Annotated in this window: 43 protein-coding genes, 2 rRNA genes and 1 pseudogene; 20 read left to right on the top strand and 26 right to left on the bottom strand. The window is 42.6% G+C overall.

Annotated features, from left to right (window positions below):
• Together F8R90_RS29190 and rrf are read left to right on the top strand one after the other, a co-directional pair.
• A 23S ribosomal RNA gene (locus F8R90_RS29190) occupies positions 1-112 on the top strand; the annotation flags it as partial.
• 60 nt (positions 113-172) lie between these two features.
• Positions 173-290, top strand: a 5S ribosomal RNA gene (gene rrf / locus F8R90_RS29185).
• A 114-nt stretch (positions 291-404) separates the two neighbouring features.
• Here rrf and F8R90_RS29180 read toward each other — a convergent pair.
• Positions 405-1,749: pseudogene (locus F8R90_RS29180) on the bottom strand (transposase); the annotation flags it as partial.
• Positions 1,750-1,947: 198 nt separating this feature from the next.
• Here F8R90_RS29180 and F8R90_RS29175 point away from each other — a divergent pair.
• Complete coding sequence (locus F8R90_RS29175) at positions 1,948-2,238, top strand: helix-turn-helix domain-containing protein (RefSeq protein ID WP_196513542.1); 291 nt, start codon at positions 1,948-1,950, stop codon at positions 2,236-2,238.
• A 114-nt stretch (positions 2,239-2,352) separates the two neighbouring features.
• On the opposite strand, the gene F8R90_RS29170 is transcribed toward F8R90_RS29175, so the two are convergent.
• Both F8R90_RS29170 and F8R90_RS29165 read right to left on the bottom strand, forming a co-directional pair.
• Positions 2,353-3,150: a peptidylprolyl isomerase gene (locus F8R90_RS29170; protein ID WP_196513541.1), complete on the bottom strand. Its 798-nt coding sequence runs from the start codon at positions 3,148-3,150 to the stop codon at positions 2,353-2,355.
• A 532-nt stretch (positions 3,151-3,682) separates the two neighbouring features.
• The gene (locus F8R90_RS29165; RefSeq protein WP_196513540.1) at positions 3,683-4,057 is read right to left on the bottom strand and encodes a c-type cytochrome; all 375 of its coding nucleotides are present in this window, start codon (positions 4,055-4,057) and stop codon (positions 3,683-3,685) included.
• Positions 4,058-4,267: 210 nt separating this feature from the next.
• On the opposite strand from F8R90_RS29165, the gene petG reads away from it, so the two are divergent.
• Entirely contained in the window at positions 4,268-4,381 is a 114-nt protein-coding gene (petG, locus tag F8R90_RS29160) for a cytochrome b6-f complex subunit V (protein ID WP_063721252.1), read from the top strand.
• Positions 4,382-4,479: 98 nt separating this feature from the next.
• On the opposite strand, the gene rsmD is transcribed toward petG, so the two are convergent.
• Together rsmD and hisH are read right to left on the bottom strand one after the other, a co-directional pair.
• Complete coding sequence (gene rsmD / locus F8R90_RS29155; protein ID WP_196513547.1) at positions 4,480-5,025, bottom strand: 16S rRNA (guanine(966)-N(2))-methyltransferase RsmD; 546 nt, start codon at positions 5,023-5,025, stop codon at positions 4,480-4,482.
• 94 nt (positions 5,026-5,119) lie between these two features.
• Positions 5,120-5,755: an imidazole glycerol phosphate synthase subunit HisH gene (gene hisH / locus F8R90_RS29150; protein WP_196513539.1), complete on the bottom strand. Its 636-nt coding sequence runs from the start codon at positions 5,753-5,755 to the stop codon at positions 5,120-5,122.
• Between the two features lie 58 nt (positions 5,756-5,813).
• Between hisH and F8R90_RS29145 the strand changes: the two genes are divergently transcribed.
• The 3 genes from F8R90_RS29145 (at position 5,814) to F8R90_RS29135 (ending at position 8,590) form a co-directional block, all read left to right on the top strand.
• Positions 5,814-6,086 (top strand): hypothetical protein, encoded by a 273-nt coding sequence (locus F8R90_RS29145; protein WP_196513538.1) that lies wholly within the window; start codon positions 5,814-5,816, stop codon positions 6,084-6,086.
• Positions 6,087-6,554: 468 nt separating this feature from the next.
• Positions 6,555-7,922 (top strand): DUF3370 domain-containing protein, encoded by a 1,368-nt coding sequence (locus F8R90_RS29140; RefSeq protein WP_196513546.1) that lies wholly within the window; start codon positions 6,555-6,557, stop codon positions 7,920-7,922.
• Positions 7,923-8,152: 230 nt separating this feature from the next.
• Positions 8,153-8,590: a response regulator gene (locus tag F8R90_RS29135; RefSeq protein ID WP_196513537.1), complete on the top strand. Its 438-nt coding sequence runs from the start codon at positions 8,153-8,155 to the stop codon at positions 8,588-8,590.
• 156 nt (positions 8,591-8,746) lie between these two features.
• Here the strand turns inward: F8R90_RS29135 and F8R90_RS29130 are convergent, their stop codons facing one another.
• Positions 8,747-10,075 (bottom strand): hypothetical protein, encoded by a 1,329-nt coding sequence (locus F8R90_RS29130; protein WP_196513536.1) that lies wholly within the window; start codon positions 10,073-10,075, stop codon positions 8,747-8,749.
• Positions 10,076-10,229: 154 nt separating this feature from the next.
• Here F8R90_RS29130 and F8R90_RS29125 point away from each other — a divergent pair, with 154 nt between their 5' ends.
• On the top strand, positions 10,230-10,802 hold the full coding sequence (locus F8R90_RS29125; protein ID WP_196513535.1) for a Uma2 family endonuclease: 573 nt from the start codon (positions 10,230-10,232) through the stop codon (positions 10,800-10,802).
• 146 nt (positions 10,803-10,948) lie between these two features.
• Here the strand turns inward: F8R90_RS29125 and F8R90_RS29120 are convergent, their stop codons facing one another.
• The 6 genes from F8R90_RS29120 to rpsT all read right to left on the bottom strand — a co-directional run bounded on the left by F8R90_RS29120 (position 10,949) and on the right by rpsT (position 22,593).
• A complete protein-coding gene (locus F8R90_RS29120; RefSeq protein WP_196513534.1) occupies positions 10,949-14,998 on the bottom strand; it encodes a DNA-directed RNA polymerase subunit beta'' in 4,050 nt (1,349 codons plus the stop codon).
• Positions 14,999-15,100: 102 nt separating this feature from the next.
• Positions 15,101-16,978 (bottom strand): DNA-directed RNA polymerase subunit gamma, encoded by a 1,878-nt coding sequence (locus F8R90_RS29115; RefSeq protein WP_196513533.1) that lies wholly within the window; start codon positions 16,976-16,978, stop codon positions 15,101-15,103.
• A 129-nt stretch (positions 16,979-17,107) separates the two neighbouring features.
• Positions 17,108-20,407, bottom strand: a complete 3,300-nt coding sequence (rpoB, locus tag F8R90_RS29110; protein ID WP_196513532.1) for a DNA-directed RNA polymerase subunit beta — start codon at positions 20,405-20,407, stop codon at positions 17,108-17,110.
• Positions 20,408-21,154: 747 nt separating this feature from the next.
• Positions 21,155-21,940 carry a TatD family hydrolase gene (locus tag F8R90_RS29105; protein WP_196513545.1) on the bottom strand — a complete coding sequence of 262 codons (786 nt, stop codon included), beginning with the start codon at positions 21,938-21,940 and terminating at the stop codon, positions 21,155-21,157.
• A 46-nt stretch (positions 21,941-21,986) separates the two neighbouring features.
• The gene (locus F8R90_RS29100) at positions 21,987-22,154 is read right to left on the bottom strand and encodes a hypothetical protein (protein ID WP_196513531.1); all 168 of its coding nucleotides are present in this window, start codon (positions 22,152-22,154) and stop codon (positions 21,987-21,989) included.
• Between the two features lie 139 nt (positions 22,155-22,293).
• The gene (gene rpsT, locus F8R90_RS29095) at positions 22,294-22,593 is read right to left on the bottom strand and encodes a 30S ribosomal protein S20 (RefSeq protein WP_190897110.1); all 300 of its coding nucleotides are present in this window, start codon (positions 22,591-22,593) and stop codon (positions 22,294-22,296) included.
• A 739-nt stretch (positions 22,594-23,332) separates the two neighbouring features.
• Between rpsT and hisD the strand changes: the two genes are divergently transcribed.
• A complete protein-coding gene (gene hisD / locus F8R90_RS29090; protein WP_190897112.1) occupies positions 23,333-24,634 on the top strand; it encodes a histidinol dehydrogenase in 1,302 nt (433 codons plus the stop codon).
• A gap of 447 nt (positions 24,635-25,081) precedes the next feature.
• Positions 25,082-25,507, top strand: a complete 426-nt coding sequence (locus F8R90_RS29085) for a universal stress protein (protein WP_190897114.1) — start codon at positions 25,082-25,084, stop codon at positions 25,505-25,507.
• A gap of 186 nt (positions 25,508-25,693) precedes the next feature.
• Here the strand turns inward: F8R90_RS29085 and F8R90_RS29080 are convergent, their stop codons facing one another.
• The gene (locus F8R90_RS29080) at positions 25,694-26,080 is read right to left on the bottom strand and encodes a hypothetical protein (RefSeq protein ID WP_190897116.1); all 387 of its coding nucleotides are present in this window, start codon (positions 26,078-26,080) and stop codon (positions 25,694-25,696) included.
• A gap of 140 nt (positions 26,081-26,220) precedes the next feature.
• Between F8R90_RS29080 and hslO the strand changes: the two genes are divergently transcribed.
• Both hslO and F8R90_RS29070 read left to right on the top strand, forming a co-directional pair.
• Positions 26,221-27,126 carry an Hsp33 family molecular chaperone HslO gene (gene hslO, locus F8R90_RS29075; RefSeq protein WP_196513530.1) on the top strand — a complete coding sequence of 302 codons (906 nt, stop codon included), beginning with the start codon at positions 26,221-26,223 and terminating at the stop codon, positions 27,124-27,126.
• 154 nt (positions 27,127-27,280) lie between these two features.
• The gene (locus tag F8R90_RS29070; protein ID WP_196513529.1) at positions 27,281-29,368 is read left to right on the top strand and encodes a chromosome segregation ATPase; all 2,088 of its coding nucleotides are present in this window, start codon (positions 27,281-27,283) and stop codon (positions 29,366-29,368) included.
• Between the two features lie 273 nt (positions 29,369-29,641).
• On the opposite strand, the gene F8R90_RS29065 is transcribed toward F8R90_RS29070, so the two are convergent.
• From F8R90_RS29065 to F8R90_RS29035, 7 genes are all read right to left on the bottom strand, one after another.
• On the bottom strand, positions 29,642-30,520 hold the full coding sequence (locus F8R90_RS29065) for an NAD(P)-dependent oxidoreductase (protein ID WP_196513528.1): 879 nt from the start codon (positions 30,518-30,520) through the stop codon (positions 29,642-29,644).
• A gap of 392 nt (positions 30,521-30,912) precedes the next feature.
• Positions 30,913-32,100 (bottom strand): class I SAM-dependent methyltransferase, encoded by a 1,188-nt coding sequence (locus F8R90_RS29060; RefSeq protein WP_196513527.1) that lies wholly within the window; start codon positions 32,098-32,100, stop codon positions 30,913-30,915.
• Between the two features lie 139 nt (positions 32,101-32,239).
• A complete protein-coding gene (locus F8R90_RS29055; protein WP_196513526.1) occupies positions 32,240-32,629 on the bottom strand; it encodes a VOC family protein in 390 nt (129 codons plus the stop codon).
• A gap of 243 nt (positions 32,630-32,872) precedes the next feature.
• A complete protein-coding gene (locus tag F8R90_RS29050; protein WP_196513525.1) occupies positions 32,873-33,409 on the bottom strand; it encodes a GAF domain-containing protein in 537 nt (178 codons plus the stop codon).
• A gap of 516 nt (positions 33,410-33,925) precedes the next feature.
• On the bottom strand, positions 33,926-37,405 hold the full coding sequence (locus tag F8R90_RS29045; RefSeq protein WP_196513524.1) for an Eco57I restriction-modification methylase domain-containing protein: 3,480 nt from the start codon (positions 37,403-37,405) through the stop codon (positions 33,926-33,928).
• Positions 37,406-37,690: 285 nt separating this feature from the next.
• Positions 37,691-37,912 carry a hypothetical protein gene (locus F8R90_RS29040; RefSeq protein ID WP_230967036.1) on the bottom strand — a complete coding sequence of 74 codons (222 nt, stop codon included), beginning with the start codon at positions 37,910-37,912 and terminating at the stop codon, positions 37,691-37,693.
• Entirely contained in the window at positions 37,909-38,106 is a 198-nt protein-coding gene (locus tag F8R90_RS29035) for a hypothetical protein (protein ID WP_196513523.1), read from the bottom strand. Before F8R90_RS29035 ends, F8R90_RS29040 begins: the two co-directional genes overlap by 4 nt.
• A gap of 39 nt (positions 38,107-38,145) precedes the next feature.
• Between F8R90_RS29035 and F8R90_RS29030 the strand changes: the two genes are divergently transcribed.
• Positions 38,146-39,102: a DUF4351 domain-containing protein gene (locus tag F8R90_RS29030; RefSeq protein ID WP_196513522.1), complete on the top strand. Its 957-nt coding sequence runs from the start codon at positions 38,146-38,148 to the stop codon at positions 39,100-39,102.
• 87 nt (positions 39,103-39,189) lie between these two features.
• Here the strand turns inward: F8R90_RS29030 and F8R90_RS29025 are convergent, their stop codons facing one another.
• The 3 genes from F8R90_RS29025 to F8R90_RS29015 all read right to left on the bottom strand — a co-directional run bounded on the left by F8R90_RS29025 (position 39,190) and on the right by F8R90_RS29015 (position 44,844).
• The gene (locus tag F8R90_RS29025; RefSeq protein WP_196513521.1) at positions 39,190-39,750 is read right to left on the bottom strand and encodes a Uma2 family endonuclease; all 561 of its coding nucleotides are present in this window, start codon (positions 39,748-39,750) and stop codon (positions 39,190-39,192) included.
• Positions 39,751-39,912: 162 nt separating this feature from the next.
• Positions 39,913-43,347 carry a helicase-related protein gene (locus tag F8R90_RS29020; protein ID WP_196513520.1) on the bottom strand — a complete coding sequence of 1,145 codons (3,435 nt, stop codon included), beginning with the start codon at positions 43,345-43,347 and terminating at the stop codon, positions 39,913-39,915.
• Between the two features lie 312 nt (positions 43,348-43,659).
• Positions 43,660-44,844, bottom strand: coding sequence for an NAD(P)H-quinone oxidoreductase subunit H (locus F8R90_RS29015; protein WP_012411270.1), 1,185 nt, complete (start codon positions 44,842-44,844; stop codon positions 43,660-43,662).
• A gap of 421 nt (positions 44,845-45,265) precedes the next feature.
• On the opposite strand from F8R90_RS29015, the gene rsmH reads away from it, so the two are divergent.
• From rsmH to F8R90_RS29000, 3 genes are all read left to right on the top strand, one after another.
• Positions 45,266-46,162 carry a 16S rRNA (cytosine(1402)-N(4))-methyltransferase RsmH gene (gene rsmH, locus F8R90_RS29010; protein ID WP_196513519.1) on the top strand — a complete coding sequence of 299 codons (897 nt, stop codon included), beginning with the start codon at positions 45,266-45,268 and terminating at the stop codon, positions 46,160-46,162.
• Positions 46,163-46,237: 75 nt separating this feature from the next.
• Positions 46,238-46,891, top strand: a complete 654-nt coding sequence (locus tag F8R90_RS29005) for a MotA/TolQ/ExbB proton channel family protein (protein WP_196513518.1) — start codon at positions 46,238-46,240, stop codon at positions 46,889-46,891.
• A gap of 145 nt (positions 46,892-47,036) precedes the next feature.
• Positions 47,037-47,243 (top strand): glycogen debranching protein, encoded by a 207-nt coding sequence (locus tag F8R90_RS29000; protein WP_190897143.1) that lies wholly within the window; start codon positions 47,037-47,039, stop codon positions 47,241-47,243.
• On the opposite strand, the gene F8R90_RS28995 is transcribed toward F8R90_RS29000, so the two are convergent.
• Complete coding sequence (locus F8R90_RS28995) at positions 47,240-47,431, bottom strand: hypothetical protein (protein ID WP_196513517.1); 192 nt, start codon at positions 47,429-47,431, stop codon at positions 47,240-47,242. The two genes, F8R90_RS29000 and F8R90_RS28995, sit on opposite strands and share 4 nt — an antisense overlap.
• Positions 47,432-47,719: 288 nt before the next feature.
• Between F8R90_RS28995 and F8R90_RS28990 the strand changes: the two genes are divergently transcribed.
• The gene (locus tag F8R90_RS28990; protein ID WP_190897147.1) at positions 47,720-48,277 is read left to right on the top strand and encodes a methylmalonic aciduria and homocystinuria type D protein; all 558 of its coding nucleotides are present in this window, start codon (positions 47,720-47,722) and stop codon (positions 48,275-48,277) included.
• 166 nt (positions 48,278-48,443) lie between these two features.
• Positions 48,444-49,391, top strand: coding sequence for a heme-dependent oxidative N-demethylase family protein (locus tag F8R90_RS28985; RefSeq protein ID WP_196513543.1), 948 nt, complete (start codon positions 48,444-48,446; stop codon positions 49,389-49,391).
• Positions 49,392-49,566: 175 nt separating this feature from the next.
• Here F8R90_RS28985 and F8R90_RS28980 read toward each other — a convergent pair whose 3' ends face one another.
• Positions 49,567-50,583 carry a potassium channel family protein gene (locus tag F8R90_RS28980; protein ID WP_196513516.1) on the bottom strand — a complete coding sequence of 339 codons (1,017 nt, stop codon included), beginning with the start codon at positions 50,581-50,583 and terminating at the stop codon, positions 49,567-49,569.
• A gap of 574 nt (positions 50,584-51,157) precedes the next feature.
• Here F8R90_RS28980 and F8R90_RS28975 point away from each other — a divergent pair.
• Entirely contained in the window at positions 51,158-52,945 is a 1,788-nt protein-coding gene (locus tag F8R90_RS28975; protein WP_196513515.1) for an ABC transporter substrate-binding protein, read from the top strand.
• Between the two features lie 364 nt (positions 52,946-53,309).
• The gene (locus tag F8R90_RS28970) at positions 53,310-54,593 is read left to right on the top strand and encodes an aspartate aminotransferase family protein (RefSeq protein ID WP_196513514.1); all 1,284 of its coding nucleotides are present in this window, start codon (positions 53,310-53,312) and stop codon (positions 54,591-54,593) included.
• Between the two features lie 137 nt (positions 54,594-54,730).
• On the opposite strand, the gene F8R90_RS28965 is transcribed toward F8R90_RS28970, so the two are convergent.
• A complete protein-coding gene (locus tag F8R90_RS28965; RefSeq protein WP_196513513.1) occupies positions 54,731-55,339 on the bottom strand; it encodes a DUF4129 domain-containing protein in 609 nt (202 codons plus the stop codon).
• Positions 55,340-55,368 lie beyond the last annotated feature (29 nt).

Genomic DNA, 55,368 nt, shown 5'->3' with positions numbered 1-55,368 from the left:
CTCACCACGTAAGTGGGTAAGGTCACGGGAAGAACACCCGTTCTTAGGCGGTAGGTGGAAGTGCAGCAATGTATGTAGCCGAGCCGTGCTAACAGACCGAGGGCTTGACCTCATAAATCATTTGGTTTCGCGTTACTGTGCAGTCTTCAGGGTCTCTGACCCAACAATATTTCCTGGTGTCTATTGCGCGGTGGAACCACACTGAACCCTTCCCGAACTCAGAGGTGAAACGCTGCTGCGGCCACGATAGTTTAGGGGTAGCCCTACGCAAAAATAGCTCGATGCCAGGATTCATTTTTATATCAAAGCCTCCTCATGATTTCTTGAGGAGGCTTTTGTTCTATCCCCTCAATACTTTGAGCTAAGCTGTTGTACCTACAATATAATACCTTAGCCAATTTAAGAGGGTTCAACGCCTGTGGAAACAGGGATGAATACGTCCTTGCATAAGTAAGCTTGGTGAAAATCTGGGTTAATAAAATAGGCTCAGGCATTTCAGGAAGCATTTTTAATATTTCACGAACATATCGAAAGCCGCGGTAATAAGCCTTAAGATTAATAATGCCGGAACCGAGATTGTGCTGACGAAAATCAGCGAGAAGATGATGGGATAAATTGACCATAAAGAATGCTAGGTTAGCAGCATTAGTTACAGCGGTTTGGCTTAAGTTCATAAAATCTTCCAGCCCAAAAAATTGCTTGGCATCACGAAAATTAAATTCGATTTGAAAGCGCAGTTTGTAGTAGTCAATTATTTTTTCGTATGACAGATCCAGGTCACTAGAAAATAAAATTACATGGCTACGAGCATTAGTTTTTAGATTAGTTTTGACCAGAATAACGGCATTCAGTGCTTGGGCAAATTCTTTGTGAAGGAGAGTGCATTGATAAATATCAGTTTTAATATCCTCTTCAATCTCAATGCTACTTTTACATAAATACTCATCGGATATATTACAATAGTCAATCTTCTCTCCGTATTTACGACGGGAGCGTTTTTTGGAGTTCGGTTTTTGATAAGGTACATATAATGCCGAATCGTAGCGAAGTTTAGAAATTATGTGCAAGTTAACAAGACGTGCCATCTGCAAAGCATTGCTGTTACCAAAATGACCGTCTAATACTAAGTACGTAAGTGGAACAAATCCAGCTAATAATTTGAATAGCGAATTAATCATTTTCTGAATTCGTAGTAATTCAGACGTTAAAATTACATCTGCTTTATTCTTGTTCTTGCTCCCTTCTGGTCGTCCACGTTTCCGTTTTTCTTTAGGGTTTATTTCTAGGGTTGGTGATGGAGCAACTTTTTCTATATTGCTCTTGATCACCTGTTCTATTTGAATCGGGAATGACTGCCTTCGCTTAACACTTACTAATGATAAAGTAAAGAAAGATAGTCCTGATATCGGCTTACTTACTAGGCTGGAAAAGAATCTATCTAAACCATAAGTTTGTTTACCTGCTTTACTTATTACAACTTCATCTCTTGCCAACAAATATACCTCATTTGCACGGAATAAATGCTTGCGAAAAAATAGCCAAAACAATGTCGCCTAAGGTATTACCGTATGAAAGAATCTCAACATTGTTCGATAACTACCACCACTGCCTGTCCAACGTGATATTCAAGGGCATCGTGACTCGCCCGCTCATTGCTAGCATTGCCAGGATTATCTGGTTCAATTGCCGCATCGTCGTAGCGTTTATCTGCGGTAGCAAGCATTGTAGCAGTGATAAGATATCGGACATGGGCTGATTGTGGTTTTTGAGTTGTCGTTGTGAGAGACAATAACTCTACTACATCGGCCCTCTCTCCTCATCCTCTTATTTTGTCTAAGGTATTGACCTACAATTTGCATATGATAAAGATGAATATAACTTCGGGTATAGGTTGTTATGCTGGCTATTGGCTTTCTCAGCTTAGAACAAAAATAACATCTACAACAGTTGTTAAAACAAAGCGATCACTTTGAAATGAGAGAGCGAGCTTTGATACTATTATTGATGAATGATGGGAGGACGCAAGAAGAGATAGCGTTAGTAATTGGTTGCTATCGTCGAACAATAGCATATTGGTGCGTGCATGGAGATCCAAATACGATAGAAAGTTTAGAAGACGGAAGAATAAAAAGAGAATATAGAAAAGCTAACCAAGTTTATATAGATAAATTATTAGAAACAGTAGATAAAGATCCAAGTGAGTTAGGCTATGAATTTGATTTACTACAAATTTGTTAAGTACTAATGTACTTGTGACAGTTAGGGGGCGGAATGTGGGTTTAAACCATATTACGCTTCTGGATAATTTCACTTAGTTATTACTTGCTGACTCCGGAAAGTGGCAGAAGAGGGTTAGGTTAAAGTTTTATCGCTCTCTCCCTGTCTTCCTATGCTCCCCTCGCCTTGTGGTCTAGACATGATTTGCTTTTGCTGTTCTTGTAGCCAGGTTTCAAAGAGTTCATTCAGCAGCCGCGCTTTCATAAATTCATCCAGTTGTGCGGGGATAAATTTTTCCAGCCGCAAAATCACAAACCATTCAGCGATGCGGGTAGGAGGCAATATTTGGCCTGGTTGACTGCTAGAAAGCATTTGCACCATTACTGGATGTAGTGCATTCAGTTCGATTGGACCTACCAAGCCACCAGTTTGGGCTTCTGGCCCAAGTGAGTATTCCCGCGCTAAGTCAGCAAAAGAGTTTTCTTTTGCCTGAATCCGGAAGTAAAGTTCTTGGGCAATTCCCACATCCTGGGTTCGCAGCAGAGAATAAATTACTTTATCAAGTTTTGCCTTTGACTGAAAAAAGTAGGATTCCAGTTTATTACCCCAAGTGGCTTGCTTGAATTTTTCAATTTTAAGCTTACGAGTGGTAATAACTTCTAGTTGTTCGGGATTCAGCCCTTGATGTGCCATCCAAGCCTGGATGTCTTCTTCATTTTTGAACTGTTTTTCAGCGTAAAACTGCTGTTTAGCTTGGGCTACTTCCTCTGGTGTACACTCTATAGCTACTTTCGCGGAGCGTGAGTTTTGCTCTATCGCCTCATCGATGATAAATTCGCGCTGCAACTGTGGCAGCATTTGGTAACTTGTCAGTAAGGAAATCAGTTCACTAGCTGTGATTGTACGATTACCGATTTGGATGGCTTCAGTCATTAGCTTTCGGGCATCTTAAGAATATCTGGTCTGTCAAAGAAGCTAAACCATAGCCCATTCATTGGGAGCTTTTGTCTTAATCCTACCGATTAAGATTAGCGTGCCTCACTTTCGCAATAATTAAATAGTGACTTACTAACATACTTTAAAATATACAGTTTATATGAGTTCTTATCAAAGATAATACGTAAATCCGATTCAGATGTAAAGACAAGGACAAAGAACTAATCACACTTGTCGCCACTGCAACTTAGAAGATGAAGTTATCAGACTGAGCTAGGGTGCTTTGAGATAACCCTCTTCTAACAAAGGAGTTTTTAGTTAAACAGCAATGCTGGCTCTAACTCAGCTTTGTTTCATTCTGAAGGTGCACCCCGCATATGGACTGCTGCTGACAGACCGCGCTTGCTTTGCACATCTATAAAAATTCCCGTCGTCTGTTAAAAGTTCTTAGAGATGGAAAAAGGCAACATAGGATATGCTGCTTTTTTCTATGAGAGATTTATGTATCCCGCAACCAAAAATCTAAGGTCTATAACGACTCTAAATAATTCAAAAGATCTGCCATTTCTTGGGCGCTAGGTTGAAATTTGGGCATTGGCGGCGTTTCGCCACTGATCACTTGGTGAATCAGTCCATATCGAGACTTGTGCTTTGAGACAGCTTGCAAACTGGGTCCTACTCGCCCATCTGCTTCCAAGCCATGACAACCAGCACAGTTAATTTGAAAGATGGCGTGTCCTTGAACTGAGTTTCCTGTTAAGGATAGAACACTCTTGACGTATGGATCGGAGGCTTGAACCAACTGAACACCAAAAAAGCCCAAAGGGACTGCTAGCAGTATAGCCAGCGTCAATAAAACGATCCGCTGAATCAAAATTTCAGGTTTGGTAATCTGGTTATCCAAAAGGTTTGCTGTGAAAGTCTAGGTGTGCTAAAAAGTTTTTATTTCCTACACATAGCTTAAAAGTTCTTGATTGTGTCTGCAAGCACAGAAGACTATTTTCTTGTGGGCAGTTGCCCTCCAAAAAGGCTGTAGGGCGCAGGATTCATACCAAATTTGGTAAAATCAAAAACAGGCAACGAATATTTAATAAATACAAAGAGGAGATTTACAGTGGTTGAACCCCTGCTATCAGGTATTGTCCTTGGTTTAGTTTTCGTAACCCTTGCCGGACTGTTTTATGCTGCCTATAAGCAATACAAGCGCCCCAATCAATTGGGAGGGTAAGGAGTGCTGAGTTTTGAGTGTTGAGTTTTGAGTGGGGAGATGAGGGGGACAAGGGAAAATTTTCTCCTCCTGCTCCTTTGTCTCCCCCTGATCTTTTCTCATTTCACAATTCTGTAGAAAGTAAGTGATGTGTTGCCGTAAATTTTCTCGCGGCAAATTTCCCAATTGGGAATCTCTGGCGGTGTCCAACCTTGTGAGGCGTGTTCAACTGCGATTTCACCGCTAGGATCTAAAAGTTGATAGTGAGCGATCGCTTCTAATACTGGCTGGTACAATCCACTGGCATAAGGTGGATCAAAGTAAATTTTATTGAATTGCTTGCCTGATAAGTTCTTTAACTGTTGGACAATATCTCCCCGCAATACCCGAAGTTCTTGCTCGGCATTAGCTACCTGTTGCCAATTTTGTTGGATGGTGGCACAGGCTCGGCTCGATTGTTCAATTCCCACTACTAGGCTGGCTCCTCTACACAAAGCCTCTGCGCCCATTGAACCAGTACCGGCGCACAAATCTAGCCAGTAACAACCTGCAATTTCTCCCTGCCAAATATTAAACACTGCCTGCCTGACCCGCGCACTGGTGGGCCTAGTTTCTTTTCCTGGTAAAGTTTTTAGCTGGCGATTGCCGTAAATCCTCAGGCTCATGATGGATTGGTTGTTATTCATTGGTCATTAGCCATTTTCATTTATTAACAAATGAAAAAGGACAAACAACAAAAGAAAAATCACAAAAAAAGTATTAGGCAGGAATTTTTTCGCGGACTTGAGCAACAAAATTAGACAGGATTTGCAATCCAATATTAGAGGATTTTTCGGGGTGAAATTGCACTGCCATCAGGTTTTCATGGGCGATCGCAGCTGTGACGGTTTGAGTACCGTGAGTGATGGTTGCTGCACGAATTTGCGGATCTATTGGATCAACATAGTAAGAATGGACAAAATATACCCAAGGATCGGACGGTAAATGCTCCCACAAAATACTTTTTGTCTGAGTCATTTCCAGTTGATTCCAACCCATGTGAGGAATAGTGATGTCAGGTTCTGGACGAAACCGCCGCACTTTTCCTTTAATAATTCCTAATCCTGGTTGGGTGCCTTCTGCACTTGATTCAAAGAGAATTTGCAATCCTAGACAAATTCCTAAGAAAGGTTTACCAGATGCGATCGCTTCTTTGATAGGTTGTTCCAAACCACGCGCTCGCAGGTGTTGCACTGCTGGATCAAATGCTCCCACTCCCGGCAGTACTATTGCATCTGCCTGCTCTAATTCCTTTGGTGAATAAGTAACATTAGGAGTTGCCCCAGCTTTTTCCAAGCCTTTGCAGACTGAATGCAAATTTCCCATCTCGTAGTCTACGACCGCAATTACTGGCATTTACCTGCTCCTTGTAAATTTATTATGGAGGGTTTTTCTATTCTAAATAATATTTGTTATGAAGAAAAGAATTCTATTAATTTCTTTTGACAATTGGCGAAAATATCAACAGTCGAATTCTTCTGATGATTTATTATTTGAAGTTACCAAACTTGATCTGATACCAGATGACTTAAGTTTTTTACGCCAGTTAACCGTAGATGTGCAACTTGCCAGTACTCAGGTAATGAAAAAATCAATGCAATGCAATGCAATTAAACCTGATTACATCGTCTGTTGTGGTATGGCTGCAAGACGTACACAATTAAGTGTGGAAGCAGTTGCTAAGTAATTAGGCGAGAATAAATCAAATTAGATTAAGTAATGTAAAAATTTTGAGATTATTTTGTAGTCAGGGCTACCCGACGGGAACGCTTCTCTACGAGAGGCTACGCCAACGCGAACAGCCCTTATTTGAGGACTTTAGTTCTCACTACAAACCTTTAATTATTTACGCTGCTCTACTTAGCTGTAGAGAAATTGTTTTGCAGAGAGCAGTTTATTTAGAAAAATTTAGTGTCGGGAGCAGGGGCAATTGAGATTAGCCACGACTGCGGTAAATTTGTCTGTGTTCGCCTAGTGTCTCGCAGAGAGTACTTAAGTCAAAACAAACTCACGGTACGTTGTATATTTGTCTACGTTCCGGTTCTCAATCAATAAAATTTGATGGGGATTCTTGCAGATTTCATATTATTTATTAACAAATTGGCACTTTCATCAAGTTGTTAATGTCTGTATGGTGAAAGAAATATCTAAGTATATGTTGCCATTGTTACTAATTTTCCCAATTGCCCAATCAACTCCTGCCACGCCACCACCTGAAGAAGTCGTGCAACTACAAGAAGTACGTCCTTTACCAGGCCAGTTGGATACAGTGCCAACTTTTAACAGTAATAGTCCGGAATTGGTGTTGAAAGAAGGAATTTTACTCTCCACTTTTCCACCAGATGACAAAAAAGTGCCAACGGCGCATCTGAATTTTCCCTTTCGGGGACGATTTGATATTTTTGCCCATCACGTTGCTAAGGCTGAACCACCAGAGAATTTGCGTTCTCTTTATTTAGGAATAATTTTGCATAACCCTGCTTCGGAACCAGTGAAGGTGAATATTTGGCAGGCGGCGAGTTATTTGAGTCAACCGGATGCACCATTTATTCAATTACCATCCTTTAGCCAAAATCTTTTAGGTAAAGTTTTTGCCGGGCCAGGTGATCGCGTTATGTCTGATGTGCTTAGAGGACAGCGACAAGAGATTTTCCCTGCCCAAATCGAGATTCCACCAAGGCAAAGTCGGATGTTACTAAATTTGCCAATTCCTGTGCAGGGATTGACACCACCCTTAAATGGTCGGTCTACGTTCATGCGACTGCAAAGTAATGGCACTGTCTATGCAGCCAGCCTAGCCATGTTTGCGCGTGTGAATCCTGATGGCAGTGAGCGATCGCCTACTTTGGAAGAGTGGCAAAATTTACTCAATAATAGTGATGTGTCTGGGCCACGCGATAAAACCCCCACTCCCTTAGAGGAAACTGACAAGCCAAGAATTTATGGGCGTGTTGCTGGAGTGGCTGGTGGCTCACGATGGAGAGCCTTATTAGTAGATAATCCTAAAGCTAGGTATCTGACTATTCCCCAGCCAGGTCAAGTACTTTCCTACGCTCTGAGTACCCTGCATGGCGGTACTTTAGGAACGGGTCAAATTCAAAGTGCGCCTATGCTGGTGCGCTATCCTGACACCGCATATCGCGCTCATGGCAACTATGGAATTCAATATAATCTCAAGTTGCCGCTATACAACAATACTCAAAGTCCTCAAACTGTTAGTGTATCGATACAAACACCACTCAAGGAGGAGCAGTTAGTCAAACCAGGGTTACGCTTTTTTAGTACACCAGCCCGTCAAGTATTCTTTCGAGGTACAGTACGGGTACGTTACAAAAATGAGCAAAATCAGCCACAAACTCAATTTGTGCATTTAGTACAAAAGAGAGGTCAACCAGGGGAACCGTTAGTTTTATTAAATATGAAAGCAGGCGATCGCTCTTTGGTAGAAGTAGACTTTCTCTATCCGCCGGATGCTACACCACCGCAAGTATTAACAGTGTCAACTCAAGCTGAACCTCGATAATGAGTCATGGGTAATGGGTAATAGCTTTTCTCCAATTACCTATTACCAAAAAATATTAGTCAAGTTCGTAAGTACTACAAAAACACCATCACCAAATAGACAAAATATTAAGAAATTTAACTATATAGAAGTGCTTTTCACCCCGAGTTTGTGTATTTAGGATGAATACTTATTCCGCTCTATGGGTTGCAATAGAAATAGCAGACTATAGCAGGCAATAAAGGGACGGCATGGCAACCGATCAAAAAATCAACCAAGAAACTGAGTTAAATTCGCTCCAGAACCTTATTGGAACCCTGATCTTACTAGTAGAGGATGAGCCAGATATTGCAGATTTACTCATCTTCATTTTGGAAGCAGCAGGTGCAGAGGTGATGGCTTTAACCGATGCAGAAGCAGCCCTTGCCTTGGTAGAATCGCTTCATCCTGATATTCTGCTGTGCAATGTAAAGCTGCCCGATCATGATGGCAATTGGTTAATTGAGCAAATTCGAGTGCATTCTTGTCCATCCCTAAGACAGTTGCCTGCGATCGCTATCACTTCTTATACACGAGAAGTCTCAAGTCATAAGGCTTTGAATGCTGGCTTTAATCGATTTCTAGTCAAGCTTGAGAGTCCAGAGAAAATTGTAGGTGAGATTGTTCATCTTCTATCTACCGATCTTTAGATATAAATATTCGGCATTCATCTCGTTTTTGACACTGATTTTATCCAAGAAATACTTGGAGCATACAGCTGGCTGTACGCTCCTACAAACGACTCTACCTTGGAAACTATATAACCCTAAGTGGGTAGAGTCAGATGATGGATATATTTGTTAACTTTATTGAAAACCCTTTGCTGGCTTTTTTTGCCCCTTGCTCTTGGGCTTGGATTTGTTAACTTCTCCTAAAGCTTCTTGAAATAAGTTGTGTAGATGTATGGGTACACTGGCAATGTCTGGTAACTCTGGCTCAATAGGTTTGTTGAATTCTTGCAAAAGTGTATCCAAGTCACTTTCAAGCCTAAACTCTGGACGTTGCAAAAATGTTTGCAACACATTTTCTAATTGAGTTGGATATTGTTGCGCCAATCGATGCCAAATAAAGGCATTAATACTTTTATCTTCAAGGTAGTAGCGAACTAGTTTTTCAGATCCTTGAACACTTTGCCAGTCCTCTGCCGATAAGATTGCTTGTACCTTACTATATGTTGGTAAAAACATTTGTCCCCAACGGGGATGAGAAAGAGCCGTTACCTGTTCTGCTTTCTTGAGTTCAGCAGGCAAATCAACCTTTGGCATCACCATTTTGCTATTGCCGCCTTTGCTGTTAAACATTTCAGAGACTACGTTGGAATCTGCACCAAACTCTTCTGCTGCGGCTTTTATTTCCTCGTCGCCAATGCCAGCTGCTTCTGCCACTTCAGCAAGAGATTTAGAAGTATCAATTCCTGCGGCTGCAAAAGTTTTTTCAGTAATTACTTCTTGAAATTCCGCTATTTTTTTATTCAAATGGTATCCAGATAGTGTGATTTCATCAGTACCAAAAAAGTCCACAAACTGCTGATGATATTTTTCTACTGACTGCCAAGCTTCTTCTAGCAAGTCTGGAGCATCGCTGTAAAGATTACTTTTATAGTTTTCTTTGAAATTACCAATTGCTACAGCAAGTTTTGGTTTACCTAATTTACCCATTATTGTGTAGGGGCCAGATAACATCCAGTAGCTATCGGTAACGGGAGAAATGCGAGTTAGCAAAATTTCTCCTACTTTCAATCGAGATATTGCCTGTAATGTTTGAGTATTGTTTGGCTTGACGATGTAGCGTTTATCTGTCAACCAGTTCGTCAATTCAAAGCCATCAGGTAAGATGTTGGTAATGGCAAATAAGCCAATAAAACTATGATGCCAACTGTTGATCAGGTTGCGATCGCTCTGGTCTAAATCTTGATGGCTTTCGATAAACAACTCTAATGGTGACTTATCACCAACTTTCCCGGCTGTCAGAAAGCTATCGATGATTAAGTCCTGCTGTGTACTATCCCCACTTCCACGACGCAACTGTGCGGCTGCATAAGTCTCCAGTGCTTGTGCCAGTTCACCTTCAGCATCAAGAACAAAATCAACTAAGGCTTGTTTTAATTGGTGCGATCGTTCTAATATGACATCCACAAGTTAATCTCTCGGTGCAACAGATGTAGATTATAGCTCTTGAGAGAATTGCAGCATCTAGCTATTGCTAGATTTATGGTGACGTGTACTTAGCGGATTTAGCCGTAAAGCTTCTCTTAAACTACATACAAGGCATCACACAAGGTTATTACAGATGGTTGCAACTCCAAATTCTAGCTATATATCTCCAGAAGACTATCTAAAAGGAGAAGAAACTAGTCCTATCAAGCATGAATATAGACAGGGACAGATTTATGCAATGGCAGGGGCAAGTAATGCTCATGTCATTATTTCTCTTAATATTGCTTCAATGCTGAGAAATCATTTGCGCGGTAGTGGATGTCAGACTTATATCTCAGACACCAAAGCACATATTGAGTCGATTAACATCTATTACTACCCCGATATTATAGTCAGTTGTGACCAACGAGATAGAGCTTTTAACAACTTTCTACGTTACCCCTGCTTAATTGTAGAAGTGCTATCTCCGACAACAGAAGCCTTTGACCGAGGTGATAAATTTGCTGACTACCGACAGATGGAGTCGCTTCAGGAATATGTACTTGTCAGTCAAACTCGGTTAAATGTTGAGTGTTTTCGTCGTAACCCAGAGAAACGATGGGTACTTTATCCATATGGACAAGAAGATATCATTCATCTGGCTAGTGTAGATTTTCGGTGTCCTGTTGCAGATTTCTATGAGGATGTTACTTTTGAATCGCCGTAATTGACTGACTACTAGCTCGAAAGCCAGAACCAGAATCTTGAGGATTTAAAAATGTGTTTTTAGAGAGCAAAATAAAAAGGCAAAAGAAGATTTTCTTTTGCCTTTTTAGTTTTTACCTTTTAATAGAGACGGAAAATTTCAAGTCTCTACTCGTCGTCGAAATCATCTTCTTCGTCTTCCTCTTCTTCCTCGTAATCGTCGTCGTCTGCTACTTCATCGGCGATTAATTCATCTTCGTCATCTAGAACTGACCTTTCTGCACGTCTGCTACCAAAACCAGATTCCCCAAGAGTAGGAGAATCTAAATTATAGGTGCGAGCTGTACGATCATCTAAGACCATATCCAGGGGATCATCAACTTCATCCAAGACACTACTGGTAATTTCAGCAGCATAATCATCGATCGCACCAGGTTCATCATAAGTATTGTACCCAGTACCAGCCGGAATCAATCGCCCGATAATCACGTTTTCCTTTAAGCCGCGCAGCCAGTCGGATTTGCCTTCGATCGCTGCTTCGGTAAGTACCCGTGTTGTCTCTTGGAAGGATGCGGCGGAAATAAAGCTGTCGGTGTTCAACGATGCTTTGGTGATACCCAACAATACTGGAGTATACTGTGCCCGCGCACCGCCTGTAATTGCCATAGCTTCGTTCACCTGCTCAACTTGGCGCAGTTCTACCAATTCACCAGGAAGCATGGTGGTGTCACCACCATCATCAATCCTGACTTTGTTGGTCATCTGGCGAACAATGACTTCAATGTGCTTATCGGAAATATCAATCCCTTGAGATTGATACACCATTTGCACTTCATTCACCAAGAATGACTGTACTTTCTGCAAAGCATGGCTAGCACAAGCATAGATTCCATCTTCGGAACCCAGGCTAAAGAAGATTTCCAAAATTTCGTGGGGGTTGGATGGGCCATCGGTTAATGGTTGTCCCGCTAACACAGTCGCTCCATCTGGCACAATCAAATTTTGTCCTGGGCCTAGAGGATAATCAGTGACCACGCCATTTGATTCTACGACCTTGATAGCGATCGCTTCATCACCACTTTCAGCGTAAACTACCTTAACTTCACCCGCCCGGCGACATAAAATGCACGCTTCTTTAGGTTTACGAGCTTCAAGCAGTTCCTCAATCCGGGGCAAACCTTGAATAATATCTCCGGTTTTGGCGCGTTCAAACACCAACAACACCAAGTTATCACCCCGTTGTACCAAATCGCCATCTTCTATCTGCAACACAGCACCAGGGCTGACTCGATAAGGGCGACCAATGCGGGTAGTAATAACGTAGTTTTTATTACTCAGAGCGGATTCCCCAGCAGATGCAGCAGCTGCACTTTTGATATCTTCTACTTGCCCTGATTCTGGGGCAAAAACTCCAGGAGCAACTTCTGTACCTTCTACTAGCAAGTCACCCACTTTCACCTTTGGCTGAGTACTAGTATTAATGGTAAGCCTGTCAGCATCGCGCAAGACCAAGCAGCGACGCACATTTTCGGTTCCTTTTCGGACGCCCCGCACTATCCCGCCTTCTTTACACAAGATTTGGGTACGTGCTACCACAGATCCAGGGGCGATGGAAAGCCCATCTTGTACCTCAAGTGTTGTCTGGGTGCTACCTTGGGTGGCATCAGCAGTAATGTCTCGACGAATTACCAAGGACTCCAAAATCACTAGCTGCAAGCGCTGAACTTCTGGATCTTCAGTATCCTGTACCAATTCAATATCTGCTGCTAAAGGCGAAGCATTGTGGTCTTGTTCGCCTTCTTGCTCAATTTCTAGCACTAGCTGGGTTCGCAGCAGTTCCACGCCTTCAACAGATTTGACGCGTTCCGAATCTTTGTAAGGTAGTCGCTGCACTGCCCGCAACTGAATCGATCGCCCAGTTTGTTGACTCACCGATGTAGTTGATGGCACATCTGGATTATCCGGTACGGCAAACTCAACTACTGGACGACTCAACAGGGCGGGGCCTTCTGGTGTCTCTACATACTGGATATAGCGCAATTCTGTGGCGACGTTGCCTTGAAATTCCTCACCTGGTTGGATGAAGGTGTTATCTCGCCCGATAACTGATTCTGGATCGTCCACCATCAGCAGTTCCCCTGGCTTCACCACCACTTCCCGCAGGATGTCGTTTTTCTGGGTGACTTCTACCACACCGCTGTTTTGGCAGAAGATATCTTTTACTACCTCGGTGCCAGCTTCCACAAACTGACCGTCTTCTACCAACAGCAAGGAGATATCTTTATTAACTTCGTGGCTTTCTTCGGGAATCCACAAAAGGGTACCACCCTGCACGACTTCATAACCCAGCTTGGCTTTGCCTTTTTTCTGGACTTCTACACCCGCGAATTTCAGGAAACCACCAGTGGTTGTGCGATAGCGGTCATCAATTAACTCAGCTACTACTTGACCATTTTGCACTTTTGTGCCTGGTGTAGCCCGGAGGTTAAATACTTGGCTATTGCCAGTGGAGACTAAGTAGTTATTGCGACCTTGGGAACTTTGGACTGTCACCGTTGCCTGGTCTAAAACCACAGAAGCGGTGATAATCTCAATTTCCCTGGTACTCTTACCTGGGGTAGCTTCTGGCAAGCGCACGACACCGCCGTGCAAACTGCTTAACTTGGTTTCTGCTAAAACTCCATTAGAGGCGATCGCATCACCATTTTTGACCACCAATTCTGCACCAGGTGGCAAGTTATAAACTTCCCCAGACAAAATCCAAATCAAGCCACCGCGTGCGGCTGTGGTTGTGGTATTACCTTGACGGTCAGTTTTTTGTTCTGGGACTACTTCGGCAAATTGCACTTCCCCTGCTAAGTCAGAGGCTACATCTTTAACTGCTTTTTCTGTATTAGTCCGAGTTGTGCGTCCACCAAGGGCAACTTCTGCCAACAACTGACCTTGTTTTACCTTATTTCCATCAAATACATATAGTGTTGAACCTTGGGTAAGATGAACCTCTTGGTTCTCTGGGGTAACATCACCTACTTTTGTTGGCTCCAAAAGCATGATGCCATTAGCCTCAACATAGAGGGCATCTTCCCCGTGGCGGGTACGATATGTTCTGGTCTTCAGTTTGCGGGGAAGCTTAACAGTTCCATCGATTTTAGAACGAACTTGTTGCGCCACTTCCCCAGTAAACACCCCACCTGTGTGGAATGTCCGCATGGTTAGCTGGGTACCAGGTTCGCCGATACTTTGGGCGGCAATAATCCCCACAGCTTCGCCCAAGTCCACCATCTTGGCGTGGGCTAAACTCCAGCCGTAGCAGTGTTGACAGACAGAACGTGCGGCTTCACAAGTTAGGGGCGATCGCAGCATAACTTCTGCCACCCCAGATTTTTCGATTTTCTTCGCCAAGTCCTCAGAAACTGGGGTATTACGTGGTGCAATTACTTCTTTTGTCACCGGATGCACCACATCTTCGCCAATTACCCGTCCCATCAAGCGGGTTCCAAGAGGGATCAAGGTTTTGGCACCTTCTGTCATCGGTCGAATTGGAATTCCTCTGGTAGTACCACAGTCAAATTCCCGAATAATCACATCCTGGGATACGTCCACCAAACGGCGGGTGAGATAACCAGAGTCAGCCGTCCGCAAGGCAGTATCCACCAATCCTTTTCTGGCACCGTAAGACGAAATAATGTATTCCGTCACAGTCAGTCCTTCACGGAAGTTGGTTTTGATAGGCAAATCGATAATTTCCCCTTGAGGATCTGCCATCAGTCCCCGCATCCCCACCAATTGCCGGACTTGAGAGATGTTACCCCGTGCCCCGGAGAATGCCATCATGTACACAGAGTTCAAGGGATTAGTCTTCTTGAAGTGAACGACTACTTCATCTTTCAAAGCTTCACTGGTACCATTCCAGGTATCAATTACCTTTTGGAAGCGTTCTACTTCAGTGATTTCTCCCCGTTGGTAACGGGTTTCGGTGGCGCGAATTTCTTCTTCGGCTGCTTCTAAGAGCAATCGCTTAGTTGGCGGCACCATCAAGTCATCTACACTGATGGAAACCCCTGCTTTGGTAGCGTAGCGAAATCCCAAATCTTTCAGTTTGTCCGCCATCACTGCGGTTCGCGCCGTACCATAATGCGTAAAGGCCCAAGAAATTAAATTTCTCAGTTGACCCTTATCAACCACCCGATTGCGAAAAATCATTTTTTCGTTAGTCATTAGTCATTAGTCCTGAGTCATCAATAATTAATAATTCGTAATTCGTAGTTCGTAATTCGTAATTGAAGAATTAATTACGAATTACGAATTAGAAATTACAAATTAACTCGCAAGTGCTTCCTGAATCGCATTATTGTAAATAACGCGACCAGGAGTAGTGTATATATACTGGGAAATTACATTGCCTTTAGCGTCTTGTCTGACTCGGCGGAACTTATAGAGTAATGTGCGGGTACCATCCTCGTTTTCCGTCACTTTCAAGGGTTCTGTGTCCGGTTGGTCTGATTCTATTTCACCGTCAAACCGCACATAGATATAGGCGTGCAAGTCAATTTGCTCTTGCTGGAAAGCCATAATTACATCCTCTAGCGAAGAAAAGTACTTTCCTGCACCTTTTGTCGCACCGGGATTTTCTGCTGTTAAGTAATAGGCTCCCAATACCATATCTTGGCTGGGCGTGATGATGGGTTTACCCGTGGCTGGTGACAAAATATTGTTAGAAGCCAACATCAACAACCGGGCCTCAGCCTGACTTTCTAACGACAGTGGGACGTGTACCGCCATTTGGTCGCCGTCAAAGTCGGCGTTAAATGCTGGACACACCAGAGGATGCAGTTGAATCGCTCTACCTTCTACTAAAATCGGTTCAAAAGACTGAATACCCAAACGGTGCAACGTTGGTGCCCGGTTTAGCATTACAGGGTGTCCTTCAATCACCTCTTCCAGCACATCCCAAACACTGGGATCATTGCGGGATATCAGCTTTTTCGCGGCTTTAATGTTATTTACCATGCCGCTACGAATGAGGCGGTTAATCACAAATGGTTGAAATAGCTCAATCGCCATTTCTCTAGGCAAACCGCACTGGTGAATTTTCAGCTTTGGCCCGACCACAATTACAGAACGTCCAGAGTAGTCAACCCGTTTACCTAACAAGTTTTGTCGGAAACGCCCTTGCTTACCCTCAATAATGTCGGACAAAGATTTTAGAGGTCGGTTATTTGCCCCTACCACAGTGCGTCCCCGACGACCATTGTCAATCAAAGCATCCACTGCTTCTTGCAGCATCCGCTTTTCGTTCCGCACAATAATTTCTGGTGCCAAAATTTCTTGCAAGCGTGCCAAACGATTGTTGCGGTTAATTACCCGCCGATACAAATCATTTAAATCGCTGGTGGCAAACCGTCCGCCATCTAGTTGCACCATTGGGCGCAAGTCGGGGGGAATCACCGGAATAACTGCCATTACCATCCACTCTGGTTTGGAACCAGTAGCGATGAAGTTGTCAATTACCCGCAGTCGCTTAATTAGCTTGGCTCTCTTTTGTCCTTTGGCGTTGCCAATTTCTTCGCGTAGGCTTTCGGCTTCTTGTTCCAAATTGATATCGGCAAGCAAACGCAACAGCGCTTCAGCCCCAATACCTACCTCTACGCCTTGAAGCACAGAATCTTCGCTATAAATTTGGTCTTCTATTTCCAACCACTGGTCTTCACTCAGTAGCTGTTTGTAAGTTAAAGTTTCGGCATTACCAGGACTCAGGACAACATAAGAGTTGAAATAGACAATCTGCTCGACATCCCGCAAGGGCATATCTAACAGGATGGAAATATAGCTAGGAATACCCTTGAGATACCAAACGTGAGCTACTGGTGCGGCGAGTTTAATATAGCCCATGCGGTGACGACGCACCCGTGACTCAGTGACTTCTACCCCACAGCGTTCACAGACAATACCTCTATGACGAACTCTTTTATACTTGCCACAATGACATTCCCAATCTTTTGCAGGGCCAAAGATGCGTTCACAAAACAAGCCATCCATCTCTGGCTTGAGAGTTCGGTAGTTAATCGTTTCTGGCTTGGTAACTTCACCGACTACTTGGCCATTGGGCAATGTTCTCTCGCCCCACTGCCGAATCCGTTCAGGGGAAGCCAAGCCGATTTTTACGTAGTCAAACTGATTAGTTTGGGCAGGTCTCATCTTTCTAATTTCTAATTCGTAATTCGTAATTCGTAATTAACAATTTTTAATTCGTAATTAACAATTTCTAATTCGTAATTCGTAATTGAAGAATTAATTACGAATTACGAATTATCAATTACGAATTATTTACTCGTCTTCTTCCAGCGATTCGCGGGAAAGAGATTCGTATGTTGGCCGAGGAGGTGTGCGACGGGCTGATTGGTCTGCCATCAAATCGACTTCCACATCTAGGGAACTACCGTCTGCTTGGGTTTCTACCTTGTGTACGGCAATGTCTAAGCCCAATGATTGCAACTCGCGCATTAGCACCTTAAAGGACTCTGGGGTTCCAGGCCGAGGAATTGCCTTACCTTTAACGATCGCATTTAACGCTTCATTGCGTCCTTGCATATCGTCAGATTTAACTGTGAGCAATTCCTGTAAGGTGTAAGCGGCACCAAAGGCTTCCAATGCCCAGACTTCCATTTCTCCAAACCGCTGACCACCTTGTTGTGCTTTACCACCCAAGGGTTGCTGAGTCACCAGTGAGTATGGGCCTGTGGAACGTGCGTGAATCTTATCATCGACCAAATGCACCAGCTTCAGCATGTAAGCCACACCGATGGTAATTGCTCGGTCAAAGGGTTCGCCTGTACGACCGTCATACACCATAATTTTGCCTGGGTTATCTGGGTTATATACCCAGTCTTTCCCTGTTTCGTCTCGTGCTTCTTGCAATTTGCCATGCACGATTCGGCGAGATGACTCTTCACCGTACATTTCATCAAAAGGAGTAATCTTAAATCGCACTCCCAAGGTTTGACCAGCCCAACCCAAGAGGCATTCAAATACTTGTCCGACGTTCATCCGACTGGGTACACCCAAGGGGTTAAGTACAATGTCCACTGGTGAACCATCAGGCAAATAAGGCATATCTTCCGCTGGTAAGATTCGAGAAATAATCCCTTTATTACCGTGGCGTCCTGCCATTTTGTCGCCAACTTGGATTTTGCGTTTTTGAGCAACATACACCCGGACTACCATATTGGCTCCTGGTGGCAGTTCATCGCCTTGTTCACGAGTAAACAAGCGCACATCAACTACGCGACCTTTTTCACCGTTTGGTACTCGCAGAGAATTGTCTCGCACATCCCGTGCTTTCTCACCAAAGATGGCACGTAAGAGTTTTTCTTCTGGCGGTTGGTCAGATTCACCTTTGGGGGTGACTTTTCCTACCAAGATATCTCCAGCTTCTACCCATGCCCCAATGCGAATGATTCCCTGTTCATCCAACTGACGCAAGGCATCTTCCCCGACGTTGGGAATTTCTCTGGTAATTTCTTCTGGCCCCAGTTTTGTCTGTCTAGCTTCAATTTCATATTTTTCAATGTGAATTGAGGTGTAGACATCATCCTGCACCAGTCTTTCGGAGATTAAAATTGCGTCTTCGTAGTTGTAGCCTTCCCAAGGCATATAGGCAACTACGATATTTTGCCCCAGTGCCAATTCACCGCCTTCGGTGGAGGAGCCATCAGCCAATACCTGACCAGCAACAACCCGTTCCCCAATGCGGACGAGAGGTTTCTGATTTAAACAAGTGTCTTGGTTGGAACGTTGGTACTTGGAAAGGGTGTATTTAATTTCTGAGGTATTAGGTTTAGGACGGACACGAATTTCTGTGGCATCCACATAAGTGACATCGCCATCAGTACGCGATACAATTACCATCCCGGAGTCTCTTGCTCCTTGCGCTTCCAAACCTGTACCCACCAGAGGGCGCTCTGGTTTGAGCAGGGGTACTGCTTGACGTTGCATGTTCGATCCCATCAGCGCTCGGTTAGCATCATCATGCTCCAAGAAGGGAATCATGCTGGTCGCTACCGACACAATCTGTACTGGAGATACTGCTACGTAGTCCACCTGTTCTGGTGTTGTGGTGGAAAATTCTTGACGATAGCGGACTGGCACTTGTGGTCCAATAATGTGCCCGGTTTCATCTACAGGAATATCTCCAGGAGCAACCCGCAGATCATCTTCTTCATCGGCTGTCATATAGGCTGGAGGCAGATCAAATCTGACTCGCCCATTTTCCACAGGTCTAAATGGTGTTTCTAAAAACCCATACAGGTTAACCCGCGCATGGGTTGCCAAGGAGCCAATCAATCCGGCGTTGGGACCTTCTGGTGTCTCAATGGGGCAAATGCGTCCATAGTGACTAGGATGAATATCCCGCACGGCAAAACCAGCGCGTTCGCGGGTTAAACCACCAGGACCAAGGGCACTCAGACGGCGTTTGTGGGTCAGTTCTGCTAAGGGATTAGTTTGATCCATGAACTGACTTAATTGGCTGGAACCAAAGAATTCTTTAATTGCTGCTACCAATGGTTTGGGGTTCACCAAGGAAGCGGGGGTTAGCACTTCAGCATCGGATACGGTCATCCGTTCCCGAATAATTCTCTCTAAACGGTTTAAGCCCACCCGCACTTGGTTTTGCAGCAATTCACCGACGCTTCTCACCCGACGGTTGCCTAAGTGGTCAATGTCATCGATATTACCAATATCATATTCTAGGTTGATCAGGTAATCTACGGCTGCCAAGATATCGCCAGCAGTCAACACGCGCATTGTGTCAGGGACAGATAGGCGCAATTTCTTGTTGAGCTTGTAGCGTCCGACGCGACCAAGGTCATAGCGTTTCGGGTCAAAGAAACGAGAATCTAGAAGTTGTTGTCCACCTAATACTGTGGGTGGTTCACCAGGACGAAGTTTCCGATATAACTCCATCAGGGCTTCTTCTTCAGAGAACTGCCCTTCTTTTTCGATGGTTTTCTGGAAATATTCGGGGTGGCGTAAGGCATCAAAGATTTCGTTATCTGATAAACCCAAAGCCTTTAGTAGTACTTGCGCTGAGAGTTTGCGGGTTTTATCGATGCGTACCCACACTAAATCGTTACGGTCTGTTTCAAATTTCAGCCATGCTCCCCGGTTGGGAATTAAGCTAGCTGAATAAGTACGTCGCCCGTTTTTGTCGATTTCTGATTTGTAGTAGACTCCTGGCGATCGCACTATTTGGTTGACAATTACCCGCTCGGCTCCGTTAATAATAAACGTGCCGCGATCGGTCATCAAAGGCAAATCTCCAATGAATACTTCTTGCTCTTTGATTTCCCCGGTTTCCTTATTAATCAACCGTGTGGGAACATACATTTGAACGGCATAAGTGCTATCCCGCCGTTTGGCTTCTTCGACGCTGTACTTTGGCTCCTTGAGTTTGTAGTTATGACCCAAAAAATGCAGTTCTAATTTGCCCGTATAATCTGTAATAGGACTAAAGGAGTTAAGTTCTTCTATCAGCCCTTCTTCCAAAAACCAGCGAAAGCTTGATCGCTGGATTTCAATCAAGTCGGGCAACAGAAAGGCGGGTTCCATGTATGTTTCTTTAGTCATGCCTCTTCCTTTGTCAACCTGGTAAAATTTTCCCTTGGACACTGCTGTTTGATGCTTCCCACTGCTAGCCAGTGTCCTTAGCTGTTTGGGAACTTCTTCTTACACACTTGCTATTTACAGGTGTGGGCAAACGCAGCGATTAAAGCTGGAATGAGCAATTTGGACAAGGGGGTAATCACCCGCGATCGGGGACTCAGACGCCAAAAACCCACTATAGTCTTGATTTAAGAAGAATATACAGTTGAGATATTCCTGAGTTTTATCTACTTTCTTCATTTCCCCTCCAAAAAGCGCGTTAATTTGCTGACGCAGCTCTAGACGGTGTGTCTTAAATCCACCCCGCTATTTATACTCTCAGTGATATCCTAGATATCCTAAGACTGAGGGAATGATCCGCACCTTGTCGGCTTTGAATCAGAATCACTTCATTTTGCTGGATTGTACTCACAAGGCAATTTCGTTTAACGATTTTGAATAGGTTCAATAAACACCAAGCCGGTGTTGTGCAAAAGTCTAGCTCAACCTGGGTTGGCACGGTTAGTCATGTGTGGAGAGCATCCGCTTGTAGAGATTTTGAGGATGGCCAAGCCGATAACAGCACAGAAAAATAGGCTCAGAAATTTTAGGTTCCTTCCTTTATCATTATGGCGCAAGCAAAATGTTTTTGAGGGAATAATATTAGCATATTTTTGTCCCCCTAGAGTTTTATTTTTTTAGCACAATTGAATAAAAGAGATCAAAGACACTTTATATTGACAGACCAAATAATTTACAGGCATTCTGGGTGGTTTGATCGGCGATCGCCTCTACCGTTTCTTGACGCAGTTTAGCTACTTGCTCGGCTACATAAAGCACGTAGGCAGGTTCGTTGCGCCTCTCGCCTCGTTTAGGAACTGGGGCGAGAAATGGGCAGTCTGTTTCAATCAGTAGGCGATCACTACTCACCATCGCAGCTGAGGATTGGATTCCTTTGGCGTTTTTGAACGTTACCGTCCCGCTAAAGCTGATGTAGAAGCCTAAATCGAGAAACCATTGAGTTTCTTCTGGCGTTCCCCCCCAGCAATGCATAACACCCCGCACTCTTTCTCCTTTAAGTTCCCGCCATTTTTGCAACACTTTTCTAGTTTGGGCAGCAGCATCGCGGCAGTGAATAATCACTGGTAGGTTGAGTTCAGATGCGATCGCCAACTGCGACTCAAACACCATAAGCTGATGCTCATAGTTATCAGCTTTGTAAAAATCCAGCCCCATTTCCCCGATGGCTACCACATTCGAGTCAGAACTCGCCAAAGTTTTGATTTTATCAGCTGTCTCGCTATTCCATTTATCAGTATCTAAAGGATGTAATCCTACGGCAAAGCTGATTTCGGGAAACTCGTGTGCTATGGATTGAATTCTGGAAAACTCTTCTGGGTGAACACAGGAATGTACTAAACGTACTACTCCTGCTTGTTGCCACCGCGATCGCACTGTTGCTAAATCCGGCTGGAAACTATCAAAGTTGAGATGTACGTGCGTGTCTATCAGTTGCATTCTTTGCCCTTTGCCATTAGTCATAAATTATTAGCCCTTATGACGACTAAGGACAAATGACCCTGCGGGTGAATTTTTCTACTGTGGTTGCCGCTTTGTGATCACCAAGCGGCTCAAGAGGTAAACCACGCCCGCCAATTATTTTAATTTGGCACAGCCAAAACAATGTCAGTGGCTCATGGGGAACCACTGCGACGGACGGGTTAAGAACCATAGAGCAAGTGGTGTGGAAACCCTCAAGACTGCACTGACTTACCATTCCCCTTGGTATTTCACCCCACTAGCTATAACTTTAGAAAAGTTCGTAACGCAGTGGTTCCTTGAATCAGAACACAGGACTGACTCACCAATAACTATTCAGCAACTGCTTGAGCTATGGGTTTTAGTTTATGAGCCAATCTCGACTTTTTCCTTGCCCCATTGTTGGGGTGAAGGACACCCCGTTTGATCGCTTTATCGATTTTGCCGTAAGCCTCGGATAACCGAGCCTGTACTTCTTGATTTAATTCTGGGGTAGGATTAGCTGCATAGACAGCTACAGCATTAAAGTATTTCTTCATCAGCGTCTTGACTGCTGATTTGTAAGCTTTGTTACGCAGTCGGTTACGTTCTGCGATTTGGGCACGCTTGAGAGCAGACTTTGTATTCGCCACAGTCAATTCCAAAAATACTATTAATATGTACACACACTACTAGACTTACTAATATAGCATCCAAATTGCCAATGTTATAATTTCCTAAAAAAACTATTATTGGAAATTGGGTACTAGAGGGGGAAGAATTTAGTCCCTTTCCCTGACCCCTAATCTCCAGTCTTTAATTTGGTGTGTCGTCAATTTAGGAAATGCGTTAAAATGAGGTACATCAAATAAAACAGTGATCCTAACTCATCACCTAGTTAAGCAATGTGATTGCCAATACGACCAATCTGACCTTAAAACAGTGTATTGTCAAAGGCAAGGAACTGTAAACATCTAAATTTTAGGGGGTTCATAAGTATAGAACCGATATCATATTATCGTTTCTGTACAGATGTTAACTACTAAAAGTTAGGAAAATAAGTAAAAATTATACTCAGACCCTACCCCCTGTAAATCCGGGGGATTGGATGTGTAAACATACCACCTGCACCCCGTAAGGAGTGAGGGCAAGGGCAGTAAGGGGAACGGGAAATGGCACGCCTTCTTCCTGCCGCTAGCCTATGGAGGCTGGTCGGACTGAGTAATTAAGTCGCCTTCTTAAGCAAACCATGTGCTGGCAGGCTTGAGAGTATCAAAAAAATCCAGGTTAAGCTAGAGAAGAGAATTAGAGTCAGCTTGCATACCCCAGTGGGTCAAGAGCAATACTAAATCTCAGGTGTGAATATTATAATTTTGGCATTGTCCTTACTCCATGCTGCGAATCATTACTCAGCAGGCAGACGTCAGAGCAGAACTACAACGGATCTGCGATCGCACCCATGACGAACAGGTGCTTCACAAAGAAGCAACGGTGCGGGAAGTTTTGCAAGCAGTGAAGCGCCAAGGCGACAAAGCTGTTTTGCATTACACAGCCGAATTTGACAAACAAACCCTGAAAGCAGAAGAACTCCGAGTTACAGGCTCGGAACTAGATGCAGCCTATCAGCAGGTGTCAAAAGAGTTGTTGGGCGCGGTTCGGCTAGCTTGCCGCCAAGTTGAAGCGTTTCATCGTCAGCGAGTCCCAAAAAGCTGGGTACACTTCGGTGACGATGAAATAGTTCTGGGCAAACGCTACACCCCTGTAGACCGAGCAGGGTTGTATGTGCCTGGTGGTCGGGCCGCCTATCCCAGTACAGTGGTGATGAATGCAATTCCGGCAAAGGTAGCTGCTGTACCCCATGTGGTAATGGTGACACCTCCAGGACCAGGAGGTGCAATTAACCCAGCAGTGTTAGTAGCTGCCCAAGAAGCAGGAGTACAAGAAATTTATCGCATTGGGGGCGCACAAGCGATCGCCGCTTTAGCCTATGGAACAGAAACCATTCCAAAAGTGAATGTAATTACTGGGCCTGGGAACATTTATGTCACCCTAGCGAAAAAACTTGTCTATGGCACCGTCGGCATCGATTCTTTGGCAGGCCCCAGCGAAGTGCTGGTGATTGCTGATGAAACTGCAAATCCGGTGCATGTAGCTGCTGACTTGCTGGCCCAAGCTGAACACGATCCAATGGCGGCAGCAATTTTGCTGACGACAGATGCTGCTTTGGCGAAAAACGTGCAAGTAGCCTTGGAAAGACAGCTAGTGGATCACCCACGGCGAATAGACACAGAAAAAGCGATCGCTCATTATGGGTTGATTGTTCTTGTGGAATCGCTCCAAGCAGCAGCAGAACTCTCAAATGAATTTGCCCCCGAACACCTGGAATTAGAAGTTAAAGACCCTTGGGCACTGTTACCACAGATTCGTCACGCTGGGGCAATCTTTTTGGGTTACTCAACACCAGAAGCTGTAGGAGACTATTTGGCAGGCCCTAACCATACTTTGCCAACTTCTGGTGCTGCCCGCTATGCTTCGGCATTAGGGGTGGAAACTTTCCTCAAACACTCCAGTATTATTCAATACTCCCAAACCGCACTGCAAAATGTGGCTGGTGCAATTGATGTGCTAGCAACAGCAGAGGGTTTACCTTCCCATGCTGATTCAGTCCGACGGCGAATTCAGCAAGAAGAGTGACTTGGAATGCTTAATTTTTCTAATCCTGTTGGCAAAAGTTACTTGATACATTCCAGATAAAAGTTTAGATGGCCATGTCTGACGACAAGCCGCTACGCGTCTACGCACGCTAGTTGCTACCATGCCTTAAGCTTTTTGCGGTCATCTACAAATTGGGTATTGCCCACCTAATCCACTGGCTTATTAAGCAAGGATTTACTTGTATAGTAAGCCAGCGAACAGTTCAGAGGAGGGTTACCCTCCCCAAAGAACTGGGGAAAATATTCTCTACGCAAGTTACTACAATGCACCAGCGTTAAAAGGGGTGAAACCGACCTATAGGACAGCCCCCAATATATAAACTAAGTGGGCAGCTACACTAAATTAATGGAAATTAATTTAGTGTAGCTGCCAACAAGTTTTGCTACATACTTATGTAAAGGGTCTACTCTTTAGGAGACGAGAGCGGTGCTAAAGAATATTTTGGTAGCTCTGGACGGTTCGGAAATTTCAGAACGAGTTATTCAGACTTTAGATAATTTGGCGTTGTCAAAAGATGCCAAGGTTATTCTCTGTCATGTGTTTCTTACGCCAGAGTCAGAGATGGAATTACCAGCTGATCGTCCTCAGCCAGAGTCGCCAACCTTCTCTTATTTTCATATTGAAAAACAACTGCAATCCTATCAGGAAAGCTTATCAGTCACAAGTGAGTTAGAACTGGTAACTGGCGATCCTGCCGAAGAAATTATCCGCCTTGCCAATATTTACAAAACTGACTTGATTATAATTGGCAGTCGGGGATTGATTGGGATGAAGCGAATTGTCCAGCGTTCTGTTAGCAGTCAAGTTGTGGAAGAGGCTAATTGTTCGGTATTGGTGGTAAAGCCGAATTAGAATCAGGTAAAGGCAAATGAGATCATGCCATGACTACAACACCAGCAATCACTATCAGAAATATCTGGTGATTTAAAAAGGTTTCACCTCTGACAAGACTGGGGACTGGGCACGAGGAGAATAACTAATACCCAATGCCCTGTTTGACCAATTCCCCAATCCCCAATCCCTTCACATCCAGTTAATTCAACGTCCTTGAGTTGCCAGAAACTGACGCAAGCTCAACAAACTCAAAGTTTGACCTAAATTCAAGGGCAAAAGTGAAACTCCTTCCAAGCGGGACTGTACCCAACCTTCTCCCCAGTACCATTCGTGGAACCCGTCAATGCCTCCGCTAAGTACCAAGCGGAGACAGTTTGATTTGACAACATCTACTTGATGATGAATTGGGACTGGCCCAGTCCAGGTTGTAAACTGGAATCCGGGAAGTAGTTCTTCTGGCATTCCTGGCGCAAAGCGTTGCCCTAAGAGCCATTTTTCGAGTTGTACCGGATGCAGTAGACTGTCACGAATTGCATCTGTTGGTGCTTCGATTTCGATCCGCAGTTGGCTTTGTTGAAAATTACCCAGCATTTTTCTAGGATTACCTAAAGGTGAGACATCGCTATTTCTAATATTGCAAATAGAATCACTGATTATTACTACGTCACTTTTCTACCAGCAGAGAACTTAGAATAGAAAAAGTGAACTTGTTAAGAAATGTAAGGTTATTCATGGCGGATCAGTTAATTCGTGCAACAGCAGCCGAAGGTGGAATTCGTGCCGTAGGTGTGATCACCACACGTTTAACAGAAGAAGCACGGGGACGCCACAAGCTTTCCTATGTGGCAACGGCAGCACTGGGTCGGACTATGGCAGCGGGCTTGTTAATGGCTTCTAGTATGAAGCGAACTGGATCGAGGGTCAATGTCCGGGTAAAGGGTGATGGGCCTTTGGGTGGCATATTAGTAGATGCAGGCTTAGATGGCACGGTACGCGGGTATGTGGGAAATCCATCGGTGGAATTGCCTCCCAATGCCAAAGGTAAGCTAGATGTTGGTGGTGCAGTGGGTGATGGCTACCTCTACGTTGTCCGGGATATCGGTTACGGTTATCCTTACTCTAGTACGGTAGAACTAGTTTCTGGCGAAATTGGCGATGATGTAGCTCATTATCTAGTGAATTCCGAACAAACACCTTCAGCTTTAGTTTTAGGTGTGTTTGTGGGAGCAGGTGGAGTAACGGCTGCTGGAGGATTACTGGTACAAGTATTGCCCAAAGCTGCCAGAGACGAAGCCCTAGTAGAAACTTTGGAATCACGGGTAGCTGGTCTAGCAGGATTTACGCCATTGTTGCAAGCTGGGAAGACTTTGACTGAAATCTTTGGTGATTTGTTGGGAGACATGGGGCTGGCAATCTTTCCCGAACGACAAATATTGCGCTTCCACTGTGGTTGTTCTTTTGATCGCGTTTTGGGGGCACTGAAAATTTTGGGAGAAGCTGAACTGCAAGATATGATAATTAAAGATGATGGTGCTGAAGCAACTTGCGAATTTTGCGGCAACGTTTACCAGGCAAGTAGCGATCAGTTAGCTCAACTAATTGCCGATTTGCAAACTGAATCTACTGTTTTAAGCTAAAGTATAAAATAGCACTGATCTTTTAGATTGCTAATGGTACTCTGTAGAGAGAGATAATCAAAAAAGTGGCTTTTTAATCATGAGAAAGTTACTATGTCAACAATGGAATTATCGACCTAAAACAGAGCGCGATTCAATTATTTTGGTGTGAGAGATGACAGAGCGGGATATTCCAGACAGTTGGTCTTCAGCCAGTGGAAGAGAGCCAGATCAAAACAAAAGATTATCCCGAACAGAACAATTCGGTGAAACTCAGCCATTTGATGTCCCAGCTACTGGTTCTACCTCCAAGTCAGTGAAGCGGCGAAAAAAAAACCATACGGAAGGATTACCTATAAATAGTAATTCAAAAGAAACTGCCCAACTCAGTAGTACTTTTGCAAAGTGGCCACGCTGGATGAAAAGCTGGACATTATGGCTGGTACTACTAATGTTAATTCCCGGCAGCGTGGGATTCTTGGCAATGGCAATGCTGCTGAAGTTGCCAACTGCCCCTAATTGCCCCTCGATTTTCTGGCCGCTAGCTAGTGCTTCTGTGCGGCTACACTGTTCCCAGTTGGCGGCTTCTAAGCAGACAGTGAACGACCTATTGCAAGCGATCGCTCTGGTGAAGGAACTACCAGAAAATCACCCATTGCATGGAGAAATTGATCGTTTCATCGAAGAATGGTCGCGGGATATTTTGAAGCTAGCTGATCAAAGTTTCCAAACTGGGAATTTAGAGGAAGCGATCGCTACTGCTCAAAAAATACCCGAAGATGTGGCAGCTTATAAATTAGTCGATGAGCAAATTGGCAAATGGCAGACAATTTGGTCAAAGGCAGAAGCTACATACAACGGTGCGATCGCAGAAGTAAAGGAACGGCGCTGGCAATCGGCGTTCATGTTATCCGCCAAAATGCTGCGTGTAGACAATCAATACTGGGCGAGTACTAAATACGACCAATTGAATCGTCTAATTGCCACAGCGCGGGAAGATGGCGATAAGTTAGTAAAAGCCGAAAGTTTAGCAAAAAGTCAAGTTGTTGATAATTTATTAGAAGCGATCAAGTTAGCCGAATCCATTGGGCAAGAAAGTTACATTTATCAAAAAGCTCAGGAAGCAATTCCGGCATTTGGACGCAAAATGCTGGATTTGGCACAGGCAAAACTAGATAAGCGGGATGCAGATGAAGCACTGAATATTGCCAGACAAATTCCAGAGATTACGAAACTACAAGGCGAAACAGATGACTTTATCGCCATAGCTGACGCGAAAAGGAGTGCTTGGATAGGCAACGTTTCTGGTTTAGAGGCAGCGATCGCTCAAGCACAACAAATTGATCCTTCTAGACCAGTGTATAATGAAGCACAGCAATTAATTGCTCGTTGGCAATTGGAAATTGAAGATGTTGCCCATCTGGAAAAAGCGAGAATATTGGCTAGCCAGGGAACAGTTAATAATTTAACAGCAGCGATCGCCCAAGTACAGCTGATTCCTGCTAGTAACCCCCGCGCCACAGAAGCTAGACAAGAAATGGGTCGCTGGCGTGCTCAAGTGGAGACAATTGAAGACCAACCTTACTTAGAACGCGCCGAACAGATAGCAATATTTGACGATATTAACTCCTTACAAGCTGCGATCGCCCAGGCCAGCGAAATTCGTAGAGGTCGGGCATTATATCCAGAAGCACGGAAAAAAATTCGTACTTGGGTAGGAAAGATTCAGCGAATTCAAGATCAGCCCTACTTGGATCAGGCGCAAGAACTGGCTCAGAGTGGAAATCTTACTGCCGCCATTAGCGCAGCTCAACAAATTGCCTCGTCGGGAAGGGCGCTTTCTGGGGAGGCACAAGCTGCAATAAATGACTGGGAAGGGCAAATCCGCACTAGAGAAAACTGGAGAAAAGCCCAGGAAGTTGGGGCGGCTGGCACTCCAGAAGCTTTGGTTGAAGCAATACGGCTGGCAGATCGGGTTTCAAACAATAGCATCTTACGTATGGATGCGAATCTAGCTATTGATCAGTGGAGTCAGCAATTGTTAGAAATAGCACGCTCTCAAGGTCAGTCTGATATTGCTAGAGGCATTAACATTGCCAAATCTATTCCACGCGGTAGTGCTGCTTACAGTGCAGCGCAAGAGCAAATTAGGGCTTGGCAGGAATTTCTCAATCCTCAACCGGAACCTCAGCCTCAACCGGAACTTCAGCCTCAGCCTGAATCTCTACCATTTCCTCCATCAACTACTATTAATGGGCAGTAATATCCTTATAAACGATTCAGTTAAAACCTTTTGATTCAGCATTTTTAAAGGGTATATCACGGGTGTCGGGGTGTAGGAAGAAACTTTCTTCAATGTGTTTTAAATCACAACATTTTTCAATTAGGGGCACACTGTTGAGCATACGTGTTAACTTAAGCCCAAACACCTTTAAAATCTCGTTTCCAGTCTCTGGCTGGAAACGAGACAACCTCTAAAAGCTTGAGCTAGACAGGCTTTTAGATTAAGTTGACAGATGTGTGTTCCTCAAAAAATTTATTCCCCGATCCCTTCTCCCCATTCTTTAATTACAGAAAACAGTGATGAGTAATCATCATCTGCAAATGACATTTTCACGGCTGTTTGCAAGATTTGCCGCACACCTTTAATACTGCTGAGATCCAAACTCCGAGATTTGGCTTCCGAGATAAATAATTCTGTATCTTTAAGCAAGTGTTTTGTGGGGAAATTGGGATCAGCATAATTGCCATCTAACATCCGTTGTAGCTTTTTGTCAAAGGTAGGTGCGTAGAGTGGACTGTCGCGCAATATTTGCATAAACACATCCACATCGACACCCTGACGCTGAATAAAAGCTAGACTCAGAGCAAAGCTAGTTGTTAGGGAAGCTATTAGTTGATTTAGTGCCAATTTGAGCGCCGCCGCAGATCCCACTGGGCCGATAAGTAAAGGTTCTGTCCCAAAATTTTGAAGTAACTTTAAATGGCGTTCATATTGTTCTGGCTCGGCACCTACCATAACACTCAAGTTGCCAGCTTTTGCTTCGGGGATACTCCCTAATACAGGTGCTTCTAAATACTCACCACCACCAGCAACAACTGCATCTCTAATTTCCTGGCTTTCTGTGGGAGTAATTGTTCCCATTTGGATAATCGTGCGCCCTTCCAGAGTTTGCCAAGCAGTATCTGAAAGCAACACATTATAAATGGCCGGGGCATTAGTCAGCATGAGGATTACGCACTCAGCAGCACGAATGGCGTGGCGGGGATGTGTGACAATTTCAGCCCCAGCTGCTTGTAGTGGTGCTAATTTTTCTGGGGTGCGATTGTAGGCAACTAGCTGTATATCTGCGGCTAATAACCTTTGAGCCATTGGTAGTCCCATCAGTCCAGTTCCCAGAAATGCCACCTTCATTTTTCATGTTCCTTTAATACAGCGTCACCGATAGCGAGTCATCAAGCGTCATAGCCCATCGTGGACATCGCGTTTGCATTGTTTGATTTAAATTTGCTGGGAAGTAGTTATTTGCGACTTAAGATACAATCCCAAATCCCAGTTTCTCTACTCCCAGTAGAGACGCGATTAATCGCGTCTCTGGTAATCAACCACCGGCGGCAAAAGTCACCATGATTATCACTGAAAGTAAAATACCAGGGGTAAGTAGTGTTGCTAGCATTAACAGGTCATGAGTGGACATAATTATTACTTTGGTAGTGTGTTTAACTTTACAGTAATCATTGTTATGCTAGTCTAAATAAGACTGATACTGCATTCTTAAATAGAGTTTTAACTTTTCAAATTTACGCTTACTCTGGCAAAGTTAATCCTTTCAGTGGTTGAGAAATTTCTGTATTGTTCAGACCTTTGCTCTGAACTAGGACTCCAAAGCCGCCTAACCCTGTGGGATCTATAAGTTGGTGTAGTGCGTCCCGTCGTTGTAGTAACTGTAAGAGGGGTTGCTGTTGATAAGAAAGGGCTGCAATACGATCGCCTAACCCCAACGCCATCAAAAATAATCCTTGTTGAATAAAACCAACATTCTTTAAATTGCACTTCTCACCCCAGCGTTCCAAAGCTGTAAAGTCAACATGGGCAGTGATATCTTGTCGCCCAATATTGATATAAGGGTTGTCATGGAAACGGTGCTGATAATAGCACTGTAGCGTTCCCTGCGATCGCCTGGGATTATAGTAACGGCTGGCGGGGTAGCCATAATCAATTGTTAACACATAACCGCGCTGCAAGCGGTCTGCTACTATACTCAACCAGTCTAGAGCAGCTAAATTAATTTCACTACGGTAGCTATCTGGATATAGACTTTGGGTTAAATCGATTCCTACTAAATCCAAATGTTTAGCTAGTTGGGGCGTTGAAGGTTCTCCTGTAACTTCCACAAATGATGGGCATGGGGCATTGGTTTCTTTCTCATTCTGATCTGTGATTACATAAATTTCTCGCAGTTCCCCCGTTTCTAGCATGAATTGATGGACGGGGAACGCATCTACTAATTCGTTGGAAAAAAAGCAGCCTATGATCCCATTTGGCGGTATCTCCTCTAAATTGCACCAACGCACAGGGAAATCTTGCAAGCGTTGCTGCTGTTCTTGTCTTAAAGTTGGGGACTTTTCAACAATGATGTACTCCAGCGCCGCAAAAAAATCTGGGTAGTTTAGCTGATGATATTTAAGGATATGCAAAGCTAGCAATCCTTGACCTGCTCCCATTTCTACTAGAGAAAACGGTACAGGTTTTCCTAAAATCTCCCACATTTGTAAAAATTGTTCTGCGAGTAACTCGCCAAAGTCAGAACAGAGGTTGGGAGAGGTAAAAAAATCACTATCTTTAAAGCCTATTTTGACTGCATCGCTGGAATAGTAGCCGTATTCAGGGTGGTATAATGCCATGTCCATGAATTGGGCAAAAGTAATTCGTTGTTGGGGATTGGTGGTAATGTGATTTGCGATCGCTGCACACAGCGCTGGATTGGAATCCATAGGAAAGTCAAGAGTTAAGAGTCATGAATTCAATTTAACTTCTAAGTCTTCAACAGACAGTTTAAGCAGTGACTTTCTCTATATTGACTGAATCACAAGCATGAGAAAGCTATCTTGACTAAATTCAGTTGTCAGAATTTCACCCACTTACCAACGACACCAGCACACCATTAGGATCGCGGACACGAGCAATCATTTGTCCCCCAGGCTGGGTTTTCGGGGCATCTAATGCTTTTGCACCAGCCCCGATCGCTCTCATGTAAGCGCTACCAACATCAGGAGTAATAAATGATATCTGGATTAATGGCGGTGGTTGTGTGGGATCGTTCGGATGGCAGCCACCAGGAAATAACTTCTGTGCCTCGCTACTAGAGGAGAAAGCTAGTGTGGTGTTTCCGGTTTCGATTTCAGCCCAGATAGATTGTCCTTTATCCAAGAGAGTGCGACGAACTAGACCAAAAGCTTTTTCGTAAAACTCAACTGTTTTAACTACATCGTCTACCCAGATGACCGTGTAACCAAATTTCACAGTTTTTTCTCCTTATCTAGAAAAATCAGTGCTGGTAAAAGCCAGGGCGAATGAAATTCGCGGCTATACAAGCATAGACGCTTTGCGGCTTTCCACAAGATAGTCCGCCTCCGCTGACTAAGAAAAAATTGAGGGTTTAAAACCCACGGAGGTGGGTAAAGCCTTGTGTAGACGCGGTTTCTAACCGCCCTTTTAACTACGAATTACGAATTACGAATTACGAATTACGAATTACGAATTATTTTAGCTCTCCAGAATATTACTATCTGTTGCTAGAGTTTGTGCCCCTGTTTGCATCATTTCTATATCTGATGGCAACCAATCATGAGGCCCTTGACAGTGATGTGCTACTAGCAAACCCCATAATCCTTTAGGAGTAACAATTGGTACAACCAAGTTGGCGCGAACCTGCATATTGCGGAGAAAATCTCGGTGACAAGGCTCGATTGGCTCTAATTCAATATCAGCGATCGCCTTTACCCGTCCTGCTAAGTATAAAGCAGCATACTCGTTGTTAAAACAATCATCTGGGCCAGTGGAACCAAGTATTGAGAATTCTTGAGAACTCAAAGATTCAAAAGTCACCTGACCTTGCCACTGACTGTAAAAATAATACAACACCACCCGATCAACCTGAAGCGTTTCTCTGAGTTGATTGGTTGTTTGCCGGACTAACTCATCGCGCTGCATTGTTTTAACAAGGCGATCGAGCAAATTTTGCAAACCCTGTTCACGGCGATCGCGGCTATGGTTAAATTCGGAGTGAGGATGAATTTTCACGGTTCTAATATGACGACTAAGTAAATGCTGCCGGATTTATATAGTAATTTATTACACTTTATTTAAATACATTTTTGTATTGATAGCAGCAATTCGATTTTAACGAAACACAATACTAGTAAACCTCTTGGTAAATTTTAAATAAATTATTAAGAAGTTGCAATTTTTAATTAATCTGTACTAGGGATGATTCCAAATTATAAATTTAGTGTTAAAAATATTAAAATTTTACAGATAATATGTATCTTAAGTTTTTTATAGCATAAATTATTTATTGCGATCTAATCTGCAATTTTTCAGTAAATCACAAGTCAGTTTGTATTCAGAAGTACAGAAAATTATCAGTCAATATAGCTAAAAACCTTTTTGGTTCCATCGATTTATAACCGCCAGCTATGTCAATACAGTTCAGATAAGACCAAAACACTTGTAGAGACGGCGATTTATCGCGTCTTGAAAACCCAAAATTTTTTACCAGTAGTCCTTAACTGACCCGTATTCCCAGCTATGTTTGCTTTAATGAGTTAATGCAATTCTTTCTGATTCTGCAAACATTGAGGCAAAATTACGATAAGCCTCTAATGCTGCTTCTTTAACAGTTGCATTCACAATGGGAAATGTTGTGAGGATGTAGCTAAATTCATCTTCGGTTAAACCGTAAAGATGTGCTACCATTCCATCGAGTTCTGCGCGGAGATTGGCGCGTTCTGTTTCGTCGGTAACGCCTTGTTGATGGGAACCTAGACCGACTTCTTGCGCGAGTTCGTCAAATTCTGGTGTAGTGCAGATGAGTTTGGCGGCGCGTTGTACAATATCGTTGAAGTTGCGATCGTTTTTTGTTAAACGTGGTACGGGTAATTGGTAGACAATAAACATTGAAATTGATGTGGTTACTCGTTGTCGAGCCATAAAGTCAAATACAAAAGAGTTTAATAACCCACAAATGTATAGAAGTACTTGATAGTTAAGAATACTAAAATTATCTAAATTACTCAAAAATAACTTATGATTAGCAAACACATTTGGAGGAAGTAAAGTAGTAATCACTGTACGAATATCAGTATTTCTAGCTATTTCTCGAAAAGCAAGTCTATATTTTTGATAATTTAACCTTTGCCCAGTATCTCCTTGTTTTTTAGATAATGCTTTACGGGCTTCTTTTTCATCTATCCAATACTGAGGTTTACCCCATTGATGCGTAAATTGATGGATCATTTTGCCTTCAAATAATGGTAGCCTCCCACTATCTTGGTTTTTGTGGAACAAATTGCTATCATTTGTCATGTGAAATTCGTTGCATAATACTAAATTCCATTTATCTTCAATCTTTTCACCCAGCAAGGGAAACTTACCCATTTTCTTAGCTATGCGGATATCTACCTCATTCTTAAACTCCATTACAGATAGCGAATCCGGCGATAGTTTACGTATCATATCTACGTTAATCTGCAAGCTATCTTCACTAGGAAACATTTGAAGTTCTTGCACATCCAAACGCATAAACGCAGATGGAAATTCTGTTGTTGTACTACCTTTAAGAAAAGTAAGGACAACAAACTTAAAACGGCTATCAACTTCTTCAAAAATTGTCTTACGATTTTCAAGACAGAATAAACCAGTAACTTTAGTTTGACTAAACAACATCTCCCGCAATTGCTTAGTCCCCAAATCAGTGTAAATTCCACTAGGAATTACAATTCCACACTCACCGCCTGAACGCAAAAGATTAAAACACTGTTCTGTAAACAACTTATAGAGATTAATATCCGTACCCGCTTTTTTACCATTCACAATAGAAATCTGATTTTTATACTGTTCAGATGAACGATAATAAGCGCTGACATAAGGATATTGACTTTGATATTCTAACCAAGTACTGGCAATTATTGGATTTTGTAATAGTTTATTCTGCTCCTTCTCAAAATCTTTAATATCCATCTTGTTCTTTGTCACCAGTTCATTATGCTGTGCAAAAAACTCTTTCGCCTGTGGCTTAAATATTTCCCAAGGCGGATTAGTAATAATCGCATCAAAACCGCCGCGTTCTAAAACTTCGTTAAAATGATAACTCCAGTGAAACGGCTTCAAAGCTGCAATATCCTCAACCTTCAAAACACGCTTCTGTGATTTTCCAGTTAACTGAACTTCCTCATACTTGATACCCAAACGCTTGCTAAACTCATCCAACAGCAAAAGATTTAACTTTTCTTGCGATTGTTTATTGAGTTGTTCAATATTTTTGCGGAGGTGTATCAATCGAGTATCTTGAGGTGTATCTGTATCTGGTAAAGCTTTAGGTAAAAAAGCGTGTTTTTTGTACAACTCAACAGATTTATTCTTTTCTTCTAAAATCTTCTTATAATTATCTGCGGCTAAAGACTGTAATAGATTTCCTTGAAGTGAATTACCCACCGCATCAAAAGCAGTATCATCTACTTTAATCAATCCAATCAACGAATTACCCGCCATAATATTAAAATCAATATTAGGCAAAGGCTCTAACTCTTCCACATCATTAGCAGAAGAAACCAAAGCTAAGAAAAGACGTAGTTTAGCAATTTCTGTTGCTTCTTCCATGATGTCTATACCATAGAGGTTATCAGAAACAATCCGCTTTTTGATAAAATAAGGTAGTGATGGATGAAAACTTTCTATTTCTTCAAGCTTATTTTTGAGAGTGTCATCACCCATCAACTTAATTGTCCCGAACACCGCACTATAAACTTGAATTAGCGTCTTCATCGCCGCCACAAGAAAAGCACCAGAACCGCAAGCTGGGTCAAGAATTGATAAATTAGGAAGAATATCATCCATTAGTAGACGACAAACATTTGTATCCAGCTTGATGAGAAGTTCGTTGATATCTTCAAATGGCTTATACTGATCGGATAGCGCATCATTTACGCGGTCTACAATTAACTTGTGAATAGTTCTATCACAGAGATATTCTGTAATTTGTGGTCTAGTATAATAGGCTCCAAAAGCTTTTTGATTAATATATTTCTCAAAAATATATCCTAAAACATCAGGATTTATCTCATCATCTTTTCCTTCCGGCGTATCATCTAGATTCCAAGAATAACGCCCAAATAAATCTAGAACTTGCTCAAACGCCTCATCAACTATAGAAATCTGATATTTCTCTTCAATATAATGCTTGAGAAATAATCCACCATTCAGGTATTTAACCTTACCTACCAATTCTTGTACAGATAAATCGCGTTCAATCTCAGGTTTTGCAAAGCTTTCAAAAAACAAAGCCTTGATAAATTCACCATAAAAATGATCTTCACCTTTTTGTTTGCTTTGCTCAAGCTTATTTTGCAGATAATTTAAATCTTTATTATCAATAAAACCCTTACGCTGGAGAAAATAAACAAACATCAGGCGATTCAGAATTACCGATGTATACCAACGTCTATCTATCTCATTATCAATTCCTTTCACAAACAGCAAAAACTTCTGGTGTTGCTCTTGAAATTCCTTGTAAAACTTCTTAGTTACTGGCTCAACATCGAAACCACGTTGTAGTTTATAAGCAATTTCAACAACAGTCGGTTCCCCATGCTCTAATTCAGTAATATCAATAACTAAAGAACCAAGCTTGCTTAAAAATAAGTCTCCTGGTTGACCTTTCACATATAAGTGGTCACGAACAGATGTTTTACTTCCTTCTCTTTTCACCCAATACCAAAGACTCCGTGTGCGTTCTTCGGTAATAAAAATTAGGAGATTTTCAGCTATCAGCTTATTAATTTCTTTGTAAATCTCATCTCTAACCTTAGCCTCTGGTATTTTCCCATCTGCTGCGGTGACTTCAAAGATTGCAACACCCGAAAGTTCAGCAATTTTCTGGTATTGATATTTCTTGTTGTCAATTTTTAAAGTTACAGGTTTTTGTCTTGAGGGTTGCGACCAACCTAATTCCTCAATAAACAAATCACTAAATTGGAAGTTATAGAGTAAATCGCGTGTTCGTTGAAAATTAAGTGACATAATTTATCATGCTTGAAGAATAAAAAAGAGCATGGTAAATTTGCCACTCAGAAAATCAATCTGTGGCTATAAAAATTAAGTCCGCGTTGGCGGACTTTAAGAAACCCTATTTATAGGAGTTAAATTTTAACCATGCTTTTGATACTTTATAAATCCTTTATGCTTGGTTAAGCTTCAGAGATACTACGGAAAGTTATTGAGTTATCTAAACGCCGACTTATTTATATGCAAGTGAGATTTTTAATCGTCAAGTATATTTGCTGATTACTTTATCAAAATGCTTAATTACTTTCTTAAAATACCTAATTGCTTTGTCAAAATACTTAAATGCTTTCTCAAAATGCCTAATTGCTTACTCAAAATACTTAAATGCTTTCTCATTTCAGTAAATTTAGCAAGCAAAATGCCTAATTGCTTACTCAAAATGCTTAAATGCTTTCTCATTTCGGTAGATTTAGCAAGCAAAAGGAGATATTGCTTTCTCAAAAGGCTTAAATGCTTTCTCATTTCGGTGTTTTCCGTAATATAACAAAGACGCGATAAACAAAGACGCGATAAATCGCCGTCTCTACAATAGTTAGCCCCTTGTAGAGACGGCGATTCATCGCGTCTCTTGCCATTGGGTGTAAGCGTAGGTTGAGAAGTAAAAGTAATTCGCAGCTACACAAGCAAAGTCCATAGAGGTTGACTTTAAAGTTCACAAATGATTTAAGATTGCTACACCATCTAGCAATCAACTGATGACTGAGGAACTGGAAAGAGCAGATAATGATAGCCCGTGGAAAGAAATTTTAGAAGCTTATTTTCCCCAAGCAATGCAATTTTTCTTTCCCCAAACAGCAAAAATAATTAATTGGGAACGTCCCCACGAATTTCTTGATAAGGAATTTCAACAAATAGCCCGCGAAGCCGAACTTGGTAGGAGATATGCAGATAAATTAGTTAAAGTCTGGCAAATTCAAGGACAAGAAATTTGGCTATTAATCCATATAGAAATCCAGGCAAAATCAGAAGACACCTTTGCAGAAAGAATGTTTTCCTACAACCTGCGAATTTTTGACAGATTTGGTAAACCTGCCATAAGTTTGGCGATTTTGTGCGATACAGACCCGAAATGGCGACCCAATCAATATAGTTATAATTATCCCAATACCAGACTTAACTTTGAATTTGGAACTGTCAAGCTGCTGGATTATCAAAATCGTTGGACAGAATTAGAAGCCAGCGACAATCCATTTGCAACTGTAGTAATGGCGCATTTGAAGACGCAGCAAACAAATAAAAAGCCAGGAGAACGTAAAACTTGGAAATTTAGCTTGATTCGTCGATTGTATGAATTAGGATTGCAAGAAAAAGATATTCGTAACCTTTACCGATTTATTGATTGGGTTATGATTTTACCAAAAGCCTTGGAAGCAGAATTTTGGCAAGAGTTTAAGCAATTTGAGCAGGAGCGGACTATGAGCTACATTACCACAGGCGAGCGCATTGGTTACGAGCGGGGAAAACAAGAACAAGGACAAACCCTCGTGTTACGGCTACTCCAAAAACGGGTAGGAGAGTTACCACAAGAGGTTCGGGGGCGCATTCAAACTCTTTCTTTAGAGCAATTAGAAGCACTTGGCGAGGCTTTATTGGATTTTACAAACATTGAGGATTTACTTAACTGGTTGGAAGCAAATCAAACAGTGCATTAAACGTAGGTTGGGTGGAGCGGAGCGCAACCCAACAAATATCAGGATGTTGGGTTACGCAAAGCCTCCACCCAACCTACAATTTTTTTGCTATTTAACCTTTAACCAACTAAATATATCTGCTGGCGTAATTTGCCAATCTGCTAATTCATCAAGAACAGCCAATTTATCATTATTATATTTTACTTCTGGCAATTTATTAGGTTGAAATACCATCACAGATTTATCATTAGAGTCAATAAACCAACCTAATTTTGCCCCATTATTAATGCAGAAAATAATTTTATCAATCACCCGGTTAGGAAATTGGTCAGGTGAGAGAATTTCAATTATCCAATCTGGATAAGTTTCAAATTTATTGGCAATTTCCCCATCTTCATCAACAATAAGCCGTGACCAATCAAATACAGCAATATCTGGAACTAAAGAACGTCCTCCAAATGTGCAGCGTAATTCAGTTAATGCTAAAGCCTTTTGCTCAGGTTCGCTTACCTGATTAATCTCGGTTGATAAACGAGTTTGGATTCTGCTATGTTTTCCCTGCGGCATTGGTTTTTGGTAGATTTTTGCATCAATATATTCGCTAGCTGGTTTGGTTTCTGGTAATTGCAGAAACTCTGTTAAAGAAATATTAGATGATAATATAACCATAAAAATTACTCCTAAAATAATTTAATTATATCTTTTAAGCTTTGTAGGGTGTGTTGCGGATAATAAAGACGCGATAAATCGCCGTCTCTACAAAGGACTGATTATTGTAAAGACGGCGATTTATTATGTCTCTTACATTAATTACGAATTACGAATTACGAATTACGAATTAGAAAATAACCCCAGCGAACAAATAATCTGAGGTTCTCGTTTTTCCAGTTCCTCCGTCACAATACACAAACGGTCATCCATGCGTAACGCCACAACTAACTCAGCCAACTGATGATTATTAATACCACTTCTCAGTTGACGATTCAGAGTATCAATAGCTGACTGTCGTAAAGGATAACGGTAAATCTCATCAATTGCTTTTAAAAGTTCTTCACTAACAAATAGTGTTCCTTTCATTTCTTGAACATAACCCTTCAGCCGTTCATAAGTGCGGAACCTTGCACCTGATGGTCGCCCTAATTGACCACCTCCATTTTTCTCATCTTCAGCAATCAATTCAGAACCCTTTTGTACTAACTCGTGATGCTGTTTGTCTCTCGGTATCGCTGGGGTAGATTCTTCACACGCCGCGACCCGAAGAACTGCTAATTGTGATTGAGTAACGCTATTCCCATCGCGGTCAACATAAATCAAAGAATCATTTCCCTCGGTGGTTTTCATATAAAGCAATACCCCCTCTGGTTGCACAGGTTGCGGAGTATGGGCGCGGGTAGAATAAACTACATTTTGCATTTCTTCAATCGTCTTTTTCAAACCCGGATTATCATCTGTAGCTTTTTTCCAAATTTGAAATGCTTCTGATGTCAAATCAACTTCTGTATCTTCTTCGCCATCTAAAACTCCAGATTTCTCGTTGTAGAGGTCGAGAATTACCCGTGCATCATCATCTTCAAAAAAAGCTTCATCAGTTCCTACCACTTCCGCATTTTCTTGCAGTCGTTTGCGGAGTCGTCCCCGCAAATTAATAATCCGTTCCACTCCCTCGGCTGGTAAAAAAGAATAACAAAGGATTTGTTCTGCATTTTGTCCAATGCGGTCTACTCGTCCGGCGCGTTGAATTAAGCGAATAATCGCCCAAGGTAAATCCCAATTGACGATAATTGCACAATCTTGTAAATTATGACCTTCACTTAAAACATCGGTGGCGATTAAAATCCGCAATTCATCTGATGATGAAATTTGCTCACGTTTTCCATTACTCACAGGGCTAAATCTTCCCGTCATTACTGTTGGGTCTTTAGATTGACCTGTTACTCCTGCGACATTAGTAATACGACTCGACTGCAAATTCTCTGTAAGGTAGCGGACTGTATCGGCAAATTGGGTAAAAATTAGTACTTTATCTTTAGGATGAGTTTTTGTTAGCAGTTTGATTAAAGCAGCAAGTTTTTCATCCTTTTGAGGATTCCACTCGCCACACTGTTGCAGCACATTAATCAGTGCTTTGGCATCTTCTAATAAATCCCGTTTCAGTTTTTTAATATCAAACAGTGTAGAACGCAACCACTTAAATCGCCTTTGATATCGCGTGGTATATTCTTGATAAATTGATTCTGCTCTTTGACGAAAAACTTTTTCTGTTTTAGATGCTTTCTCATCTTCCTTAGAAAAAGAAGCTAATTCTTCTTCCTCTCTCTCCACTTGCAACGAAGCAGTGGAATCATCATCTTCCGTTTCAGTATCAAACAAAGCTGCTGCTACAGAATCAGCATCTTCATCATTATTACTTGTATCTAATAACTCAGCTTCCTGAGTTCCAATGGGAATGTCAAGCCCATTTTCTAGGGCATATAAATAAATGAAGTTCCGTAATATATGACGTTCAATTGATTGAATAAAAGCAACACCACTACTTTCTAAACGTTTAAATAAATTAGTACGCGAAAAACCCATTAACCTCCTACCGCCACGAAACAAGCTATTAAGAAAGCGTTGTTCGGTGTCTGTAGGCGGCTGTTTGTGTTTAGCAATAACGTAATTTCCTAGCCCATAACGAGGTAAGTTAAGTTGATTAATTACTTCTACGACTAACCCAGAGTAAAGCCGAGAATAAAAGTCAGTGTCAGAACCTTCGAGAGGAAACTTGAGACTCCGAGGTAGACGCTGGGGAAAATAAGAACGTCTCCCATCAGCAAATTCTAAATATTTCCGCCTTGTTTCATCTGTGTGGGCATAATTATCCTTAATAAAAGAGCGAGTGCGTCGCACCATGTAACGCTTCATCAATTCTCGCCAGTCATCAGGGTGTTCACTTTTTTCAAAGGCAGCTAAAGAACGCACAGAACATTGATGCTTTCTAATAAACTCTAATTCTCCTATCGAACTGCCACCAAGTTCATTAATTAAAGCTTCTGGTCTTAATCCTAAATCTTGGTCTTCTGGCACAAATAGCCGCAGTTGGGCGGAAAGGTCAAGATAACTTTTATTGTATGGAGTCGCAGATAATAAAATACATTTACTTTCGTTAGTAGCAATATATTCTGTAATTGCTCGATAACGTTTGCCTTCACGATTCCGTAAGTTGTGACTTTCATCAATTAACACAACGCGGTAACGACGGAGTTTTGGTAACTTATTTTGTACTTGACTAATTGGCATAACTTCGGCAAGTAACCGATAGTTATTTACATATTCTTGCCACATTGACACCAAGTTTTTTGGGCAAATAATCAGTGTTTCTAAAAAACAATCTTCTTGTAATATCTTGGCAAGGGCGGTTCCAACTAAAGTTTTACCCAAACCAACCACATCACCCACTAATACGCCACCACGCCTAGTTACATGACGGGCTGCTAGCTGTACGGCGGCTTTTTGGAAATCAAATAAGTTGTTAAATTCGCGGGGGATACGGAATTCTGAAAGTCCTGCGATCGCTTCATGGGATAAGTGGTAAGCTATCTTCAGGTAGATGTAGTAAGGTGAAACTAGCTCTTGCCTAGCCCAACTCTGGTCAATAATTTCCGCCAATTCTTGGGAAATATCTACACAACCGTAATCTTGCCAGCGATCGCTAAACCAGTTTTGCAGTTTATTACACGCATCGTGATCTAAAATATCAACATTCAACTCCCCCTGTTTCGCCAGTCCGGGAAGGGTTAAATTACTGCTACCCAAGAATCCCACAGTTGGAGCGTTGGGGTCATTACGATATACAAGATATAACTTGGCGTGGAGAGAATGACGAAGAAACAGTCTAATAATTACTTTCTGAGTTTTTAGCTGATGACTTAACCGCCGCAACCCCGCTTCATCCTGATTAGTCGGCGCACCAATAGTCAACTGCTGGCGAAATTCCAACGCCATACGTTTTTTAAACCGCACAATGCTACTGTTATCAATCCGTCCATCACCACTACCAAGGGAAAATGCTGCATGAACTTCATCACTGGGTAAGCTTTGCATCCCAATTAGCAAACGACAACAAGCATTTTCACTACCAACATACTGTTCGATTAAATCATCAATTCTTCGCCAACCTCTGAGGTTAAAGTAGCCAACACAAAAGTCTGCGCGATAAGAGACTTTGAGGGTTTCTCGTAAAATCGATAGTAGTTGTAAATCAATATTGTCAAATATCCGGGGCATTATTTAAAACTCATCAATATTTCGTACCTATGTTATATGAGTAAAAATTTTTTCCAGCCAGATTAGTGAACACCGTTTAAATACCAATACGGTTCAGTTAAGGCTTAACGCTTTGTCAAAGTAAATTTTTTAACGAACCGCTAAGGACGCAAAGTACGCAAAGTACGCAAAGGAAGAGAAGGAAGAGAAGGAAGAAATGCTCTCCTTCCCTACAAGGGAAGGGGCTGAGGGTTAGGTCTTTATTCTATGCCATAAAAAAAGAGCAGTTGCACTGTAATACAACTGCTCTAAAAATACTTCGATAGATATTTTCTACCTATCTACAGACCCCATAATTACGTCAACACTACCGAGAATCACCACAATATCTGCAACCTTCATGCCGCGCAGTAAATGTGGAACAATCTGGAGGTTGTTGAAATCTGCGGCGCGAATCTTCCACCGTGCAGGGAAGACGTTATCATCGCCAACCAAATAAATTCCCAATTCACCTTTACCACTTTCTACACGGGCGTAGATTTCACCCTTGGGAATCTTGAAAGTAGGGGAAACTTTTTTACCGATGAATTGGTAATCAAATGCGTCCCACTCGGATTTTTTACCTGCGGCTAAACGTTTTGCTTCCAGATTTTCGTAAGGGCCGCCAGGAAGTCCTTTAATTGCTTGGCGAATAATCTTCACAGATTCACGCATTTCCCGCATCCGCACTACGTAACGGGCAAAGCAATCACCGGCGGTTTCCCACTGCACATCCCAGTCGAAATCGTCGTAGCATTCGTAATGGTCAACTTTCCGCAAATCCCATTGCACGCCAGAAGCGCGTAACATTGGGCCAGAAAGTCCCCAGTTAATTGCTTCTTCACGGGTGATAGTACCAATACCCTCAACGCGTCGCCGGAAAATGGGGTTATCAGTTACTAAGCGTTCGTACTCATCAACTTTAGGTAATAAGTAGTCGCAGAATTCCAGACACTTATCTACCCAACCGTAAGGTAAATCCGCTGCTACTCCACCAACACGGAAGTAGTTATTATTCACCATCCGATAACCTGTGGCAGCTTCCCACAAATCATAAATCATCTCCCGTTCCCGGAACTGGTAGAAGAAGGGAGTTTGAGCGCCTACGTCAGCTAAAAAGGGGCCAAACCATAGCAAGTGGTTAGCGATGCGGTTCAACTCCAGCATGATGACGCGGATGTAGCTTGCACGTTTGGGGACAGCGACACCTGCAAGTTTTTCTGGGGCGTTGACAGTGACGGCTTCGTTGAACATTCCCGCCGCGTAGTCCCAGCGACTAACGTAAGGGACGTACATTACATTAGTGCGGTTCTCGGCGATTTTTTCCATTCCCCGGTGCAAATAGCCGATAACTGGTTCACAGTCAACGACATCCTCGCCATCCAGAGTCATGATTAGCCGCAGAACCCCGTGCATTGAGGGGTGGTGTGGCCCCATGTTTAGCACCATTGGTTCAGTGCGGGTTTCTAGTCTGGTCATAGATTTCGTGTTCTCCGTTCGTGAAAATTTTGAATTGAACCGCCTAGATGCCAACCACAGCCGATTTATCTAGTCTGCCAAAATGAGGTTTGTAGGGGCAATCTATATAAATTTGACTCTACAGGGTTATGTTGGAGAGAGGATAGCAGCGAAGATGTTGTAATTGATGTTTCATTTCGTTGCACCTCTTCAATTATTATAGGGAAGCTTGATATGCAAGGGATTGAGGCACAGGTTTTTTTTCATCTAATCTCTTTTTGCATTTAAAATCCTGATGTTGGTGATTGGGAATAAGTGCTAAACAGGAATTAAATCGAACCAGAGAGGATGCAAAGGACACGGTGGAATAGGAGTTTAAGAGGTTTTTGGTGTAAGTCTTACCAAATAGAAACAAAAATAAAAATAAAATTGAAATTTAAAGATGAAATCAGATTTACAAACACCGCTAGATTTAGAAGAACTGGCTTTTTCTCATATTTCCGTTTTGGGACGGGAGGTAACTGAGGGTTTGGCGGTGCGTCCAGGCGGACATTATTTAGATGTGACGGTAGGCGGTGGTGGTCACAGTCGCTTAATTTTAGAAGCTGCGGCGGATGTGCGGATAACGGCAGTTGACCAAGATGAAGAAGCTTTAGCAGCGGCGCAGAAGAATTTAGCTGAATATGGCGATCGCGTACAATTTATTTATAGCAATTTTGCTGACTACCAGTTCCCCCCTAACACTTTCGATGGTATTTTAGCCGATTTGGGGGTGAGTTCTTACCATTTAGATCAAGCAGAAAGGGGTTTCAGCTTTCGCCAAGCTGCAAATTTGGATATGCGAATGGATCGAGGGCGATCGCTAACTGCTGCTGATGTGATTAATAATTGGGATGAGCCAGAATTAGCAGATATTTTCTTTAAGTACGGTGAAGAGAGATTATCGCGGCGCATTGCTCGTCGTATTGTAGAACGACGACCGTTGCACACGACTACAGAATTAGCTGATGCGATCGCTTCTTCAGTTCCCCCGAAATACCGTTATGGGAGAATTCACCCGGCTACCCGGGTTTTTCAAGCTCTGCGAATTGTCGTCAACGATGAGTTAAAATCTCTAGAAACCTTTTTGGATAAAGCGCCAAATGCCCTTGTCCCTGGTGGCAGAATTGCGATTATCAGTTTTCACAGTTTGGAAGACCGTCCGGTGAAACACGGCTTAAGAAATTCACCTTTATTAAAGGTATTGACAAAAAAACCGATTATTGCTCAAGAAGAGGAAATTAGTCAGAATCCGCGATCGCGATCGGCCAAACTGAGGATAGCCCAAAAGTTGCTGTAGCTACAATGCAGCCTGAAACTGCTCCATTTCAACGATCTGTTAACCTAGCGTTGTTGGAGAGTTAAAAAATAATAAATGGAAATTAGTAATCTGTTTACAGCAGGTGGCGTGGTCATGTGGCCTCTGCTAGCGTTCTCTTTGTTAGGAGTAGCGCTGATTATCGAACGGATCATCTTTTGGGTAAGGATAAATAATCGGCAAAACAAGGTAGTGCGAGAGGTGCTACAGCTTTATCGCCTTGATAATGTAGTTGGTGCTTTAGATAAATTACAGAAAAATACTGATTTACCGATTGCTCGAATTTTTTTAGCAGCTTTAGAATTGGAAGAGCCTACACCAGAGGAATTTCGTTTGGCATTAGAAAGTGAAGCACAAGCCGAAATCCCTTTACTCAAGCGCTCCCAAAATATTTTTGAGACAATTATTGGTCTTGCTCCTCTGTTGGGACTTCTCGGCACTGTTTTAGGATTAATTAACTCCTTTGCCTCTCTAAATATCGGAGATGTGGGAGGTACTAAAACAACAGGTGTAACATCTGGAATTAGTGAAGCTTTAGTATCCACAGCATCAGGGTTGGTAGTGGCAATTTTTACACTTTTATTTGCAAATACCTTCCGAGGACTGTACCAGCGCCAGATTGCCTGGATTCAAGAATATGGTGGACAGTTAGAATTACTCTACCGCCGCCGCTACGAAAGAGGAAATAAATCCCATGTGCCTACCAGATGAAGCGGAACTGGTTAATGTAAATTAATAATCGGTAATTGGGATTAGTTTGCTACTTGTTACCAATTTTGCTCTGGAATTCTTGACTCTAATAGTATTCTAAAATAACGAATAGGTTTTTTCGCTACAGTTCTTGAGGAAATATTTCATGATTATTTGGGTAAATGAGCAAATTGATCCATCTGGGATGATTCATGCCTGTATTGCCACTTGTAATGAATCTCAAGCCAAAGAGTGCCATGATTCCTTTCAGAATAATTTGACCGAGACGCAAAAGGCAGCAGGTTGGGTAGCACAATTGCGGACAGTGGATTCTTGGGATGAAGTGCCGGTGAATTCTTTAAAACTCAATTAATTGGGTGCTATGGAAAGTAGGCTAATAGCTCTAACTTTTTCCAAGCAGATAAGATTACTTTGTTTTTTTTGCTCACCTTTGAGTAAAACTTCGACACGCTTTACTTCACCAGAAGCCTGTTTACTCCAGCTTTGCTGACAGTTATACCATTTTGGTTTTGACTGCAAATCGTCTGAGATGGAAGTCATTTTTTGGGATTTTGCTCAAACATATTTCAGGAGCGTAGGCGTAGCCCGCCATAGGCATCGCTTGTCTACTACCCACTGCATTTATGCCAATGCCTACAGCGATCGCAGCAAATCCCATTAAAACAGGTTAATAAAGGATAAAGTTCGGATTAAAATTCTCAAATTATTAGTAACTACTTCCAAAAAAAGTAACATATTATATAAATTTGATGATTTTTCTGAACTTTTAAGAGGTATCATCTATACCGTAGATTAAATTAAAAAACTTGTATAAGCCGAATCAATTTAGTGAACTATCCCAAAGTTTACACTTCGGAGCAAGCCTGTCCCATTAATTTAGTTGGCGAAACGGGACAAGCGGTTCAAATTTCAATTCATGCTCCCAGTCAATATATCTGTGCCAACTGCGAACGGATATTACCAGATTGGAAACGGCAGCCATTTTTACGAGTAGTGATTGTCTTACAACAATCGCGTTATCAATTAGTCGAAAAAACAGCAGAAGTAGAGTCAGAGAAAGAACGCCTGCGAGAAAAGTTTATGAGATTTGGCTGTGATTTGGCATTTAATCTGCGCGATCGCGGCTATTTAACAGACTTGATTGACCCTCGTACAGGCTATCCTTTACTGTCTCATCCCGGAGCAATTCCCCACGATGACACAGCAGTTGTCAAAGCTTTGCTCAACTATCCAGTGATTAAAAATCAATGCCGTGTGTTAGTGCATCCCGATTGGGGTGCAGCAGTTTATCCTAGCATCTTGATATCAGAAGCTCCCCCAATTGTGATCGAATGGGTTACAAAAGGCATAGCATCTATACATGGGTGGAAAGAAATTGATTATTAGTCATTAGTCATTGGTTATTTCTTCCTGATCTCCCTCATTCCTTCATATATATTGGAAATGAGGAGAATAAAAAACCAGCATTATATAATCTGTGTCTCTAGACAACTTGTTCCAGGAAGCTAGGACAGTCGAAGCCTCTAATAGTGCAGCTTGGTATTTCCCTCTCATGAGTGGACGCTACGAAGTCAAGCCGGGGATGATGCCTTTTGGTTTCTGTTTTGGTAATACTCAGGCTGATCAGCAGGTATTTCAAATTGATGATGATTTTACCCACTACCGTCAGATTAAACTTTTAGCCCGTGCGGAACGGTTGAACAAGTACTATCAAACCTGCAATTATTCTCAGACTGTAGCAGGTGCGATCGCTCGTTTAATAATTAATCGCCTCACCCAAGAACACCCACAGCATTTTAACTGTCAAAAGTCAATAGATAACATCCTGAAATTTCATAGCCAACTGACCGGAGAAACTTTTTACCTAGATGCAGATTGGCAATTACAGCAAGTTCAAGGTAGTCCAGTTTTTCCAGCTTACGCCTCTACTCTTGATGCACTTGCAGCACAGGTACAAGAAGACCTGACAATTATCTGCCGATCTGCTGATGGTAGGAACTGGCTGAGTGCAGTTCATCTCTGCTATCCCAATCACTGGTCAGCTGAGGAGAAAATTGGTAGAGATTTCGCTACGATACATGCACCTGTGGCTGGTATGGAAAAAATTAATCGGCGTGCAGGTGCGATCGCTAATACAATGATTACCCACAAACCAATGGTGCGCTTTGCTTGGGGCTTGAGTACCGACACCCGCCTTAACCACCATCCCGAACCGCCGCCTGGTGTGTCAGTTAGTAAATGGCAAGGTAGAAGCTTTGATTCACAGCATCCTCAGCTTTATCTGCGAATTGAGCGCCAAGTAATTTGGGGACTACCGGAGTATGAAGCTGCACTTTTTACTATTCGTACTTACTTTAGAGATTGTGGTGTAGTGAGAAAAAACCCAGTGTTAAGGTCTAAGCTGTATGCTGCAATTCAGTCTATGGCACCAGAAGCTTTAGTATACAAAGGTTTGGTAGAGAGCAAGGCTAGTATTTTGCAGTGGCTAGAGGAGGCTTAAACTATTAAATGCTATTTGCAGAGATTCGGCTGTCAATAAGGAAAAATAAGGGACTTCCAGAAATTAAATTATCCAATTTCTGGACTTCACTACGACTATCCCTCCCCCTGCTCCCTGCTCCCTGCCCCCTGCCTCTATAGCGATGGTATATTTTTTTATTTGGAAGTCCCTAATATCAGCTATTTTTCGGTCGCCGTAGTTGCTTGGAATTAATCGGGCCGAGAATTTGATTCAGGCTACGCAACTGTTCAGCTGTACCCATACCAATTAGCCGATCTCCCGACATTAGAACCGTATCACCAGTGGGGCCACCGATTAAAGTCCCATCAAGACGGCGAATTGCCAGAACTAATGCCCCAGATTGCGATCGCAATCTCGCTTTTTGCAAACTCTGACCCACAAAGGGACAAAAAGCCGGGTCGAGTAAAAATTCTTCCATATATAATTGACGGTCTGCACCTGTCAAAATCCCGTCTACAAAGTCCAATACTTGGGGTCTGAGTGCCGCAGCAGCCATCCGCTTTCCACCAGTAATATAGGGAGAAATCACTTCATCTGCGCCACCGCGTTGTAACTTCTGCAAAGCTTCTTCTGTACTTGCCCGTGCGATCGCCCGAATTCCTGTATTCAGAGTTTTTGCTGATAAAACAATATATAAATTTTCCGCATCTGAAGGAAGGGCTGCAACGATACAAATCGCCCGTTCAACGCCAACTTTCAGAAGTGTGTCATCTAGAGTAGCATCACCTTGGTATGCTGTGTAACCTTCCATCTGCGCCCTTTGTATAGATTCCATGTCTGAATCAATCACCACAAAAGGTACACCTTCTGCCCGAAATTCCTTGGCAATTTGACGACCAGTCCGGCTAAATCCACAAATGATGTAGTGTTCTGTTAGGGATTCCATTAACCGCCTCTGTTGCTGTAGCCGAATTCCTTCTTGAAAGTAGCCTTGAATAATCGCTTCTGTAAATCTGTTGACAATGTAACCGATATTCATTACACCCAACAAAATCAGGGCAATTGTAAACAATCGTCCTCGGCTACCCAGTGGGTGCGTCTCACTATATCCCACAGTGGCTAAGGTAATGACTGTCATGTAAGCTGCATCTTCCCATGACCAGCCTTCCACTAACGAGTACCACAAAGTGCCAATGAAGAAAACACCGCCAAGAGCGATCGCCCCTGTCATTAACTCCTTTTGGATACGTCGATATTTTTGCTCAAGTGTTGAAAATGAGGTAACAATAGTACTTCTAGCCTAATTTTTCTAGTTTTCTGCTAACTTTTTAGCATTCGTCCTTTTTAGTATATTGAAACTAAGTAACTGGGCAAGAAGAAATCAAACTAAGTTACGCAATGTAAAATTAATGAAATTGACTTGCAGTAAGCGGCTATACGTGGGTTCCTCTTGCCTCCTCTGTCCTGAATTTCGGCTTATATCAGTTTCACTTTGAGGATTAACCAATGGCTCAATTCCTACAAAGAAAACTAGTTAGTTAAATCATCACAAAGACGCGATAAATCGCCGTCAAGACGAAAGACTGATTATTGTAGAGACGGCGATTCATCGCATCTCTTGCCTTAACCGAACAGTATTGAGACTAAAACTACCTTATAGCTGCCCCAAAACAGCATTGGTAAAACCATCTGAAAACACTGCCCAGTGCGTAGGCCTTGCTCGCCGCAGGCATCGCCCCAGCTATTAACTGCTCAATCACCATACTGTAATGTGTAGATAGTAGCTGTAAGGTAAATAACTAGAGATGATTGCTGCTGTTGTTCGACCTCTGAATTTGGTAGTTGGTTTGCTGCTATCTTGTTGTTTTTTGCTCACAAGCTGTCACCCGACACAGATGAAAAGCAAAGCATCTAAGGTAGCTCAATTAGTTTTAGTTTCGCTAAGTGATCCGACTACTTTTAACTATGCCATTAATGACTCTCCCTATAGTGTTTTTCCTTTAATTTACAAGGGATTGATCGATGAGAATGTTATTACTACAAAGTTGGAGCCTGGACTAGCAGAATCTTGGTCAATCTCTGCCGATAAAAAGCGAATTATTTTTACATTAAAAACAGGGTTGAAATGGTCAGATGGTGAACCTCTCACGGCGGATGATGTAGTCTTTACCTATCGAGACATTTATCTTAATAAAAAAATTCCCACTTTATATAGAGATTTTTTACGTATTGGTAACACAGAAACTTTCCCATCAGTACAGAAACTAGATGATCTGCGAGTTGAGTTTACTTTTGTGGAACCTTTTTCCCCTTTTTTGAGATACGCCGAAAGACTAGCAATTTTGCCTGCTCATGCCTTGCGTTCTTCTGTATTATCCAATGATGCCAATGGTAATCCTCAGTTTCTTTCAATGTGGGGAACCAATACTGATCCGCAAAAAATCATCTCCAATGGGCCTTACAAAATAGAAAGCTATACTCCTGCTGAACGGGTGATTTTACGACGCAACCCCTATTACTGGCGCAAAGATGTTCAAAAAAATCCTCAGCCTTATATTGAACGTATTGTCTGGCAAATTATTGCTTCTACCGAAAATCAGTTACTCAGATTTCGCTCAGGGGAACTGGATAATTTAAATGTGACACCAGCAGTATTTGGCTTACTCAAGAAAGAGGAAAAGCGAGGCAAATACATTATTTACAATGGTGGGACTACTGCGGGTTTTAGCTTTGTAGGTTTCAATCTCAACCAAGGTCGCGATCGCAAAGGTAAGCCTTTTATAGACCCAATTAAATCTCGATGGTTTAATAACTTAGTTTTTAGGCAAGCAGTCGCCTATGCCATTGACCGCAACCGAATGAAAACTAATATCTATCGCGGTTTAGGTGAAATCCAACATTCGCCAATTGCTGTTCAAAGTCCCTATTACTTGTCCCCAGCAGCAGGACTAAAAGTTTATGATTATAATCCCCAGAAAACTAGGCAGATGTTGTTAGAGGCTGGGTTTAGGTACAACTCCCAAAAAGAACTGTTAGACCAAGATGGAAATCGGGTGCAATTCAATCTCTTGGTGAAATCGGAAGATCAATCAAGAATCGATGCCGCAGTTCAAATCCAACAAGACCTCAGTCAAATTGGGATCAAAGCAGATATGCAGGTAGTCAGTTTTAACGTAGTATTGCAAAAGCTGCTCTCTCGTCGAGATTGGGATTGTTATGTAGGTGCGTTTGGTGTTCCCGGCGCAGATGTTGAACCTAATCTTCTATCTTTATTTTGGACTAGTCAAGGCTCATTTCATCAGTTCAACCAAGGTGCTCCACCAGGAAAACCCCCACTCCAAGGATGGGTAGTTTCTGAATGGGAGAAAGAAATTGACAGTCTTTTTGACGCAGGAGTCAAAGAACTAGACCAGAGCAAGCGCAAGGCGATTTATGACAGATTTCAGCAAATCGTTGCTGAACAGTTACCGATATTCTGCCTTGTGAATCCAATCTCGTTTCAGGCGGTGCGTGAACGTGTCAATCCCATCAAGTTTTCTGCCTTGGGGCCAACTTTTTGGAATATTGATGAACTGAAAATCACAGAACAGTGACATCTCTTTGCCCTGAAGGAGGGAGCTTCTAAAAAGTGATTTTTAGATTTCCTAGTTATTCTCTTACGGGATTTCGACTTTGACCTAGATTGAGACATCTCAACCCCCGGCAAACCATCTGTATAGGCGCTTTGGATTCCCGACTGCCCATCGGTACTAATGAGAGCCTATGCAAATTGTCTGTCGCTCATCCTCTTGTTCAAGTGTTGAGTACAAAGTTTTTTCACCACCGCTATGCCTTTGAGGTTATATAAGCGTTAGCTTAAGAGGAAGTACGAGTTGTGCTAAATAAAAAGTAATTTTTAGGGATTTCTAGGAAACTAGTAAATAACTATATGATGAAAAACTCTCAGGAGGAGCGGTAGTGAGCCTACAAACTCTCGTTGACCAAGCCAGCATCCCCCCAGATTCAGGGTCTGTAGCATCTAGCCCCTTTGATGCAGATAGCTTTAATGAAGCTGTCATGTCTACCTACGGCCGGTTTCCCTTAGCCCTAGAACGGGGTGCTGGATGCCGAGTTTGGGATACACAGGGGCGTGAATATCTGGACTTTGTAGCGGGAATTGCCACTTGTACTTTAGGACACGCCCACCCAGTTATGGTAGAAGCGGTAACACGCCAAATCCAGAAGCTGCACCATGTCTCTAATTTGTACTACATTCCTGAACAAGGTGAATTAGCAAAATGGCTCGTTGATCATTCTTGTGCCGATCGCGTATTTTTCTGCAATTCTGGAGCTGAAGCTAACGAAGCCGCAATTAAACTGGCGCGGAAATATGCCCACACAGTATTAGACATTGAAAAACCAATTATTTTAACCGCCAATGCCAGTTTCCACGGACGGACTTTGGCAACGATTACCGCCACGGGACAACCAAAGTATCAAAAATATTTTGATCCCTTGGTTCCTGGTTTCCACTACGTAAATTACAACGATATTAACGCTGTGGAAGTGGCGATTAGCGAGTTAGATGAAGGCGATTACCGTGTAGCAGCAATTCTGATTGAGCCATTGCAGGGAGAAGGCGGTGTGCGTCCGGGAGATGTTGCCTACTTCAAAAAGCTCCGGCAGATTTGCGACGAAACTGGCGTTTTGTTGATTTTCGACGAAGTGCAAGTTGGTATGGGGCGCAGTGGCAAATTATGGGCTTACGAACATCTCGGCGTTGAACCGGATATTTTCACCAGTGCCAAAGGCTTAGGTGGCGGTATTCCCATTGGCGCAATGATGAGCAAGAAATTCTGTGATGTTTTTCAACCAGGGGAACACGCCAGCACCTTTGGCGGCAATCCTTTTGTGTGTGGTGTAGCGCTCAGTGTTTGCCAGACATTAGAACGGGAAAATATTTTGCAGAATGTGCAAGATAGGGGTGAACAATTGCGATCTGGATTGAGAGCGATCGCAGCGAAATATCCTCAACACATTAGCGAAGTTCGGGGTTGGGGTTTAATCAACGGTTTGGAGTTGCGAGCCGACATTGCGCTAACCGCAGCCGATGTCGTCAATGCTGCCATCAACGAGGGCGTATTACTCGTACCAGCCGGGCCAAAAGTAATCCGGTTTGTGCCACCGCTGATTGTTACAGAGGCAGAAGTCAACACTGCCTTAGAAGCTGTGGATCAGGCGATCGCAACTCTCACAGCTTAGGTAATCAAAAAGCGAGGATAAGTGTTTATGCTTATCTCTCGCTTTTTCTTAGTTTTATATTAAGTTTTACTAAAATTATTGATTTTTTAAAGTATATATGCATTGAGTATCCTCATCCCCGCGTCCCCACGTTCTCTTCATTCTGGGGAAATTTCCCGATAAGCTTGCCGACATTGCTCATAATTATCTGGCAAAATCTCGGCATTACCAAAACATAATTGCTCGTGAGTAGTAATTAAAGTTTCATAAGGCTGTATGGGAGTCACAGACGATCGCAGCAATTGCAGATATTCTCCATCTGTGCGGCTGAGTTTGTGGGGTGCGATCGCATTTTGATGCAACTGCTGCAACATCGCTAAATAAATACAACGGCAAGCCTCACGGTAGTTACCTTGACGGTAAAATTGTTGCGATCGCTCCAACAAAAGAGCTACGGATGCTTCACTAGAGCCAGCTTTTACGCGAAAATCAGTGAGATTGCCACTTCTATTCAGCCAAGAATATAGATAAGGACTGAATTCTCGCCATAATCGCCAACCCACCCAAGCTATAAATAAGCCTACTACCAGCCAAAACAGGAATTTCAGCAACTCACCAAGCCTTGGGCTAATCGACCATCCAGTAGGCAATTCTGGCAAAGCCTTTTCAAAGCGGTAAAACTGGTATTCCCACCATTCTCCCACTTGTTGTTGGAATTGAGACAACTGCCAACTCCAGCTAGTTTTTTCAAAAGTATCTGTAGGCATAGGGGGGAGTGGGGAACTGGGGACAAGGG

The sequence above is a fragment of the Nostoc sp. NZL genome, from assembly GCF_015714705.1.
Classification (GTDB): Bacteria; Cyanobacteriota; Cyanobacteriia; order Cyanobacteriales; family Nostocaceae; genus Nostoc; species Nostoc foliaceum_A.
This window is presented reverse-complemented; position numbering and strand designations above follow the sequence as displayed.

What these genes read in the sequence shown, in the direction of transcription:
- F8R90_RS29145 (WP_196513538.1), top strand. Translation starts at nt 5,814, where the DNA reads ATGAAGAAAAGAATTCTATTAATTTCTTTTGACAATTGGCGAAAATAT.
- F8R90_RS29125 (WP_196513535.1), top strand. Translation starts at nt 10,230, where the DNA reads ATGGTTGCAACTCCAAATTCTAGCTATATATCTCCAGAAGACTATCTA.
- rsmH (WP_196513519.1), top strand. Translation starts at nt 45,266, where the DNA reads ATGAAATCAGATTTACAAACACCGCTAGATTTAGAAGAACTGGCTTTT.
- rsmD (WP_196513547.1), bottom strand. Translation starts at nt 5,025, where the DNA reads ATGAGCCTGAGGATTTACGGCAATCGCCAGCTAAAAACTTTACCAGGA.
- hisD (WP_190897112.1), top strand. Translation starts at nt 23,333, where the DNA reads ATGCTGCGAATCATTACTCAGCAGGCAGACGTCAGAGCAGAACTACAA.
- F8R90_RS29100 (WP_196513531.1), bottom strand. Translation starts at nt 22,154, where the DNA reads ATGGTTCTTAACCCGTCCGTCGCAGTGGTTCCCCATGAGCCACTGACA.
- F8R90_RS29170 (WP_196513541.1), bottom strand. Translation starts at nt 3,150, where the DNA reads ATGACTGAAGCCATCCAAATCGGTAATCGTACAATCACAGCTAGTGAA.
- F8R90_RS29135 (WP_196513537.1), top strand. Translation starts at nt 8,153, where the DNA reads ATGGCAACCGATCAAAAAATCAACCAAGAAACTGAGTTAAATTCGCTC.
- F8R90_RS28965 (WP_196513513.1), bottom strand. Translation starts at nt 55,339, where the DNA reads ATGCCTACAGATACTTTTGAAAAAACTAGCTGGAGTTGGCAGTTGTCT.
- F8R90_RS29025 (WP_196513521.1), bottom strand. Translation starts at nt 39,750, where the DNA reads ATGGTTATATTATCATCTAATATTTCTTTAACAGAGTTTCTGCAATTA.
- F8R90_RS29040 (WP_230967036.1), bottom strand. Translation starts at nt 37,912, where the DNA reads ATGAGAAAGCATTTAAGCCTTTTGAGAAAGCAATATCTCCTTTTGCTT.
- F8R90_RS29030 (WP_196513522.1), top strand. Translation starts at nt 38,146, where the DNA reads ATGACTGAGGAACTGGAAAGAGCAGATAATGATAGCCCGTGGAAAGAA.
- F8R90_RS29020 (WP_196513520.1), bottom strand. Translation starts at nt 43,347, where the DNA reads ATGCCCCGGATATTTGACAATATTGATTTACAACTACTATCGATTTTA.
- F8R90_RS29080 (WP_190897116.1), bottom strand. Translation starts at nt 26,080, where the DNA reads ATGCTGGGTAATTTTCAACAAAGCCAACTGCGGATCGAAATCGAAGCA.
- rpoB (WP_196513532.1), bottom strand. Translation starts at nt 20,407, where the DNA reads ATGACTAAAGAAACATACATGGAACCCGCCTTTCTGTTGCCCGACTTG.
- hslO (WP_196513530.1), top strand. Translation starts at nt 26,221, where the DNA reads ATGGCGGATCAGTTAATTCGTGCAACAGCAGCCGAAGGTGGAATTCGT.
- F8R90_RS29005 (WP_196513518.1), top strand. Translation starts at nt 46,238, where the DNA reads ATGGAAATTAGTAATCTGTTTACAGCAGGTGGCGTGGTCATGTGGCCT.
- F8R90_RS29115 (WP_196513533.1), bottom strand. Translation starts at nt 16,978, where the DNA reads ATGAGACCTGCCCAAACTAATCAGTTTGACTACGTAAAAATCGGCTTG.
- F8R90_RS28985 (WP_196513543.1), top strand. Translation starts at nt 48,444, where the DNA reads ATGAGTGGACGCTACGAAGTCAAGCCGGGGATGATGCCTTTTGGTTTC.
- F8R90_RS29000 (WP_190897143.1), top strand. Translation starts at nt 47,037, where the DNA reads ATGATTATTTGGGTAAATGAGCAAATTGATCCATCTGGGATGATTCAT.
- F8R90_RS28980 (WP_196513516.1), bottom strand. Translation starts at nt 50,583, where the DNA reads ATGACAGGGGCGATCGCTCTTGGCGGTGTTTTCTTCATTGGCACTTTG.
- F8R90_RS29105 (WP_196513545.1), bottom strand. Translation starts at nt 21,940, where the DNA reads ATGCAACTGATAGACACGCACGTACATCTCAACTTTGATAGTTTCCAG.
- F8R90_RS29120 (WP_196513534.1), bottom strand. Translation starts at nt 14,998, where the DNA reads ATGACTAACGAAAAAATGATTTTTCGCAATCGGGTGGTTGATAAGGGT.
- F8R90_RS29070 (WP_196513529.1), top strand. Translation starts at nt 27,281, where the DNA reads ATGACAGAGCGGGATATTCCAGACAGTTGGTCTTCAGCCAGTGGAAGA.
- F8R90_RS29015 (WP_012411270.1), bottom strand. Translation starts at nt 44,844, where the DNA reads ATGACCAGACTAGAAACCCGCACTGAACCAATGGTGCTAAACATGGGG.
- F8R90_RS29060 (WP_196513527.1), bottom strand. Translation starts at nt 32,100, where the DNA reads ATGGATTCCAATCCAGCGCTGTGTGCAGCGATCGCAAATCACATTACC.
- F8R90_RS28995 (WP_196513517.1), bottom strand. Translation starts at nt 47,431, where the DNA reads ATGACTTCCATCTCAGACGATTTGCAGTCAAAACCAAAATGGTATAAC.
- F8R90_RS29045 (WP_196513524.1), bottom strand. Translation starts at nt 37,405, where the DNA reads ATGTCACTTAATTTTCAACGAACACGCGATTTACTCTATAACTTCCAA.
- F8R90_RS29140 (WP_196513546.1), top strand. Translation starts at nt 6,555, where the DNA reads ATGTTGCCATTGTTACTAATTTTCCCAATTGCCCAATCAACTCCTGCC.
- hisH (WP_196513539.1), bottom strand. Translation starts at nt 5,755, where the DNA reads ATGCCAGTAATTGCGGTCGTAGACTACGAGATGGGAAATTTGCATTCA.
- F8R90_RS29065 (WP_196513528.1), bottom strand. Translation starts at nt 30,520, where the DNA reads ATGAAGGTGGCATTTCTGGGAACTGGACTGATGGGACTACCAATGGCT.
- F8R90_RS28975 (WP_196513515.1), top strand. Translation starts at nt 51,158, where the DNA reads ATGATTGCTGCTGTTGTTCGACCTCTGAATTTGGTAGTTGGTTTGCTG.